This is a genomic window from Streptomyces sp. NPDC056480 (assembly GCF_042795405.1).
Taxonomy (GTDB): Bacteria; Actinomycetota; Actinomycetes; order Streptomycetales; family Streptomycetaceae; genus Streptomyces.
In genome coordinates this window covers 1-41,308 of sequence record NZ_JBHTSA010000073.1, presented here as the reverse complement: position 1 = coordinate 41,308, position 41,308 = coordinate 1, and the positions used below count along the sequence as shown (strand labels likewise).

Annotated in this window: 34 protein-coding genes; 10 read left to right on the top strand and 24 right to left on the bottom strand. The window is 72.2% G+C overall.

The window, feature by feature from the left end; all coding sequences use genetic code 11:
- Window positions 1–53: 53 nt before the first annotated feature.
- From ACFQ79_RS27290 to uvrC, 10 genes are all read right to left on the bottom strand, one after another.
- The gene (locus tag ACFQ79_RS27290; protein WP_071891222.1) at window positions 54–389 is read right to left on the bottom strand and encodes an RNA polymerase-binding protein RbpA; all 336 of its coding nucleotides are present in this window, start codon (window positions 387–389) and stop codon (window positions 54–56) included.
- Window positions 390–466: 77 nt separating this feature from the next.
- Entirely contained in the window at window positions 467–697 is a 231-nt protein-coding gene (gene secG / locus ACFQ79_RS27285) for a preprotein translocase subunit SecG (protein WP_017238647.1), read from the bottom strand.
- Window positions 698–794: 97 nt separating this feature from the next.
- Window positions 795–1,574, bottom strand: a complete 780-nt coding sequence (tpiA, locus tag ACFQ79_RS27280) for a triose-phosphate isomerase (RefSeq protein WP_030322488.1) — start codon at window positions 1,572–1,574, stop codon at window positions 795–797.
- A 7-nt stretch (window positions 1,575–1,581) separates the two neighbouring features.
- The gene (locus ACFQ79_RS27275) at window positions 1,582–2,793 is read right to left on the bottom strand and encodes a phosphoglycerate kinase (RefSeq protein WP_383588231.1); all 1,212 of its coding nucleotides are present in this window, start codon (window positions 2,791–2,793) and stop codon (window positions 1,582–1,584) included.
- Between the two features lie 104 nt (window positions 2,794–2,897).
- Entirely contained in the window at window positions 2,898–3,908 is a 1,011-nt protein-coding gene (gene gap / locus ACFQ79_RS27270; RefSeq protein ID WP_383588228.1) for a type I glyceraldehyde-3-phosphate dehydrogenase, read from the bottom strand.
- Between the two features lie 218 nt (window positions 3,909–4,126).
- Window positions 4,127–7,078: a M14 family zinc carboxypeptidase gene (locus ACFQ79_RS27265; protein WP_383588226.1), complete on the bottom strand. Its 2,952-nt coding sequence runs from the start codon at window positions 7,076–7,078 to the stop codon at window positions 4,127–4,129.
- A 163-nt stretch (window positions 7,079–7,241) separates the two neighbouring features.
- Window positions 7,242–8,231, bottom strand: a complete 990-nt coding sequence (whiA, locus tag ACFQ79_RS27260; protein ID WP_073806627.1) for a DNA-binding protein WhiA — start codon at window positions 8,229–8,231, stop codon at window positions 7,242–7,244.
- Window positions 8,222–9,247 carry a uridine diphosphate-N-acetylglucosamine-binding protein YvcK gene (gene yvcK, locus ACFQ79_RS27255; protein WP_383588223.1) on the bottom strand — a complete coding sequence of 342 codons (1,026 nt, stop codon included), beginning with the start codon at window positions 9,245–9,247 and terminating at the stop codon, window positions 8,222–8,224. Before yvcK ends, whiA begins: the two co-directional genes overlap by 10 nt.
- Window positions 9,244–10,221, bottom strand: a complete 978-nt coding sequence (rapZ, locus tag ACFQ79_RS27250; RefSeq protein ID WP_030322480.1) for an RNase adapter RapZ — start codon at window positions 10,219–10,221, stop codon at window positions 9,244–9,246. Before rapZ ends, yvcK begins: the two co-directional genes overlap by 4 nt.
- Window positions 10,218–12,221 (bottom strand): excinuclease ABC subunit UvrC, encoded by a 2,004-nt coding sequence (gene uvrC, locus ACFQ79_RS27245; RefSeq protein WP_383588221.1) that lies wholly within the window; start codon window positions 12,219–12,221, stop codon window positions 10,218–10,220. The genes rapZ and uvrC overlap by 4 nt, the downstream gene beginning before the upstream one ends.
- A gap of 58 nt (window positions 12,222–12,279) precedes the next feature.
- On the opposite strand from uvrC, the gene ACFQ79_RS27240 reads away from it, so the two are divergent.
- Window positions 12,280–13,032: an SDR family NAD(P)-dependent oxidoreductase gene (locus ACFQ79_RS27240; RefSeq protein ID WP_383588218.1), complete on the top strand. Its 753-nt coding sequence runs from the start codon at window positions 12,280–12,282 to the stop codon at window positions 13,030–13,032.
- 773 nt (window positions 13,033–13,805) lie between these two features.
- Here the strand turns inward: ACFQ79_RS27240 and ACFQ79_RS27235 are convergent.
- Both ACFQ79_RS27235 and ACFQ79_RS27230 read right to left on the bottom strand, forming a co-directional pair.
- A complete protein-coding gene (locus ACFQ79_RS27235) occupies window positions 13,806–14,678 on the bottom strand; it encodes a hypothetical protein (protein WP_383588215.1) in 873 nt (290 codons plus the stop codon).
- Window positions 14,679–14,683: 5 nt separating this feature from the next.
- Window positions 14,684–15,271, bottom strand: coding sequence for a papain-like cysteine protease family protein (locus ACFQ79_RS27230; RefSeq protein ID WP_383588212.1), 588 nt, complete (start codon window positions 15,269–15,271; stop codon window positions 14,684–14,686).
- Window positions 15,272–15,508: 237 nt separating this feature from the next.
- On the opposite strand from ACFQ79_RS27230, the gene ACFQ79_RS27225 reads away from it, so the two are divergent.
- Window positions 15,509–16,438, top strand: a complete 930-nt coding sequence (locus ACFQ79_RS27225; RefSeq protein ID WP_383588209.1) for a hypothetical protein — start codon at window positions 15,509–15,511, stop codon at window positions 16,436–16,438.
- 190 nt (window positions 16,439–16,628) lie between these two features.
- On the opposite strand, the gene ACFQ79_RS27220 is transcribed toward ACFQ79_RS27225, so the two are convergent.
- Both ACFQ79_RS27220 and uvrA read right to left on the bottom strand, forming a co-directional pair.
- Window positions 16,629–17,066: a Rieske (2Fe-2S) protein gene (locus ACFQ79_RS27220; protein ID WP_383588205.1), complete on the bottom strand. Its 438-nt coding sequence runs from the start codon at window positions 17,064–17,066 to the stop codon at window positions 16,629–16,631.
- Window positions 17,067–17,201: 135 nt separating this feature from the next.
- Entirely contained in the window at window positions 17,202–20,288 is a 3,087-nt protein-coding gene (gene uvrA, locus ACFQ79_RS27215; RefSeq protein ID WP_383588202.1) for an excinuclease ABC subunit UvrA, read from the bottom strand.
- 189 nt (window positions 20,289–20,477) lie between these two features.
- Between uvrA and ACFQ79_RS27210 the strand changes: the two genes are divergently transcribed.
- From ACFQ79_RS27210 to ACFQ79_RS27200, 3 genes are all read left to right on the top strand, one after another.
- Window positions 20,478–21,179 carry a maleylpyruvate isomerase family mycothiol-dependent enzyme gene (locus tag ACFQ79_RS27210; RefSeq protein WP_383588199.1) on the top strand — a complete coding sequence of 234 codons (702 nt, stop codon included), beginning with the start codon at window positions 20,478–20,480 and terminating at the stop codon, window positions 21,177–21,179.
- Between the two features lie 50 nt (window positions 21,180–21,229).
- Window positions 21,230–21,886 (top strand): MBL fold metallo-hydrolase, encoded by a 657-nt coding sequence (locus ACFQ79_RS27205; protein WP_383588196.1) that lies wholly within the window; start codon window positions 21,230–21,232, stop codon window positions 21,884–21,886.
- 179 nt (window positions 21,887–22,065) lie between these two features.
- Window positions 22,066–23,361 (top strand): MFS transporter, encoded by a 1,296-nt coding sequence (locus ACFQ79_RS27200; RefSeq protein WP_383588237.1) that lies wholly within the window; start codon window positions 22,066–22,068, stop codon window positions 23,359–23,361.
- 120 nt (window positions 23,362–23,481) lie between these two features.
- On the opposite strand, the gene ACFQ79_RS27195 is transcribed toward ACFQ79_RS27200, so the two are convergent.
- From ACFQ79_RS27195 to ACFQ79_RS27175, 5 genes are all read right to left on the bottom strand, one after another.
- Window positions 23,482–24,498 (bottom strand): TerC/Alx family metal homeostasis membrane protein, encoded by a 1,017-nt coding sequence (locus ACFQ79_RS27195; RefSeq protein ID WP_383588191.1) that lies wholly within the window; start codon window positions 24,496–24,498, stop codon window positions 23,482–23,484.
- A gap of 289 nt (window positions 24,499–24,787) precedes the next feature.
- The gene (locus ACFQ79_RS27190; RefSeq protein WP_383588189.1) at window positions 24,788–26,767 is read right to left on the bottom strand and encodes a TerD family protein; all 1,980 of its coding nucleotides are present in this window, start codon (window positions 26,765–26,767) and stop codon (window positions 24,788–24,790) included.
- Between the two features lie 179 nt (window positions 26,768–26,946).
- Window positions 26,947–27,525 (bottom strand): TerD family protein, encoded by a 579-nt coding sequence (locus ACFQ79_RS27185; RefSeq protein ID WP_055601217.1) that lies wholly within the window; start codon window positions 27,523–27,525, stop codon window positions 26,947–26,949.
- A 177-nt stretch (window positions 27,526–27,702) separates the two neighbouring features.
- The gene (uvrB, locus tag ACFQ79_RS27180; RefSeq protein ID WP_383588186.1) at window positions 27,703–29,832 is read right to left on the bottom strand and encodes an excinuclease ABC subunit UvrB; all 2,130 of its coding nucleotides are present in this window, start codon (window positions 29,830–29,832) and stop codon (window positions 27,703–27,705) included.
- Between the two features lie 62 nt (window positions 29,833–29,894).
- Complete coding sequence (locus ACFQ79_RS27175) at window positions 29,895–30,794, bottom strand: MHYT domain-containing protein (RefSeq protein ID WP_383588183.1); 900 nt, start codon at window positions 30,792–30,794, stop codon at window positions 29,895–29,897.
- Between the two features lie 210 nt (window positions 30,795–31,004).
- Between ACFQ79_RS27175 and ACFQ79_RS27170 the strand changes: the two genes are divergently transcribed.
- Window positions 31,005–31,571: a methylated-DNA--[protein]-cysteine S-methyltransferase gene (locus tag ACFQ79_RS27170; protein ID WP_383588180.1), complete on the top strand. Its 567-nt coding sequence runs from the start codon at window positions 31,005–31,007 to the stop codon at window positions 31,569–31,571.
- Window positions 31,572–31,837: 266 nt separating this feature from the next.
- A complete protein-coding gene (locus tag ACFQ79_RS27165) occupies window positions 31,838–33,136 on the top strand; it encodes an MFS transporter (RefSeq protein ID WP_383588177.1) in 1,299 nt (432 codons plus the stop codon).
- Window positions 33,137–33,246: 110 nt separating this feature from the next.
- Here ACFQ79_RS27165 and ACFQ79_RS27160 read toward each other — a convergent pair whose 3' ends face one another.
- From ACFQ79_RS27160 to ACFQ79_RS27145, 4 genes are all read right to left on the bottom strand, one after another.
- On the bottom strand, window positions 33,247–34,242 hold the full coding sequence (locus ACFQ79_RS27160) for a TolB family protein (protein WP_383588174.1): 996 nt from the start codon (window positions 34,240–34,242) through the stop codon (window positions 33,247–33,249).
- Window positions 34,243–34,245: 3 nt separating this feature from the next.
- A complete protein-coding gene (locus ACFQ79_RS27155) occupies window positions 34,246–35,601 on the bottom strand; it encodes an MFS transporter (RefSeq protein ID WP_383588171.1) in 1,356 nt (451 codons plus the stop codon).
- Window positions 35,601–36,941 carry a discoidin domain-containing protein gene (locus ACFQ79_RS27150; RefSeq protein ID WP_383588168.1) on the bottom strand — a complete coding sequence of 447 codons (1,341 nt, stop codon included), beginning with the start codon at window positions 36,939–36,941 and terminating at the stop codon, window positions 35,601–35,603. Before ACFQ79_RS27150 ends, ACFQ79_RS27155 begins: the two co-directional genes overlap by 1 nt.
- A gap of 292 nt (window positions 36,942–37,233) precedes the next feature.
- Entirely contained in the window at window positions 37,234–37,590 is a 357-nt protein-coding gene (locus ACFQ79_RS27145; RefSeq protein WP_383588166.1) for a cupin domain-containing protein, read from the bottom strand.
- Window positions 37,591–37,863: 273 nt separating this feature from the next.
- Between ACFQ79_RS27145 and ACFQ79_RS27140 the strand changes: the two genes are divergently transcribed.
- Window positions 37,864–38,868 carry a pseudouridine-5'-phosphate glycosidase gene (locus ACFQ79_RS27140; protein ID WP_383588164.1) on the top strand — a complete coding sequence of 335 codons (1,005 nt, stop codon included), beginning with the start codon at window positions 37,864–37,866 and terminating at the stop codon, window positions 38,866–38,868.
- Window positions 38,865–39,779, top strand: coding sequence for a carbohydrate kinase family protein (locus ACFQ79_RS27135; protein WP_383588162.1), 915 nt, complete (start codon window positions 38,865–38,867; stop codon window positions 39,777–39,779). Before ACFQ79_RS27140 ends, ACFQ79_RS27135 begins: the two co-directional genes overlap by 4 nt.
- Window positions 39,780–40,105: 326 nt before the next feature.
- Here the strand turns inward: ACFQ79_RS27135 and ACFQ79_RS27130 are convergent, their stop codons facing one another.
- The gene (locus ACFQ79_RS27130) at window positions 40,106–40,741 is read right to left on the bottom strand and encodes a uridine kinase (RefSeq protein WP_383588234.1); all 636 of its coding nucleotides are present in this window, start codon (window positions 40,739–40,741) and stop codon (window positions 40,106–40,108) included.
- 111 nt (window positions 40,742–40,852) lie between these two features.
- On the opposite strand from ACFQ79_RS27130, the gene ACFQ79_RS27125 reads away from it, so the two are divergent.
- A complete protein-coding gene (locus tag ACFQ79_RS27125) occupies window positions 40,853–41,269 on the top strand; it encodes a VOC family protein (protein WP_383588160.1) in 417 nt (138 codons plus the stop codon).
- Window positions 41,270–41,308: the final 39 nt, after the last annotated feature.

The following is a 41,308-nucleotide window of genomic DNA, read 5'->3' as shown; positions in this document are numbered from 1 at the left end:
CCCGCGAACCGAGTTCGCGGGCAAGGCCCGTTCGTCACATCGTCACACCGCGCTCAGATCTCACCGCGCAGCTTGGCCAGCGCCTCGGCGAGGATCGCCTCGCCGTCCGCGTCGCTGCGCCGCTCACGCACGTAGGCGAGGTGGGTCTTGTACGGCTCCGTGCGCGGCGGGTCCGGCGGGTTGTCCCGGTCCTGACCTGCCGGGAAGCCGCACCGTGGGCAGTCCCAGGTCTCGGGGATCGCCGCGTCGCTGGCGAAGCTCGGCTGCGTCTCGTGCCCGTTCGAGCACCAGAAGGAGATGCGGGCGCGCGGCGCCGATTCGCCCCGCTCGGCCTCGCCCATCGGCCCCGCCCCGACCCGGCTTCCCCGGATCGCGTTGCCACTTGCCACGGTCGTAACTCCCTGCGTGATGGTGCTCGAAGATGCCCCAGTCTACGTAAGGCCCAACGCGCGTCCAGTGTTCGGAGTTACCCGTCCAACTTCATCAGCAGACCAAGTACCACAATGCAGGCGAACCAGAGCAGACCGACCACGACGGTGATGCGGTCCAGGTTGCGCTCGGCGACCGAGGAGCCACCGACGGAGGACTGCATTCCGCCTCCGAACATGTCGGAGAGGCCGCCACCCTTGCCCTTGTGCATCAGCACGAGCAGCATCAGCAGCCCGCTGAAGACGATGAGGGCGATCGAGAACCCCATAACCACGGCTGGACCAACTTCCTCGGACTTATACGGACGGGGGCCGGGCACCTGCCCGACCCCCGCAAGGGTACGACGTAACTCCGCTACCGCATACTCACTGGTCGCGGAAGCGGACGATCTTGACGAACTCGTCGGCGTCCAGGGCCGCGCCGCCCACCAGGGCGCCGTCGACGTCCGGCTGCGCCATGATCGCGCCGACGTTGCCGGACTTGACCGAGCCGCCGTACTGGATGCGGACCTTGTCGGCCAGTTCCTGCGAGTACAGCTCCGCGAGGCGGCCGCGGATCGCCCCGCAGACCTCCTGGGCGTCGTCGGGGGTGGCGACCTCGCCGGTGCCGATGGCCCACACCGGCTCGTACGCGATCACGATCGTCTCGGCCTGCTCGGCCGGGACGTCCTTCAGGCCGCCGTCGAGCTGGGCGAGGGTGTACTCGACCTGGTTGCCGGCCTTGCGGATGTCCAGGCCCTCGCCGACGCAGAGGATCGGGGTCACGCCGTGCTTGAAGGCGGCCTTCACCTTGGCGTTGCAGACCTCGTCGTTCTCGGCGTGGTACTGCCGGCGCTCGGAGTGGCCGACGGCCACGTAGGCGCACTTCAGCTTGGACAGCATCAGGCCCGAGATCTCACCGGTGTAGGCACCGGAGTCGTGCGCCGAGATGTCCTGGGCGCCGTACTTGATCTTGAGCTTGTCGCCGTCGATCAGGGTCTGCACGGACCGCAGGTCGGTGAAGGGAACCAGGACCGCGACCTCACAGGCGTCGTAGTCCTTGTCGGTCAGGGCGAAGGCGAGCTTCTGGACGTGGGCGATGGCCTCGAGGTGGTTGAGGTTCATCTTCCAGTTCCCCGCCATCAGCGGGGTGCGGGTGCTGCTCATGAAAGGGTCAGTCCTCCAGTGCGGCGAGGCCGGGAAGCGTCTTGCCCTCGAGGTATTCGAGGGAGGCGCCGCCGCCGGTCGAAATGTGGCCGAATGCCTTCTCGTCGAAGCCCAGGATGCGGACGGCGGCGGCGGAGTCGCCACCACCGACGACCGTGAAGGCCGGGGAGTCGACGAGCGCCTGGGCGACGGCCTTGGTGCCCTCGGCGTAGTCGGGGTGCTCGAAGACGCCCATCGGACCGTTCCAGAAAACGGTGCCGGCGTCGGCGAGCTTCGAGGCGTAGAGCTTACGGGTCTCCGGACCGATGTCCAGGCCCTCCTCGTCCGCCGGGATGGCGTCCGCGGCGACCGTGGTCGGGTTGGCCGGAGCCTTGGTCTTCAGGTCCGGGAACTCGGCCGAGACCAGGACGTCGACGGGGAGGACGAACTCCACCCCGCGCTCCTTGGCACGCTTCAGGTAGTCCAGGACCGCCGGGATCTGGTCCTCCTGGAGCAGCGAGATGCCGACCTCGTGGCCCTGGGCCTTGAGGAAGGTGTACGCCATGCCGCCGCCGATGAGGATGCGGTCGGCCTTCTCCAGGAGGTGGTCGATCACGCCGAGCTTGTCGGAGACCTTGGCACCGCCGAGGGCGACCACGTACGGCCGCCGGACGTCGTCCGTGAGCTTCTTCAGGACGCCGACCTCGGTGGCGATGAGGTAGCCCGCGGCGTGCGGCAGGCGCGCCGGGAGGTCGAAGACCGAGGCGTGCTTGCGGTGCACGGCGCCGAAGCCGTCGCCGACGTAGACGTCGGCGAGGGCGGCGAGCCGGTCCGCGAACGCGCCGCGCTCGGCGTCGTCCTTGGAGGTCTCGCCGGCGTTGAACCGCAGGTTCTCGATCACGGCGACCTGGCCGTCGGAGAGGCCCGCGACGGTGGCGGTGGCGGACTCGCCGACCGTGTCCGTCGCGAAGGCCACCTCGGCGCCGAGGAGCTCGCCGAGCCGCGCGGCGGCCGGGGCGAGCGAGAACGCCGGGTCCGGGGCGCCCTTCGGGCGGCCCAGGTGCGAGGCGACCACGACGCGGGCACCCGCGTCGGCGAGCGCCTTGACCGTGGGCACGACGGCGCGGATGCGGCCGTCGTCGGTGATGGTGGTGCCGTCGAGCGGCACGTTGAGATCGGCGCGGACGAACACCCGCTTGCCGGAGACGCCTTCGGCGAGAAGCTCGTCGATCGTCTTCATCTGTCACAGACTCCTTGGTACGCGGTGGAGCACACAAACAGGGCTCGCACAGCGCGGCGTTGCGCTGCCCGAGCCCTGCTCACATCGAAAGCCCGCCCTGAAGTTTAGAGCTGGCCGCCGACGAAGACGGTGAGGTCGACGAGACGGTTGGAGTAGCCCCACTCGTTGTCGTACCAGCCGAGGATCTTGACCGTGTTGCCTTCCTGGACCATGGTCAGGGAGGCGTCGAACGTGCAGGACGCCGGGTCGCTGACGATGTCCGAGGAGACGATCGGGTCCTCGGTGTAGACCAGGAAGCCCTTGAGGTCGCCGTCGTCGGCGGCCTTCTTGAACGCGGCGTTGACCTCGTCCTTGGTGACCTCGCGGTCGAGCGTCACGACCAGGTCGGTCGCGGAACCGGTCGGGACCGGGACGCGCATGGCGATGCCGTCCAGCTTGCCCTTGAGCTGCGGGAGGACCAGGGCGGTGGCCTTGGCGGCGCCCGTCGTGGTCGGGATGATGTTCTCCGCGGCGGCGCGGGCGCGGCGCAGGTCCTTGTGCGGGAAGTCCAGGATGCGCTGGTCGTTCGTGTACGCGTGGACCGTGGTCATCAGGCCCTTGACGATGCCGAAGTTCTCGTCGAGAACCTTCGCCATCGGCGCGACACAGTTGGTGGTGCAGGACGCGTTCGAGATGACGTTGTGCTGCGCCGGGTCGTACTTGTCCTGGTTGACGCCCATCACGATGGTGATGTCCTCGTCGGTGGCCGGAGCCGAGATGAGGACCTTCTTGGCGCCGCCGGCGATGTGCTTCTCGGCGTCGGCCTTCTTGGTGAAGATGCCGGTCGACTCGATGACGATGTCGACGCCCAGCTCGCCCCAGGGGATGTCGGCGGGGTTGCGCTCGGAGAGCACCTTGATGGTGCGGCCGTCGACGGTGATGGTGTCGGCGGTGTGGGTCACCTCGGCCTTGAGGCGGCCCAGGATGGTGTCGTACTTCAGCAGGTGTGCCGTGGTCGCGGTGTCACCCAGGTCGTTGACAGCCACGATCTCGATGTCGGCACCCTGCTCAAGGAGCGCGCGGAAGTAGTTCCGGCCGATGCGGCCAAAGCCGTTGATGCCTACGCGGATCGTCACGAACCGATCTCCTCGTTAGGTACGCCGGTGTGCTCGACGCCGGCGAGATTTTTGTTTTTTGGGATGTCCCCGACCGCTTACGACCCTACCCCCACAGGACCCCCCTAGTGACATCCAGCGCAGCCGTACGAGCCCGGAAAGTGAGGGAGAACGGCCGACGGCCCGTACCTACCAACGGGTACGGGCCGCCGTGGGACCTTTGTCCCCACTACTCTCCGTCAGCGGCGGAGCACCCCGAGGGCGCGGCCGACGAGACGGGCCCGCTCGCTCGCGCCGGGCACCTGCTCAAGGCCGTAGCCGAGGAGGACGGTGTCCCGGGTGGTGACCGCGGCCTGCGACTGGAAGAGCGCCGCGGAGCGTGCCCAGTCGGAGCCGTTGCCGGGGCTGCCGGCGGGCGCGCCCGGCACGGTCCACGCGCCGAGCGTGGTCTCGAAGCCCTCCGCCTCGGTGGTGGTCCCGGTGACGAGGCGGGTGTCGTCGACGAAGGCGCCCATCTCTCCCGTACCGGGGTCGGAGATGTAGGAGATCGAGAGCTCGACCTTCCTGCCGGCCCAGGCGCTCAGGTCGACGGAGGCCTGCCGCCAGCCGTTGGAGGGGCCGGTGAAGGCGTTCCAGGAGCCGGTGGTGCCGGTGGTGGCGCAGCCGTCCTCGCCGACGGTGAGGTAGTGGGCGAGGAAGGGGTGGCCCCGGACGTAGTAGCCCTCGCCGCAGTCGGCGGGAGCCTCGGTGGAGGTGCCGCCGCCCAGGTCGGGCAGGGTCGTCCAGTCGTCCTGGCCGACGGTGTGGGCCTCGACGACGAGGTTGTCGTAGCCGGGCTCGGTGTCGTAGCTGACCTGGAAGTCCAGGCGCGGCGCCTCCGCGGCGGGGACGCCGGTGAGGTCGACGGTCCTGCTGAGCCGGGCCCAGGTGTCGTCGGCGTGCTTGACGGCCGCGAAGGTCGCGCCCTCGGCGGGCTCGAAGGGCATCCGGATGCCCGGGTAGGAGCCGGCGGAGGCGCTGCTCGCGAACTGCGGGAACTCCTTCGGCTTCAGGGTGTCCGAGGTGACGGTGTACGCGCCCGCGTTGTCCAGCGGGTTGTCGGCGGAGGCTCCGAGGCCCGCACCGATGCCCTTGAAGGCGCCGCTGCCGGCGAAGGCGGGCGGGTTCTTGAGGCCGGCCCGGTGGTAGGCGCCGAGGTAGTACTGGGCGAAGTCGTTGGTCTCGGCCAGGCCGACCTGGGTGAGTCCGCCGGACTTCTCACCGGTGTTGATCAGCTTGCCGCCCTCGTTGAGGTAGGCGCGGACGGCGAGCTGGGTGGCTCCGGAGGGCCGCTCGGCGCCGGTGTACCAGACGATGGTACGGAAGTGGGAGAGCACGCCGAGCGCGTCAGGGGTGCCCTGGGTGGCGACGTCCCAGACGGCGGCCTTCCGGCCGTTGTCGGCGAGCGCCTTCACATACGTGCCGGTGTGCCGGGCGGCGGTGGTGCCGCCCTCGTCGGCGAGGACCAGGACGTCGCCGCGGGGCCGCTCGGCCACCTTGTAGGTGAAGGGGGCGGAGGCGGTGGCCCGGCCCTCCCGGGTGCGGGCGGTGAACCAGACCTCGACGGAGTCGCCGGGCCGGGCGTCCTCCACCTCGGCGCGGTACTCGTCGAAGTAGACGTTGTCCTCGCCGCCGTAGGTCTCGCCGCCCTTCCAGGCGTCGAGCTCCTCGCTGTGGGTGCGGCCGCCGTTGATCCGGTACTTCAGGGTCTTGCCGCGCAGCGACTTGCGCGCGGTGACCGCGACCTCCTGCTCCTCGCCGCGGGCGTAGGAGGTGGCGAAGGTCTTCGGCGTGAAGTCCGGGGCGTCGATGCCGACCGGGGAGACCGGCCGGTCCGGGTGGGCGGCGGTCTCGGCGACGGCGAGCGCGAAGGGGATGTTCTTGGCGAACTCGGCCTGGATCAGCTTCTCGTCGTCGGGGAAGGTGAAGACGGAGGCGCAGTCGGCCGCGTTCCAGGCGTCGTCGGGATCGACCCGGGAAGCGGTCGCACAGGTCGACATCTCGGGGGTGAACATCTGCATGCCGTTGACGTTGGCGGCGTGCCCGTCCGCCTCGCCGTTGGTGATGTACAGCTCCGAGGAGACCTGCGGCCGGTAGCCGGGCACGGCGGAGTTCTGCGGGGTGCCTGCGAGGGCCTTGAGGGCCACGTCGTCAGGGGTGTCGGTGGCGACCTGCCAGCCCACGCCGTACAGCAGGAGCTGGGCGGCCGAGTGGTAGTTGATGCCGTACGTGAAGCCGATGCGCTTCTGGAAGGCGTCGACGGCCCTGGTCTCGGGCTCCGACATGGGGCCCTTGCCGCGGAAGGTCTCGTCGGCCGGGTCGGGCGAGGAACCCTCGTTGTCGTAACCCCACTTGTAGGCGAAGTTGCGGTTCAGGTCGACGCCGTCACCGGGGGTGGTCCGGCCGTCGCCGTCGTTGTCGCGGAGGTTCTTGCGCCACTGCCGGTTGGCGGGGTCGGCGTGCGTGTAGTCGTAACCGTCCGGGTTGGCGGAGAGCACGAACCACAGCTCGGTCGAGTCGACGATCCGGGTGATCCGCTGGTCCTTGCCGTACCCGTCGAGATAGTGGTGCATCAGCCGCCGGGTCATCTCCGGCGTGATCCACTCGCGCGCGTGCTGGTTGGACATGTACAGCGTGGCGGGCTTGGAGCCGTCCTTGACCCGCGGGGCGCCCTTGCTGACCTTGAGGGCGAGGATGTCCTGGCCCCTGACGGTCTTGCCGATGGAGACGACCTTGGTGATCCCGGGGTTCGCCCGGGCGGTGTCCAGGATCTCCTGCTTGAGGCCGTTCGGGCCTCCGTACGGGCGGAAGACCCCGTCCCCCGCGGCGGCCACCCGCTTCTCGGCGGAGGTGGTGAGGCTGTGCTCGGCGAGCTCGACGCCCTGGCCCCGCAGCTGCCCGGCCTGCCGGCCGGTGAGGAAGAGCTCGACCGTCGCGGAACCCTTGGCGGGCACCCGCTCGGTCAGCTCGTGGGCGTCGGCGCCGGCTTCCAGGAGCAGCGGAACCTGCTCCTTGGTGACCTCGGCCCGCCACACGGAGAGGCCGTCACCGCCGTCCCGGTCGTTCGGCTGCGCTCCGGCGACGGGTGCCGCCGCCACGCCCGCGATCAGCAGTGAAGCCGCGGCGAGGATCGATCTCGCTCTGCGTCTCATGAGCCCCCCTTGCTGTTGTCTGTCACGAAGGTGAACAGACGCCAGGCTCATGGGCGCCCATGGGCCTGTCAAGGGTGCCTCGCGGGTGGACGAGAAAGCTGCCGGCGCCTCAGAAAGGCACCGGCAGCCCGGAGTTCGGAATTCCGTACGACGGGGGATCCGGTCAGCCGACCAGGCTGTCGTCCAGCTCCTCGGTCAGGTTGGACTCGGTCCCGGGAATGCCCAGGTCCTGCGCCCGCTTGTCGGCCATCGCGAGCAGCCGGCGGATCCGGCCGGCCACCGCGTCCTTCGTCAGCGGCGGGTCGGCGAGCGCGCCCAGCTCCTCCAGGGAGGCCTGCTTGTGCTCCATGCGGAGCCGGCCGGCCGCCGCCAGGTGCTCGGGCACCTCCTCGCCGAGGATCTCCAGCGCACGCTGCACCCGGGCCCCCGCGGCCACCGCCGCGCGGGCCGAGCGGCGCAGGTTGGCGTCGTCGAAGTTGGCCAGACGGTTGGCGGTGGCGCGCACCTCGCGCCGCATCCGCCGCTCCTCCCAGGCGAGCACCGACTCGTGCGCGCCCAGCCGGGTCAGCAGGGCGCCGATCGCGTCGCCGTCGCGGACGACGACCCGGTCCACTCCCCGTACCTCACGGGCCTTCGCCCCGATGGAGAGCCGGCGCGCCGCGCCGACCAGGGCGAGCGCCGCCTCCGGACCCGGGCAGGTCACCTCCAGGGAGGAGGACCGGCCGGGCTCCGTCAGCGAACCGTGCGCGAGGAACGCGCCCCGCCAGGCCGCCTCCGCGTCGCAGGTCGCCCCGGAGACCACCTGCGGGGGGAGGCCCCGGATGGGGCGGCCCCGGCCGTCCACGAGACCCGTCTGCCGGGCCAGCTGGTCGCCACCGGCCACCACCCGCACCACGAAGCGCGAGCCGCGCCGCAGCCCGCCGGGGGCCATCACGATCAGTTCCGAGCTGTGCCCGAAGATCTCCAGGATGTCCCGCTTGAGCCGGCGCGCCGCCATCGCGGTGTCCAGCTCCGCCTCGATCACGATGCGGCCGCTCACCAGGTGCAGCCCGCCCGCGAACCGCAGGATCGACGAGACCTCTGCCTTCCTGCAGCAGGTCCGGGTGACGGGAAGCCGGGAGATCTCGTCCTTCACCGCTGCCGTCATCGCCATGGGCCGATCCTTCCATGCATCCGAAAAATACGGTCGTACGCGGCGGCCAACAGCTCCGGGTCATGCTTCGCGGAGCCGTCGGGCCCGGCCACCGGCGCCAGCTCGACCGCGGCACCGAGCCGCTTGGCGGCATCGGCGAGGGACTCGCGGTCGGGCACGGCGGCCTCGTCGGCCAGCACCACGTCCAGGGCGAGTTTAGGGGCGTGTCGTCCCAAAACCTCCAAATGACGCTGCGGGGAGAAGCCCTCGGTTTCTCCGGGCTGCGGCGCGAGGTTCAGCGAGAGCACCTTCCGGGCCTTCGTCTCGGCCAGCGCGTCGAGCAGCTCGGGCACGAGCAGGTGCGGGATCACCGAGGAGAACCACGAGCCGGGACCGAGCACCACCCAGTCCGCGTCCAGGACCGCCTCGACCGCCTCCGGCACCGCCGGCGGGTCGTTCGGCACGAGGTGCACGGACTGCACGTCACCCGGCGTGAGCGCCACCGTCGCCTGACCGCGCACGGTGTCCACGTCGTCCGGACGCTCCGGGTCATGGCCCTTGACCAGGGCCTGGAGTTCCAGGGGCACGGCGGACATGGGCAGCACCCGGCCCTGGGCGCCGAGCAGTCGGCCCACCAGGTCGAGCGCCTGCACGGGGTCGCCGAGCTGCTCCCAGAGGGCGACGATCAGCAGATTGCCGACGGCGTGGCCGTTGATCTCGCCCTTGGACTGGAAGCGGTGCTGGATGACCCGGGCCCAGGTCTGACCCCAGTCGTCGTCGCCGCAGAGCGCGGCGAGCGCCTTGCGGAGGTCGCCCGGGGGCAGCACGCCCAGCTCCTCCCGGAGCCGGCCGCTGGAACCCCCGTCGTCGGCGACGGTGACGACGGCGGTGAGGTCGCCGGTGATCCGGCGGAGGGCGGCGAGGGACGCGGAGAGGCCCATCCCGCCGCCCAGCGCGACCACCTTCGGCTGGGCGCCGCGCCTGCGGAGCGTACGCCGCACCGAGAGGGTGGAGGCACGTCGACGGTACGGCTTCACTCGCGCCCCATGTCCCGGTGCACGACGACGGTCTCGACCCCTTCGGCGGCGATGCGCGCGGCGAGCCGCTCGGCCGTGGCCACGGAGCGGTGCTTGCCGCCCGTGCAGCCCACGGCGATGGTCACGTACCGCTTGCCCTCGCGGCGGTAGCCCGCGGCGATCAGCTGGAGGAGCTCGGTGTAGCGGTCGAGGAACTCCTTGGCGCCCGGCTGGTTGTAGACGTAGTTCGACACCTCCTCGTTGAGGCCGGTGAAGGGGCGCAGCTCGGGGACCCAGTGCGGGTTCGGCAGGAAGCGCATGTCGACGACGAGGTCGGCGTCGACCGGGAGGCCGTACTTGAACCCGAAGGACATGACGGTGGCCCGCAGCTCGGGCTCCTCGTCGCCGGCGAACTGGGCGTCCATCTTGGCCCGCAGCTCGTGGACGTTCAGGCTGGAGGTGTCGATCACCAGGTCGGCGTCGCCGCGCAGCTCGCGCAGCAGGTCGCGCTCGGCCGCGATGCCGTCGGTGATCCGGCCGTCGCCCTGGAGCGGGTGCGGCCTGCGGACCGACTCGAAGCGCCGGACCAGGGCGTCGTCGGACGACTCCAGGAAGACGATCCGGCGGGTGACCTGCTTGGCGTCCAGGTCGGCGAGGGACTCCCTGAGGTTGTCGAAGAACTGCCGGCCGCGGACGTCCACGACGACGGCGATCCGGGCGACATTGCCCTGGGAGCGGGCGCCGAGCTCCACCATGGTGGGGATCAGCGCGGGCGGCAGGTTGTCCACGACGAACCAGCCGAGGTCCTCCAGACACTTCGCCGCGGTGGACCGGCCGGCTCCGGACATGCCGGAGATGATCACCAGCTCGGGAATGGCCGCCTCGGCGCCGTTGTCGCCGGGGGTCTCCTTCGTGCCCGTACTCACGTGTCCTGCTCCGTCTTCTCGGTCGTGCTGGTCTTGCGGTTCGTTCCGGTCCTGCTCGTGCGCGGTCATGCCGTGCCGCCCCCGTCGTCTTCCATGATCTCTCCTGTCGCCGTGTTCACGGCAGGTGCGGCCGGGGCCGCCTGTGCGAGGGCCACGACGACCGCCTCCGCGGTCTTCCGGCCCATGCCGGGGACCTCGCAGATCTGCTCGATTGTCGCCTGCCGGAGCCGCTTCACCGAGCCGAAATGCTTGATCAACGCCTGTTTCCGGGTCTCGCCGAGGCCGGGCACCGCGTCGAGAGGGCTGGTCCGGATACGTTTTCCGCGCTTCGACCGCTGGTAGCGGATGGCGAAGTCGTGAGCCGTGTCACGTACCCGCTGGAGGAGATACAGGCCCTCGCTCGAACGGGGCAGCACCACCGGGTCGTCGTCGCCGGGCAGCCACACCTCCTCCAGGCGCTTGGCGAGCCCGCACACCGCGATGTCGGAGATCCCGAGCTCGTCGAGGGCACGGCGGGCCGCCGCGACCTGCGGCTGCCCGCCGTCGACCACGACGAGCTGCGGGGGATAGGCGAACCGCTTCGGCCGCCCGGCCTCGTCCGGGTCCTCGACGACCCCCTCGGGGTCCCACTCCCCCGTCTTCTCCTTCTCCATGAGATAGCGCCGGAAGCGGCGGCTGATCACCTCGTGCATGGACCGGACGTCGTCCTGCCCCTCGCCGTGCCAGACCTGCGTGTCGCCGACACGGCCCTTGATCTGGAAGCGGCGGTACTCGCTCTTGCGGGGCAGCCCGTCCTCGAACACCACCATCGAGGCCACCACGTCCTCGCCCTGGAGGTGCGAGATGTCGAAGCACTCGATCCGCAGCGGCGCCGAGTCCAGGTCCAGGGCCTCGGCGATCTCCTCCAGGGCACGGGAGCGGGTGGTCAGGTCGCTGGCGCGCTTCGTCTTGTGCAGCACGAGCGCCTGCTGGGCGTTGCGCGCGACGGTCTCCATCAGGTCCTTCTTGTCGCCGCGCTGCGGGATCCGCAGCGAGACGTTGGACCCGCGCCGGCCGGACAGCCAGGCGGTGACGGCCCCCGCGTCCTCGGGCAGCGCCGGGACCAGGACCTCCTTGGGCACCGTGTCCCCGGTCTCCTCGCCGTACAGCTGCTGGATCGCGTGCTCGACGAGACCGGCCGTGTCGACGGCCTCGACCTTGTCGGTGACCCAGCCGCGCTGGCCGCGGACACGTCCGCCGCGCACGTGGAAGATCTGCACGGCGGCCTCCAGCTCGTCCTCCGCGAGTGCGATCAGGTCGGCGTCGGTGGCGTCGGCGAGCACGACCGCGCTCTTCTCCATGGCCCGGCGCAGCGCCTCTATGTCGTCGCGGAGCCGCGCGGCCTTCTCGTACTCCATGTCCTCGGCCGCGAGCATCATCTGCTTCTCGAGACGGCGGATGTACGTACCCGTACGGCCGGCCATGAAGTCGCTGAACTCCTCGGCCAGTTCACGGTGCTCCTCCGGGGTGACCCGGCCGACGCAGGGCGCCGAGCACTTGCCGATGTACCCGAGGAGACAGGGCCGCCCGGCCGACGCGGCGTTGCGGAAGACACCCGCGGAGCACGTGCGCACCGGGAAGACCCGCAGCATCAGGTCGACGGTCTCGCGGATCGCCCACGCGTGCGCGTACGGCCCGAAGTAGCGCACGCCCTTCTTCTTGTGGCCGCGCAGGACCTGGACGCGCGGGAACTCCTCGTTCATCGTCACGGCGAGGTACGGGTAGCTCTTGTCGTCCCGGTACTTCACGTTGAACCGGGGGTCGTACTCCTTGATCCAGGAGTACTCCAGCTGAAGCGCCTCGACCTCGGTCGACACGACCGTCCACTCCACGGACGCCGCGGTGGTCACCATGGTGGCCGTCCGCGGGTGCAGGCTGGTGATCGGCTGGAAGTAGTTGGCCAGCCGCTGCCGGAGGGACTTCGCCTTCCCCACGTAGATCACCCGACGGTGCTCGTCGCGGAACTTGTAGACCCCCGGGGAGTCGGGGATCTGACCCGGCTTGGGGCGGTAGCTGGAGGGGTCTGCCATGCTCCCCACCCTACTGGCGGGCACCGACACTCCGGCCTCGCGCGCTCGTTGGCGAAGCATGGCGAATCAGGTGGCGGGACGGCTGGCGGACCGGGTGTGCGTGATCACGGGCGCGGCGAGCGGAATCGGGCGGGCGACGGCGGAACGGTTCCTCCGGGAGGGCGCGCGGGTGATCGCCGCCGACCTCGACGGGGACCGGCTGGCGACGCTGGAGGGGGTGGTCCCGGTGACCGGGGACGTGTCCCGGGAGGAGGACGCCCGGCGCATGATCACCACGGCGGTGGACCGCTTCGGACGGCTGGACGTCCTGGTGGCGAACGCCGGGGTGATCCCGCTGCTCTCCGTCACGGAGGCGGAGGGCTCCGACTTCGACCGGGTGATGGCGGTGGACGGCCGGGGCATGTTCCTGACCTGCAAGTACGCGATCGAGGCGATGCTCGTCACGGGCGGCGGGGCCATCGTCTGCACCTCGTCGATCTCAGGCGTGGCAGGACAGGCCCGGCAGGCGGTCTACGGCCCGGCGAAGTTCGTCGCCACCGGCCTGACCAAGCACCTGGCGGTGGAGTGGGCGGAACACGGGATCCGGGTGAACGCGGTGGCCCCGGGCACGATCGAGACGGAACGGGTGGCGGCGGCACGGGTGGAACCGGGCGGGCCGGAGTACCTGGCGGAGGTGGAGCGGGGCCATCCGATGGGGCGCTTCGGGACGCCGGAGGAGGTGGCGTCGGCGATCGTCTTCCTGGCGTCGGAGGAGGCGTCCTTCATCACGGGCGCGGTCCTCCCGGTCGACGGCGGCTACTTGGCCCGCTGACCGGGGGGCCCGAACCCGCGCAGGCCGCGGCACCCTCACCGCCCCGGTACGGGCCGGTCCCCCACCCCGGTGCGGGCCGGGCCCCCACCACCCCGGTACGGGCCGCGCCCCCACCACCCCGGTGCGGGCCGCGCCCGCAGGCCACCCCCGCGCGGGCCGCGCCCACACCACCTTGTGCGGGCCGCGCCCCCACGCCACCCCCGCGCGGGCCACGCCCACGCCCGCCCCCGCGCGGGCCGCGCCCGCACGCCACCCCTGTGCGGGCCGCGCCCGCACCCGTACCCGCCCCTGTGCGGGCTGCGCCCGCGCCCGCGCCGCCTCCACCCACCCACCCCCGTGTGGGCAATCGTCCCGCTGGGGCGGGACGGGTGGGCACACGGGACGGCGCGCTCGGCGGCGCCTCCGCCCCTTGTGCCTGAACCCCGCACCCCAGGCACGGTGCACAAGGGGTGCGGGTCAGGGCGCGGGAGCCTAGGCCCGGCAAAGGGCGCCGTTCCGTTGTGCCCACCCGTTCCGCCCCAGCGGAACAGATGCCCACAACGCGGGGGGGGCGACGGCGGGAGCCCGGGCGGGTGCGGTCCGGCGGGGCGGAGGCCCACAACGGGGCCGACGGGCGGGCACCCGCCCAGCGGGGTGGAGACCCGGGGTGGGCAGGTGGGCACCCGCCCAGCGGTGGGGAGGCCCGCGTGGGCAGGTGGGCACCGGCCCAGCGGTGGGGAGGCCCGCGTGGGCACCGGTTCGGCGAGGCCGGTGCCCACCGCGGGCAAGGTGGGTCAGGGCTCCTGGACCGCGGCCCGGCGGCGCCGAATCGCCGCCACCGAGATCAGCAGCAGCGCCAGCCCCGCACCCACCCCCGCCGCAGCCGACGCCACCGTCACCGCCGGCCCGCCCGCCGGCCCGCCCCCCGGCCCATCCCCCGACGCGACCACCGGCACAGCGCCCGGCACCGCGCCCGGCACTGCGTCCGGCGCGGCAGCCCGCACAGCGCCCGGCACCGCGCCCGGCGCAGCCGCCCGCGGTGTGCCGTAACCCCCCGCCGTGCCCTTCTTCGCGTACGCCGAGCCGGGCAGTTTGTCCCCGTACGCCCGGACAACCCGCTCCCGGTACGCCGCCAGGCTCGTCCCGTTCCGCCCGACCGCCCGCACCGCGTCCTCGTCCAGCGGCAGCACCTTCGCCCCCTTCTGGACGTACCAGGCGTCGATCTGCGGCTCGCGGAACACCAGGCCGCCGGCGCCGAGCTCCGCGTACCGGATCTCGTCGTCGCCGGTGGCGATGTTGACGACCTGCCAGCCGCCCGCCCGCTCGACGGTCCACAGCGAGGCCTTCTGGCCGTCCGAGGACACGGCTCGGCTGGCCCGGAACTCGACCCGGGCGACGGGTGCCCCCGGCTTTCCGGCGACGAAGTCCGGGGAGAGGATCCGTACCGGCACCGATCCGCCCTCGACGCGCGGCGCGGCGGCCGAGCGGGCGACGGCGCCGTCCCGGGCGAAGAACCGGGACAGGGTGTCCAGGGTCCCCGGCGCGGAGGCGGCCTGTTCGGGGGTGGGCGCGGGCGGCAGGGCCTCGGCGGCGCCGGCCGGGAGCGCGCCGAGCAGGACGAGCGCGGCGGCGGTGAGGAGCCCCGTACCCGTGGCACGTGCGTTCATCGTCGTCACGCCCCTATCCGGTAGAGCGAGTGGGTCCAGGAGAAGGAGTTGTTGTCGACGTACCAGGCGTGGGAGGCCCAGTTGTAACGGTCGCTGGAGGGCCAGGGATCGCCCCAGTAGACCCAGCTGTTGGCGTCGTCGTAGCCGTAGATCACGTGCATGTGGCCGCCGCCGCTGGACCACTGGATGCGGGTCTCGACGGGCCGGTCGGCGTTGATCTCGGTCTGGACGGTGGAGTAGCGCAGCCAGCCGGTCACGTAGGAGCCGGGGTTGACGCCGGCCCAGCTGAGGCCGGTCTGGACGTTGCCGAGGGTGGCCTGGTTGTTGGGGCAGTCGTAGCCCTGCTGGCGGTTGAAGGCGGCGTTGCAGAACTGGTTCTGGCTGTAGTTGCGGCCGAACCAGGTGGCGATGGTGTTGCCGCCGGCCGCCCAGCACCAGTTGGTCTTCTGCTGGGCCTGCATGGTGATGTTCAGCCGCTTGGAGCCGAGGGCGGCGACGTCCTCGCCGGCGGGTGCGGCGGACGCCGAGGTGGTGGGGACGAGAAAGAGGGCGGCTGCGGCAAGTGCCGCGAGGTTCAGCTTTCTTCTGCGCATCGCGTTCCTCCCTGGAGCGGGGGGTGTGGGGAGTGGGGAGTGGAGGAGCGCGTCCGGACGCTGGTCAGGAGCATCTGCCGTTGTCCGGATCCGGTCAACACGCTTCAATGCGGGGTGACATCGGACTGTGAACGGTGTGACCCGGGTGTGAACGGACGCCCTCGGCCCACCTGCCCGCCCACCCCACGCGGCGCCACGCTCCGCTCCCCCACCGTGAACGTTCACTGAGGAGTCCTCGTGAGCCACACCGAGGCCGATCTGGCGCAGCTCCTGCACACCGGCCCCTTCCATCTGGCGCTGCGCACCGCGCTGGCCGTGCGCGGGCTGCCGCTCCAGCGGGTCCAGCACCATCTCGCGCACCGGGGCGTCAAGGTCGGGGTGACGAGTCTGAGCTACTGGCAGCAGGGCGCCCGCCGCCCTCAGCGGCCGGAGTCGCTGAAGGCGGTCCGGGCGCTGGAGGAGGTCCTCCAGCTGCCGGGGAACTCGCTGCTCCGGCTGCTCACGGACGACGCGTCCGCGCGGTCGGAGGTGGAGCGCCCGGCGGCCCGTTCGTACCGCTCGCTCGTGGAGGCGTCCGGCTCCGTCGAGGAGCTCCTCGCGGGCCTCGAGTCGCCGACGGACGGCGGGCTGCACACGGTGGGGCACCACGAGCGGGTGCGGGTCGGGGCCGGGCGTGAGCTGGTCGGGCGCGACTCGCAGCAGGTCGTACGGGCGCACCGGGACGGCGTCGACCGCTATCTGGCCATCCACCACGGGGACCAGGGCTGCGACCCGTCACGGGTCGGGGTGCGGGCGGCGGAGAACTGCCGCACGGGGCGGGTGCGGTGGGACGCGGAGACGGGGGTGCTGGTCGCGGAGCTGCTCTTCGACACGCGGCTGCGCGCCGGGGACACGTACCTCTTCTCGTACGGCTTCGAGGACGGTACGGGGGGACCGAGCGGGGAGTACGTGCGCGGGTTCAGCTTCGCGGGCGGGCAGTACGTACTGCAGGTGCGCTTCGACGAGGCGGCGCTTCCGGTGCGGTGCCGGCGGTTCGCGCAGGCCTCGGCGGGCGCGCCGCGCGGTGGCCGTGCGGAGCTGACCGTGAGCGGCCGGCACCGCACGGTGCACGTCGTGGAGCAGGGGGTTCGCCCGGGGATCCTGGGGATCGACTGGGACTGGACCTGAGGCGGCCGGAACCCGGCCCGCTCAGACCCTGAGCACGCGGGCGCTGCCTGCGCGGTTCAGGCCCCGGGCACGCGGCCGCGGCCTCCGGTCCAGACCCTGAGCACCCGGGCGCAGCCTCCGCGGTTCAGGCCCTGAGCACGCGGCCGCAGCGTCCGGTCCAGACTCTGAGCACGCGGCCGCGGCCTCCGGTTCAGGCCTTCGGCGCGGACTCCGGGCCCGCGACCAGCTTGCCGTTCTCGACGCGGACCGGGACGGCGGGGAGCGGGACGGTGGCCGGGCCCTTGAGCGCCTTGCCGGTCGTCACGTCGAAGCGGCTGCCGTGGCAGGGGCAGTTGCCCTCGTTGTTCTCGATCTTGTCGAGGACGCAGCCGGCGTGGGTGCACTGGGCGCTGAACGCCTTGTACTCGCCCTTGGCCGGGCAGCTCACCACGACCTTCTGCTCGCGGTAGAGCTTGGCTCCGCCGACGGGGATCTCGTCCGGGGCGCCGAGGGCGACCGGGGCGGTCGGGGTCGGGACTCCGGCGTGGCCGAGCTTGGATTCGGTGGAGCAGGCGGCGACTCCCAGCCCGGCGGCACCGGCGAGTGCGGCGCCCTTCAGTACGGTGCGGCGGCTGGACTGGCCGGACATGGGCGCTCCACGGTGGATCGGGGCAAGGCGTGACCGAACCGACGATACCGGCGGGGCTCCCGGCGCCGACGGCCGGGCCCGGGGTCCGTCCTGAGACGGAGCAGGGCCCCCGAGGAGGGGGCCCTGCCGGGAACGTCAGGCCTTGCGGGCCCGCGTCGTCGCCTTCTTCGCGGCGGCCTTGGTGGCGGTCGCCTTCGTGGCGGTCGCCTTCGTGGCCGTCTTCTTGGCGGCGGTCCTGGTCGCGGCCGCCGTCTTGGTCGCGGCCGCCGTCTTCGTCGCCGCGGCCTTCTTGGCGGGGGCCTTGGCCGGAGCCTTCTTCGCCGCCGTCTTCCTGGTCCCCCGGGCCGCCGGGACGGTCACCCCGGCGTCGCTGACCCGGTCCGCGCCGAGGATCTCGCGGAGGAACTTGCCGGTGTGGCTCGCCGGAACCGAGGCGACCTCCTCCGGCGTGCCCTCGGCGACGACGAGGCCGCCGCCGCTGCCGCCCTCGGGACCCATGTCGATGAGCCAGTCCGCGGTCTTGATGACATCGAGGTTGTGCTCGATGACGATCACCGAGTTGCCCTTGTCGACCAGCCCGGACAGGACCTTGATCAGCTTCGAGATGTCCTCGAAGTGCAGACCGGTGGTCGGCTCGTCCAGGACGTAGACCGTGCGGCCGGTGGAGCGCTTCTGGAGCTCGGAGGCGAGCTTCACGCGCTGCGCCTCGCCGCCCGAGAGCGTCGGCGCGGACTGGCCGAGCCGGACGTACCCGAGGCCGACCTCGTTGAGCGTGCGCAGGTGGCGCGCGATGGTCGGGACGGCCTCGAAGAAGTCCAGGGCCTCCTCGATCGGCATGTTCAGGACTTCGGCGATGGACTTGCCCTTGTAGTGGACCTCCAGGGTCTCCCGGTTGTACCGGTCGCCGTGGCAGACCTCGCACGGGACGTAGACGTCCGGGAGGAAGTTCATCTCGATCTTGATCGTGCCGTCGCCGGAGCAGTTCTCGCAGCGGCCGCCCTTGACGTTGAAGGAGAACCGGCCGGGCAGGTAGCCCCGGACCTTGGCCTCCATCGTCTCGGCGAAGAGCTTGCGGACGTGGTCGAAGACGCCGGTGTACGTCGCCGGGTTCGACCGCGGGGTGCGGCCGATCGGGGACTGGTCGACGTGCACGACCTTGTCGACGAGGTCGTCGCCGTCCACGCGCGTGTGCCGGCCGGGCACCGACTTGGCGCCGTTCAGCTCGCGCGCGAGGTGGGTGTAGAGGATGTCGTTGACCAGGGTCGACTTGCCGGAGCCGGAGACGCCGGTGACGGCGGTGAGAACGCCCAGCGGGAAGGAGACGTCGATGTCCTGCAGGTTGTTCTCGCGGGCCCCGTGCACGGTGAGCCGGCGGCCGGGGTCGACCGGGCGGCGGATGTCCGGGGTGGGGATCTCCCGGCGGCCGGACAGGTACTGCCCGGTCATCGACTCCTCGTTGCCGAGGAGCTCCTTCAAGGTGCCGGAGTGGACGACCTTGCCGCCGTGCTCACCGGCGCCGGGGCCGATGTCCACGATCCAGTCGGCGACCTTGATGGTGTCCTCGTCGTGCTCGACGACGATGAGCGTGTTGCCCATGTCCCGGAGCCGTACGAGGGTCTCGATGAGCCGGTGGTTGTCGCGCTGGTGGAGGCCGATGGACGGTTCGTCGAGCACGTACAGCACGCCGACCAGGCCGGAGCCGATCTGGGTGGCGAGCCGGATGCGCTGGGCCTCGCCGCCGGAGAGGGTGCCCGCGGCGCGGTTGAGCGAGAGGTAGTCGAGGCCGACGTCGACGAGGAAGCGCAGCCGCTCGTTGACCTCCTTGAGGACCCGCTCGGCGATCTTCTTGTCCCGGGCGTTCAGCGTGAGGCGGGAGAGGAACTCGGCGCAGTCGCTGATCGACATCGCGGACACCTCGGCGATGGACTTCTCCATGACCGTGACCGCGAGGACGATCGGCTTGAGGCGGGTGCCCTCACAGGTGGGGCACGGCACCTCGCGCATGTAGCCCTCGAAGCGCTCGCGGCTGGAGTCGCTCTCGGCCTCGGTGTGGCGCCGCTTGACGAAGGAGACGGCGCCTTCGAAGGCCGGCGTCGTGTACGCCCGCTCCCTGCCGTACCGGTTGCGGTAGCGCACCTCGACCTGGGTCTTGTGGCCGTACATCAGGGCCTTCTTGGCGCGCTGCGGCAGTCCCGCGTACGGCAGGTCCGTGCGGAAGCCGAGGGCCTGCGACAGACCGCCGATGAGCCGGCCGAAGTACTCCTTGGTGTGGCCGTGCGACCAGGGGTGGATCGCGCCCTCGTCGAGGGACTTGTCCTCGTCGGGGACGATCAGCTCCGGATCGACCTCCATGCGGGTGCCGATGCCGGTGCAGTCGGGGCAGGCGCCGAACGGAGAGTTGAAGGAGAAGGAGCGGGGCTCCAGCTCCTCGAAGGACAGGTCGTCGTACGGGCAGTAGAGGTGCTCCGAGTACATCCGCTCGCGCTCGGGGTCGTCCTCGGCGAGGTCGACGAAGTCGAGCACGACCATGCCGCCGGAGAGTCCGAGCGCGGTCTCGACGGAGTCGGTGAGCCGGCGCTTGGCGCTGTCCTTCACGGTGAGGCGGTCGACGACCACCTCGATCGTGTGCTTCTCCTGCTTCTTCAGCGTCGGCGGTTCGCTCAGCTGTACGGTCACGCCGTCGACGCGGGCGCGGCTGTAGCCCTTGGTCTGGAGGTCGGCGAACAGGTCGACGAACTCGCCCTTGCGCTCGCGCACGAGCGGGGAGAGCACCTGGAAGCGGCTGCCCTCGGGAAGCTCGAGGACCTTGTCGACGATGGCCTGCGGCGACTGGCGAGAGATCGGCCGGTGGCACTCGGGACAGTGCGGCTTGCCGATGCGGGCGAAGAGCAGGCGGAGGTAGTCGTAGACCTCGGTGATGGTGCCGACCGTCGAGCGCGGGTTGCGCGAGGTCGACTTCTGGTCGATGGAGACCGCGGGCGACAGACCTTCGATGAAGTCGACGTCCGGCTTGTCCATCTGGCCGAGGAACTGCCGGGCGTACGAGGAGAGCGACTCGACGTAGCGGCGCTGCCCCTCGGCGAAGATCGTGTCGAACGCGAGGGAGGACTTGCCCGATCCCGAGAGCCCGGTGAAGACGATCAGGGAGTCACGCGGGAGGTCGAGCGAGACGTTCTTGAGGTTGTGCTCACGAGCGCCACGAACGATGAGACGGTCGGTCACGCCGGTCCGCACCTTTCTTGAGAGAGCGGAGGCACAGAGAGTGCGGGTCGCAGAGATGTCTGGAAGTGCCTGAGTACCCAACAACCAAGGATGCCGGATGCTTCCGTCGAGCCTATAGCACGTACATTCGATTTCCGGCCTCGATCGCACCGCTTCACCCGATCGAGTGGCGGCGCTAGGGTCGGCGCCATGATCGACCATGTGCGTGACCTGGCCTCTGTACGCGAAGCGACCGAGCGACTCCTCGCCGCAGCCTCCTCCCTGGACAACGCGGCGCTGGCCGAGCCGTCACGGCTTCCCGGCTGGACCCGTGGCCATGTTCTGGCCCACATCGCCCGCAACGCCGACGCCCTGGTGAACGTCCTCCGGGGCCGGCCCATGTACGAGGACGCCGCGACCCGCGACGCCGACATCGAGCGCGACGCCCCGCGCCCGCTGGACGTCCATGTCGCCGACCTGCGCGAGAGCGCCGAGCGCTTCCAGGCCGTGGGCGCCGAGCCCGCCGACTGGGCGCGGACCGTGGAACTCCGCAACGGCGTCACGGACGCGGCCGCCCGCATCCCCTTCCGCCGCTGGGTCGAGGTCGACCTCCACCATGTCGACCTGGGGATCGGCTACGACCTCGAGGACCTTCCCGAGGAGTTCGTCCTGCGGGAGATCGCCTTCCTCGCGGACCGCTGGTCCGGCCGCCCCGACGTCCCGCCGGTGACCCTCCGCGTCGGGTACGAGGAGAACGGCCCCGGCTGGACGACCGGCGGCACCGACGGCGCCCCCGTCGTCCTGGGCGGCCCCGCCGTGGAGCTGCTCGGCTGGCTCTCCGGCCGCGACCTCAAGGGCGCCCATCTCGCCGTCCTCGAGGGCGACCGCCTTCCGGAGCTCCCGCCGTTGTAGTCCCGGCGGGAGGGACCCCGCCCGCCGGTGCCCGGCGATAGTCTGAGCGCATGACGTACAGCGGAGTGGTGAAGGTCGGCGGGGCGGCGGACGTGCACGAGCTGACGGACCTGATGATCTCGAAGGTCGCGGTCGGCCCGATGGACAACAACGCGTATCTGCTGCGCTGCCGGGCCACCGGCGAACAGCTGCTGATCGACGCGGCCAACGACGCGGACACCCTCCTCACGCTGATCGGTGACGACGGCATCGGGTCCGTCGTCACCACCCACCGGCACGGGGACCACTGGCAGGCACTCGCCGACGTGGTCGCCGCGACCGGCGCGGTGACGTACGCCGGCGCGTACGACGCCGAGGGCATCCCGGTGGCGACCGACGTGCCCGTCGAGGACGGCGACACGATCCGGGTGGGGCGGGTCGAGCTGACCGCGCGCCGCCTGGTCGGGCACACCCCTGGCTCGATCGCCCTCGTCTACGACGACCCCCACGGCCACCCGCACGTCTTCACCGGCGACTGCCTCTTCCCCGGCGGGGTGGGCAACACCTGGAAGGACCCGGAGGCCTTCGCGAGCCTGATCCACGACGTGGAGACCAAGCTCTTCGCGGTCCTCCCGGACGAGTCCTGGATCTACCCGGGCCACGGCAAGGACACCACGCTCGGTGACGAGCGGCCCTCGCTCACCGTGTGGCGCGAGCGCGGCTGGTAGCCCCTCGGGGAAGCCCTCGGAGGCGGAGAGCGCGCGGCTGAGCAGCCACGCGCTTCCGCACGCCCCCGTAACCCGGATGGCGGCGGGGTAGTTGGCGCGACATGAGCCTCAGTAACGCTCCGTCGCCACCCGCTCCCCCGGTTCCACCCGTCCCGCCCACCACGCCCACCACGCCCTCGATGGGCAGGCTCGCCGCCGCCTCGCTCGTCGGCACCGCCATCGAGTTCTTCGACTTCTTCGTCTACGGGACCGCCGCCGCCCTCGTCCTGGGGCCGCTCTTCTTCCCGACCTTCTCCCCGCTCGCCGGGACGCTGGCCGCCTTCGGCACCTTCGCCGTCGGCTTCGTGTCCCGGCCGCTCGGCTCGGTCCTCTTCGGCCACGTCGGCGACCGGTACGGACGGCGGCCGGTCCTCTTCGCCTCGCTGCTCCTGACCGGCTGCGCCACGGTCGCGGTGGGCTGCGTCCCCACGTACGGGACGATCGGCATCACGGCACCCGTGCTGCTGCTCGTGCTCCGCTTCCTCCAGGGCCTGGGCCTCGGCGGCGAGTGGGGCGGGGCCGTCCTGCTCACAGCCGAGCACGCCCCCGAGAACCGGCGCGCGCTCTGGTCGAGCTTCCCGCAGATCGGCCCGTCGATCGGCTTCCTCCTGGCGAACGGGGTGATGCTGGCGCTCTCGGCCGGCCTGAGCGACGCGGAGTTCCGCTCCTGGGGCTGGCGGGTGCCCTTCTGGGCCGCGGGCCTGCTCGCGGCGGTCGGGCTGCTGCTGCGCTCCTCGCTCGCGGAGACCCCGCAGTTCGAGAAGCTGTCCGCGGCCGGGCAGACCGCGGGCGCCCCGCTGGCCGAGGTCGCCCGTGACCACTGGCGGCTCGTACTGCTGACCGCCGGGGCGCTCGCGGTCGGGTACGCCACCTTCTACGCGGTCTCCACCTGGGCGCTGGCCTACGGCACCGAGCAGCTCGGAGTGAGCAGCACGGTGATGCTGACCTGTGTCATGGCGGCGGTCGCGATCAAGGGCGCGACCACGCCGTTCGTCGCGATCCTCGCCGACCGCTGGGGCCGCCGACCGCTGTGTCTGGCGGGGTGCGCGGCCTCCGCGCTGTGGATGTTCCCGATGGTGGCCCTGCTGCACACCGCGCGCCCGTTCCTGATGTTCCTGGGCTTCCTGGGCGCGCTGCTCGCCTTCATCACCATGTTCGCGGTGGTGGCCGCGTACCTCCCGGAGCTGTACGAGCCCCGCGTCCGGTGCACCGGCGCCGCCGTCGGCTACAACCTCGCGGGCGTCCTGGGCGGCGCGCTCACCCCGATCGTCGCCACCGCCCTCTCCGACGGGGGCTCGGGTCCGCCCTGGGGCGTCGCGGCCTATCTGACGGTGGTCGCCCTCGTCAGCCTCGGCTGTTTCGCGCTCCTGCCGGAGACGCTGCCGGCCAAGGCCGGGGCCGAGCGGCGGGCGGATCCCGAGCCGGCCTCGGTCTGAGGACGGGGAGCCGTCTCTCCGAGGGCGGAGAGCCTGCGCCCCGAGACGGAGGGACGGCGACGGCCGGCCGGGGAGTCCCCGGCCGGCCGTCGTCCGTCCGCATGCCGTGTGTCGTGCGCGTCAGGCGCCGATGCTGTCCTTCTCGGCGTCGTCGATGCCGTCGGCATCGGTCACGCCCTCGGCCGCGGCTCGCTCCGACTGCCTCTTCGAGGCGATCAGGCTGGTGATCGTGGTGATGACCAGGACACCGCCGATGAAGGCGAGCGAGAACGGGATGCTGATCTCCGGGACGTGCACCCCGGACTCGTGCAGGGCGTGCAGCACGAGCTTGACGCCGATGAAGCCGAGGATCACCGACAGGCCGTAGCTGAGGTGGACCAGCTTCTTGAGCAGGCCGCCGATCAGGAAGTACAGCTGTCGCAGACCCATGAGGGCGAAGGCGTTGGCGGTGAAGACGATGTACGGGTCCTGGGTGAGGCCGAAGATCGCCGGGATGGAGTCGAGGGCGAAGAGGATGTCGGTGGTGCCGATGGCCAGCATGACGACCATCAGCGGGGTCATGATCCGCTTGCCGTTGTTCCGGATGAACAGCTTGGTGCCGTGGTAGCGGTCGGCGACGCCGAACCTCTTCTCGGCCATCTTGAGGAGACGGTTCTCCTCCCAGTCCTCCTCGTCCTCGTCCGCGCGCGCCTCCTGGATGAGCTTCCAGGCGGTGTAGATCAGGAACGCGCCGAAGATGTAGAAGACCCAGGAGAAGCTCGCGATGATCGCGGCGCCCGCGGCGATGAAGATCGTGCGGAGCACCAGGGCGATCACCACACCCACGAGCAGCACGCGCTGCTGGAGGTGCGAGGGGACCGCGAACTTCGCCATGATCAGGACGAAGACGAAGAGATTGTCGACACTGAGCGACTTCTCGGTGATGTAGCCGGCGAAGAACTCTCCGGACGCCTGGCTGTTGCCGAAGAACAGCAGGCCGAGACCGAAGAGTGCGGCCAGCACGACCCAGACGATCGTCCAGATTCCGGCTTCCTTGACCGACACGTCATGGGGCTTGCGCCCGATGAAGAAGTCGGCAGCGATCAGGGCAGCGAGACCGAGAATGGTCACTACCCACAGGGTTGTTGAAACGTCCACTGCGCCTCCGGCGTCGTACGGCTACTGATCAGCGTCGTCGCTGCCGGAGGTCTCTTCCACCCGGGCGACGGACGGTCGCCACCGGGCCGACGCCCCGGGATCGGATCATGGATGATCCGTCCGTATTGACGGGTACGCCGCGCATGGGGAGTACTCCCCTCCGCATGAAGAAGAGTACCCGAAAACCCAAGAGAAGGTAAAGGGAAGGGTAAAGGGCCTCCAAGAGCCCAGGTCAGAGCTGTCGGTCCGTCAGGGCAGTCGGGGCGCTGTCAGGGCCGTCAGGGCGCTGTCAGGGCCGCTCTCCATGGCGGGCCGCCGCCACTTGGCCGAGGACCTGACGGAGCACCGCGCTGCCCGGCGGGAGCATCGGCGGCTCGTACGACCAGGCGTGGCCGACCCACGGATCGGCGAGGTGGTCGTCGGGAACGGGGGTGAGCCGGAGCAGCGAGCGCCACAGCGGGTCGAGCAGCGGCCCGTACGCGGACGCGTCCTCCCGGTCCGCCACCATCAGCAGATGGACGCCGACCGACGGGCCCTCGTCGGCGAGGTACCGGAGGCGGGTGACCGCCCGGTCGTCGAAGCCGTGCGGGAAGTCGTGCACCAGCAGCAGCTGCCGGGAGGCGTCCAGACCGGGCGGCAGGGCGTCGGACGCTCCCGCCCGCACCGCCATCTGCAGCAGGTCGACCCGCTCGGTCAGCTGCTCCAGGACCGCGGAGACCCCCGCCGCGCCCCGGGCCGGCGGGGCCGCGAGGACGCCCGTCTCCACGAGGGGCGCGAGCGCGGCGGTGCCCGCACCGGCCGGGTCGACGACATGGACGGTGAACGCGCCCGCCGGGTGTGCCGCGAGCAGCCGTGCCGCGTGCGCGACCGCGCAGTCCAGGGCGAGCCGCCGCAGTTCGACCTCGTCGAGGAGACCGGCGGCCTCGGAGTGTCCCCGGCCGCTGTCCACCCAGAGCCCCCGCTCCAGCGGCAGCCGGACGAGCATGGGGATCCGCAGGTCGGTCCGCTCGGGGAGGTGGAGGTCGCCGAGACGGACGGCCATCGGTTCCTCGGCCGGGGCGCGGTAGGCCTGCCAGACGGGGTTGTCCCAGCGGGCGAAGGCGACGGGCAGGGCGGGCTCGACGACCCGGGACTCGGCCACGAGCTGGGCGAGGTCCCGGTCCAGGACCTCCTGCGCCCGTGCCACCAGCTCGTCGTGCCGGGCGCGGGCGGCGGCCCGTGCGGCGTCGTTGGCGCCGTCGGCGCGGGCACGGTAGTCGGAGAGCGTCTGGTCGAGCTCCCGGTCGAGCCGGTTCTCGGCGAACTCGCAGGCGCTGCGGTAGGCGGCGGCGGTCCGGGCCAGGTCCTCGAACATGCCCCACACCTGGTTGTACAGGCGCTCGTCCATGGACCAGCCCGACGCGTCGCCGGCGACCGGCGTGGGCGGCCCCTGACGGGGCTCCGACTCGGGTACGGGCGCGGGACCGGGTGCCGGGGCGGCCTGGCGACGGGGGTGGGCGTAGTTCACCGGACCGCCGTTCGGCACCGGGGTGGGCGTGTCCGTGCCGGTGCCCGACGGCGGGGTCGGCGGTTGGCTCGCCGGACCGGACTGAGCGGTCGGACCGGTCGAGCCCGCCGGAGCGGTCGGACCGGTCGGGGTCGGGTCCGTCACCGGTGCCGTGTGCCGTACGCGCTCCGCCTCGGCGGCGTGCGGTGCGGGAGCGGCGACCGGGGCCGGCCCCGGCGCGACGGTCTCCAGGATCGTCGCGGCCAGGTCGGCGGGGCGCTCCAGACCCTGGTCGCCGAGGAGGTCGGCGAGCCCGCCCTCGTACCCCTGGCCCATGGCGCGGACCTTCCAGGCGCCCTGGCGGCGGTACAGCTCCAGGGCGACGACGGCGGACTCGCTGTCGAGTCCGGTGATCGTGAAGGTGGCGATCTCGGCGCCGTCGGGGCCTGCGACGGCGACGAACGGGGCGGCGACCGATCCGAAGCGGGCGGCTCCGCCGGCGCGCGGTCCGGGCAGCGCGAGGAGCACCGAGACCCGGTGGACGGCGCCGGGGACGGCCTCCAGGTCCACCGAGAGGCGATGGTCGGCGGCGGCCTGTCCGGGGACGTCGACCCCGGGCAGGGAGGGCGCTCCGGGGTGGGCGATCCACTCCACGCCGGGGACCCTGCCCTGCTCGTCGCCGAGGGTGGCGCCGGCGAGGACAGGGTGACCGGCCGACACCCGGATCTCCAGTCGGGTGTCGGGCAGGGGGTGGTTCTGCCCCCGGACCAGCTCGGCCGTCATCGACTCTGTCCCCTCGGCTTTTCGGCGTTCTCGGAGTTCGCGGTGTTCTCGGTGGTGTTCGCGCCGGTGCTTCGTGGTGTTCGCGGTGTTCCCGGCGTGACAGCAGGTGCGGTTCATGCGGGACAGCTCCCGGTGGCCTGCTGCCGCCGGGAGCTGTGGGTGGTGCCGTGCGGTCCTGTCTACAGGTGCGGCAGGATCGCGGGCATCAGGTCCTGGAAGGTACGGCCGTTGGCCGGGTTGCCCAGGGCGGTCATCTGCCAGCCGGAGCCGACCCGGTGCACCTTCGCCATGATCTGCGCGGTGTAGTTGCCGCCGCCGTCGAGGGTGTAGCGCGCGAGCTCCTGGCCGTTCGCCTCGTCGACGATGCGGCAGAACGCGTTCTGCACCTCCTGGAACGTCTGGCCTGTGAAGGAGTTCACCGTGAAGACGATCTGGTCGATGTGGACCGGCACCCGCTGGAGGTCGACGAGGATCGCCTCGTCGTCCCCGCCCTGGCCCGCGCCGCCGACCAGGTTGTCGCCGGTGTGCTTGACCGAGCCGTCGTCGCTGACCAGGTGACGGAAGAAGACCACGTCGACCGGCTGCTTGTCCGCGAAGAGGACGGCCGAGGCGTCCAGGTCGATCTCCTGGGTGCGCTTGCCGAAGAGACCACGACGCGGCGCGGCCTGCCAGCCGAGGCCCATCCGCACCTGGCTGAGGCTGCCCCCACCCTGCTTCTCCAGGCTGATGGCCTGACCCTTGGTCATGTTGACCGACACGCGTTTGCCCCTCTCGTTAGCGTTCCCCGCGCCCGCTGTTCCGGTGCGTGCGGTTGCCGAGCACATTACGCAGCACCACTGACAGCGCGGAGGTGCGGTCCGGTTTTGTGTCGGTCTTGCAACACACCGGACCGCGCGCCGGACGTCCCGCCCGCTCCCCCTCCGGACGGCGTCCGGTCAGGCGAGTCCCGCCTCCTTCATCTGGCGCAACTCCTTCTTCAGCTCCCCCACTTCGTCCCGGAGCCGGGCGGCCACCTCGAACTGCAGCTCGGCGGCGGCGGCGCGCATCCGGTCGGTCATCTCCTCGATGATCGCGGCCAGTTCGGTGGCGGGCCGGTCCCCGAGTTCGACCGTCGAGCCGGCCTTCCCCTTGCCCTTGGCGCCGTGCGCGGCGAGCGAGGGGACGGGCGCCTTGGCACCCTTGCCCTCCTTGCCCTGGCGGTAGCCGCTGCCGAGGAGTTCCTCGGTGTCGATCTCCTCGCGGGCGATGGTCGCGACGATGTCGTTGATCTTCTTCCGGAGCGGCTGCGGGTCGATGCCGTTCTCCGTGTTGTACGCGATCTGCTTCTCGCGGCGCCGGTTGGTCTCGTCGATGGCCTGCTCCATCGCCGGGGTGATGCGGTCCGCGTACATGTGGACCTGGCCCGAGACGTTTCGCGCGGCACGGCCGATCGTCTGGATGAGGGAGGTCCCGGAGCGCAGGAAGCCCTGCTTGTCGGCGTCGAGGATGGCGACGAGGGACACCTCGGGCAGGTCGAGGCCCTCGCGGAGCAGGTTGATGCCGACGAGGACGTCGTACTCACCGGCGCGCAGCTCGCGCAGCAGCTCGATCCGGCGCAGGGTGTCGACGTCGCTGTGCAGATAACGCACCTGGATGCCGAGCTCCAGGAAGTAGTCGGTGAGGTCCTCGGCCATCTTCTTGGTGAGGGTGGTGACGAGGACGCGCTCGTCACGCTCGGTGCGCAGTCTGATCTCGTGGACCAGGTCGTCGATCTGTCCCTCGGTGGGCTTGACGACGACCTCGGGGTCGACGAGACCGGTGGGGCGGATGATCTGCTCGACGAAGCCGTCGCCGCGGGAGAGTTCGTAGGTGCCGGGGGTGGCGGAGAGGTAGACGGTCTGGCCGATGCGCTCCTGGAACTCCTCCCACTTCAGCGGGCGGTTGTCGAGGGCGGACGGGAGCCGGAAGCCGTGGTCGACCAGGGTCCGCTTGCGGGAGGCGTCGCCCTCGTACATGGCGCCGATCTGCGGCACGGTCACGTGCGACTCGTCGATGACGAGCAGGAAGTCCTCGGGGAAGTAGTCGATGAGGGTGTTGGGCGCGGAGCCGGGCTCGCGGCCGTCGAAGTGCATCGAGTAGTTCTCGATGCCGGAGCAGGAGCCGATCTGGCGCATCATCTCCAGGTCGTACGTGGTCCGCATGCGCAGGCGCTGGGACTCCAGGTGCTTGCCCTGCTTGTCGAGCTCGGCGAGGCGGCCCTCCAGCTCGCGCTCGATGTCGTTGACCGCGCGCTCCATGCGCTCGGGGCCGGCGACGTAGTGGCTGGCGGGGAACACGTACAGCTCGCGGTCCTCGCTGATGACCTCGCCGGTGAGCGGGTGGAGGGTGGAGAGGGCCTCGATCTCGTCGCCGAACATCTCGATGCGGACGGCGAGCTCCTCGTAGACCGGGAAGATCTCGATGGTGTCGCCGCGGACGCGGAAGGTGCCTCGGGTGAACGCCAGGTCGTTCCGCGTGTACTGGATGTCGACGAAGCGGCGGAGCAGCTGGTCGCGGTCGAGCTCCTCGCCGACCTTGAGCGGGACCATCCGGTCCACGTACTCCTGGGGCGTGCCGAGGCCGTAGATGCAGGAGACGGAGGCGACCACGATGACGTCCCTGCGGGTCAGCAGGGAGTTCGTCGCGGAGTGGCGGAGCCGCTCCACCTCCTCGTTGATGGAGGAGTCCTTCTCGATGTACGTGTCCGACTGCGGCACGTACGCCTCGGGCTGGTAGTAGTCGTAGTACGACACGAAGTACTCGACCGCGTTGTTCGGCAGGAGCTCGCGGAACTCGTTCGCCAGCTGGGCGGCCAGGGTCTTGTTCGGCGCCATCACCAGGGTGGGGCGCTGGAGCTTCTCGATCATCCACGCGGTGGTGGCGGACTTTCCGGTGCCGGTGGCACCGAGGAGCACGACGTCCTTCTCGCCCGCGCGGATACGCCGCTCCAGGTCGGCGATGGCCGCGGGCTGGTCGCCGTTGGGCTGGTACTCACTGACGACCTCGAAGGGCGCCACCGAACGTTCGATCTTGGAAACGGGCCGCATGCAACCACCGTACGACCCGGCACTGACACTCGGGTGGTGATCGGCTCGGCAGCGGCCCTCCGTCACCAGTCCTGGGAGCGGTGGCCGCCCCGCGGGACGCTCCTGCGGGCCCCGCGTCCGGCGGGCCGGGCCGTCCAGTTGGCGGGCTCGCCGTAGGACGGCACGTGGCGCGGGGCGGGCACGCCGGGGCGGTGCGGGCGGCGGGCGGCGGGACCCTGCCAGTCCGGGTCGCCCATGACGAGCAGCGGGTCGAACATCACGACGACGGCGGCGAGGATGAGGAAGACCGCCGGGCCGATCAGCATCGGCAGGAGCAGCGAGGTGGCGGTGTCGCCGGTGCCCTTGACGGGCTCCGCGCCGTGCAGGTGGACGCTGACCGCCGACATGGCGGTGTAGTGCATACCACTGACGGCGACGCCCATCACCAGGCTCGCACCGAGGCTGGCCAGAAATCCATGTACGGAGACGGCCGCCCAGAGGGCCGTCGTGGCCGCCACGACGGCGATGACCACGGACGTCGCGACGGTGAGCGTGTCGTACTCGATACGTCCCTGGAGACGCATCCCGGCCATGCCCAGATAGTGCATGGTGGCCACGCCGAGGCCGGTGATGGTGCCGCCGGTCACCAGGGTGAGGGCGGTCGCCCCCCGGTAGCCGACGATGAAGATCCCGATGCCGACCATCAGGACGGCGACACCCAGGCTGGCGAAGGTGATGGGCAGGTCGTAGTGGATGGGCGCCTGCCGGACCGAGAAGCCCATCATGGCGATGAAGTGCATGGTCCAGATGCCGGTGCCGATCGACGTGGCGCCGAGGGCGAGCCAGCCCGCCTTGAAGCTGTCGCGGTGGCGGAGCGATCTCGTGGTGCAGCGCAGGCCGAGGGCGCCGCCCAGGCACGCCATGAGAAAGGCCGCCACCGGAGTGACGATCCCGTAGCTGAATCCGTCGACCGTGCCCTGCATGAGCGTGTGTCCTCCACCCCTGGTGCCACGTCGTCCGAAAACAGTCGGTACCGCTGGGTAGTACTACCGGGGCGAGATTATGGCGCGCCGGGGGCCACGCGACCACGTGACCGGGGAATTTCCGCTCGTGAGACCTGAGCGAGACCGCTTCGTGATCTCGCGTCGGGCTTCCGGGCCCCGTTGTCGGTGGCGGGTCGTACCGTGGGCGGCATGGACATCGAAGCGGGGCCGGAGGGCGGCGGGCGGGCCGTCCCGGTGGAGTGGACGGTCATGGAGTGCCCCATCGGGCCGCTGTTCCTCGCCGCGACCGAGCGGGGGCTCGTGCGGGTCGAGTTCCACGCCGGCGCGGCGCGGCGGGACCGGATGCTCGACCGGCTGGGGGCGCAGCTCGGCGCCGAACCGGTGGAGCGCGCCTCGGGGCTGCTCGCGGGCGCGATACGCCGGCTGGACCGGTACTTCGCGGGCGAGCCGGGCGATGTCGACCTGCCCCTGGACTGGAGCCTGACGGCCGGGTTCAACCGGCAGGTGCTGCGGGAACTGGCGAGCGGTGTGCCGTACGGCACGGTCGTCGGGTACGGCGACCTGGCCAGACGCGTGGGGCAGCCGGGGGCGGCGCAGGCGGTCGGCGCGGCGATGGGCTCCAACCCGCTGCCGGTCGTGGTGCCGTGCCACCGTGTGGTCGAGAGCGACGGCGGTCTCGGCGGCTTCGGGGGCGGCCTGGAGACCAAGCGGCAACTGCTGGCGCTCGAGGGCGTACTGCCGACGCCGCTGTTCTGAAGGCCGACTGAGGGCCGACTGAGGGCCGACACCGCTGTTCTGAGGGCCTCTCCCCGTCGCCTAGGGCGCCGAGGGCTCGGCCGGGTCGGGGGGCCCGCGGGCTCGGCGGGCTCGGCAGGCCTGGCAGGCCTGGCAGGCTCGCGAGCGCGGCGGGCTCGCCGGGCCTGGCAGGCGCGGCAGGCCCGGCAGGCCTGGCAGGCTCACGGGCTCGGCGGGCTCGCCGGGAGGCGTTCCCATCAGGTGGGACGGCTGGCACACTCACGTAAGTGACCCACACCCCCGGCGCCCCTGACGCCACCCTGCCCGGACACATACCCGGCCCCGCCGCCGTCACCGAGGCCGAGCTCCCCGCGCTGCGCCGGCGCGTCCAGGCCGTGCTCCTCGCCACCCAGATCCTCGGGGGCCTCGGCATCGCCACCGGCGTCGCCCTCGCCGCCGTGCTCGCCAGGGACGTCAGCGGTTCCGAGGCGCTGTCCGGTCTCGCGTCGACGGCGACCGTGGCGGGGCCCGCGCTGCTCGCCATGCCGCTGGCCGCCCTGATGGCCTCGCGGGGCCGCCGGGCCGGTCTCGTCCTCGCGTACCTCATCGGCGCGGTCGGCGCCGGGGTCACCGTGCTCGGGGCGGTCGCCGAGAGCTTCCCGCTGCTGCTCCTCGGCCTCGTCGGCTTCGGCGCCGGGTCCTCGGCCAATCTGGCGGCCCGCTTCGCCGCCGCCGACCTCGCCCCTCCGGACCGCCGGGCGCGGGCCATCTCCACCGTCGTGTGGGCGACGACGATCGGAGCCGTCCTCGGCCCGAACATCGCGGCGCCGGCCGGGAAGAGCGTGGCGGGTCTGGGGATACCCGCCACCGCGGGGCCCTTCGTCTGGGCCGCCGGAGTCTTCGTGATCGCGGCGGTCGTGGTGGCCGTGCTGCTGCGCCCCGACCCCCTCCTCACCGCCCGCGCGCTCAACGAGACGGGCGCGGGCGAGGCTCCGGAGGAACGCTCCCTGCGGGCCGGGATGCGGGCTGTACGGGAGTCCCCGAAGGCCCGCCTGGCGGTGGTCACCGTCGCCGGCTCGCACACCGCGATGGTGTCGATCATGTCGATGACCCCGGTGGCCCTCACCCACCACGGGGCGGACATCCAGCTGATCGGACTCGTCATCAGTGGGCACATCGCCGGTATGTACGCCTTCTCGCCGCTGATGGGCTGGCTGTCCGACCGGCTGGGGAGGCTGTCGGTGATCGGGCTCGCGGTCGGCCTCATCGGCGTGGCGGCGCTCGTCGCGGGCACGGCGGGGCCCAGCCACGGCCGCACCGCCCTGGGCCTGTTCATCCTCGGCCTGGGCTGGTCGGCGGGCCTGGTGTCCGGCTCGGCGCTGCTCACTGACTCGGTGCCGCAGGCCGCGCGGGCGGCGGTCCAGGGGCTCTCCGACTTCATCATGAACACCGCCGCCGGCGTCGGCGGCCTCGCGGCGGGCCTGATCGTGGCGCAGGCCGGCTACGGGCCGCTGAACGCGATCGCCGCCTGCCTGCTGCTGCCGATGGCGGCGCTCGCGATCCGGGGCTCGCTCCGGAAGGCGTGAGGCTCCGCATGGCCCGGCCGTACGGCCGGGCCATGTGCCCGGGCCGCACGGCACCGCCGTCGGCCGGCACGTCTCCTCCACACCGTCGCTTCGCGCGGCACCGTCGTCGGTCAGCGCGGCGCCGCCGGGGAGGACGCCCCGCCCGCCAGCCGGCGCGGGGTGCCCGTGCCGTCGGCCGGTACCGACCAGACCGCTCCCCCGTAGCCGTACGCGAGGGTCTTCCGGTCCGTCCACAGCGCCTGGTCGTCGATGCCGCGCCGCTCGGCGACCGCGTGTTCGCGCCCGGTGCCCAGCTCGTACACGTACAGCCGCCACGGCTCGCTCGGGCCGTCGGAGACCCGCTTCTTGAAGGCGAGCCGGGTGCCGTCCGGGGACAGCGACGGGCATTCGACGTTCTCCCGCAGGGCCTTGGCGGACCAGTTCCGCATGTCGCCCTCGACGAGATGGGTGCGGCCGCCCGTCGAGACGGTCGCGTAGAAGCGGTTGTCGTCGGCGGCGAAGCTGACACCCCAGTAATTGACGTCGGGGGCGTGGTGGCGGCGGCCGCCGAGGGTGAGCGGGATCTGCTCGATGTTCTTCACCAGGTAGCCGGTGCGCAGGTCGAGGATCGAGGTCCGGGTGGAGAAGGACGAGCGCGCGTAGGAGTCGCCGGTCGCGAACATCGTCCAGGCGAGCATGTTCCCGGAGGCCGAGACCCGGGCCCGGCTGGGGATGCCCGGCAGACCGATCCGGCGGACCTCGTGCAGGCGCCGGTCGAGCACGAGGGCGTACGAGCGGGCCGGGACGCCCGGCCTGCGCTGGAGGCAGAGGGCGGTCGGCCCGGCCGCGTGGAAGCGGTCGCAGGAGGGGCCGCCCACCACCCGGCCGCCGGGCGCGGACGGGTCCACGCGCGCGATGCGGCCGCTGGCGGTGTCCCGCGCGTAGAGGGCGCCGGCGGCGCGTTCGAGGGTGAAGCCGGGGTCGGCGGTCCCGGCGACCGCGGCCTCGCGGCCCGAGGCCGCGCGCAGCGTGTAGGCGGTGGCGCCGCCGCCGAGCAGCACGAGGGCGAGGACGAGGATCCACACGCGCGTGCGGGTGGACGGGCGAGCGCCGATCGGGTCGGACATCGGTCAGTCGCTCCTCTCGGAGGGCTCGGAGGGAGTCGTGGGCAGCAGCCGCGCGGCGCAGCACATCGCCGCGGTGAGGGCGAGCAGCGCGGCGACGAGCGCGGTCTCCGGCCCGCTCGCGGTCCAGACGGCGCCGAACGCGACGGCGGCACCGAGCCGGGCCAGCGCCTGCGCCGTCTGGACGACGGCGAGGCCGCTCGCCTGCCGGCCCTCGGTCAGGAAGGGGCCCGCCAGCGCCATCAGGACGCCGTCGGTGGCGGCGTAGAAGACCCCGAGCAGGAGGAGGACTCCCAGGAGGACCACGGGGTCGGGCAGCGGGGCGAGGAGCAGCCCGTAGGCGAGGAGCAGGGCCCCGTGCCCGTACAGGAGCGGTGCGCGCCGCCCGATCCGGTCGGCGAGGCGTCCGGCGGGGACGGCGAGCAGCAGATAGACGGCGGCCGCGCCGAGCGGCAGGAACGGGAACCAGGTCGCGTCGAACGCGAGCCGCCGCTGAAGCAGCAGATAGAGGAAGGCGTCGCCGATCGTGGCGGCGCCGAGGATTCCGGCACAGATCACGATCCTTCGGTACTCGGGCGTGCGCAGCCCGCCGAACAGCCCACCACGCATCCCGTCGAACAGCCCGGCGCGCATCCCGTCGAGCAGCCCGGCGCGGGCCCCGCCCCGCGCGCGTGCTTCCGCGAACTGCTTCCGCGCGCGCGGCCCGGCCGGGACGACGGCCGCCTTCTCGTGGCCCCGCGTCCGCCCGGGGACGAGCAGCACCCACAGCAGGACGCCGAACGCCCCGACGCTGAAGCTGACGGCGAAGACGGCGTCGTACGCGTCGGCCGTCGCCCACAGCAGCGCGAAGGCGGCAAGCGGGCCGAGCAGGGCGCCGGTGGTGTCCATGGCCCTGTGGGTGCCGAAGGCGCGGCCCAGGTCCTCGGGCGGGCTGTGCAGGGTGATGAGGGCGTCGCGCGGGGCGGTGCGGACGCCCTTGCCGAGCCGGTCGGCGGCGATCGCGGTCGCGATCCAGCCGGTCGCGCCGCCGGCGAGGAGGAGGCCGAGCCGGGAGCAGGCGGACAGGGCGTAGCCGAGTCCGCCGACCTGTTTGTGGCGGCCGCCCCGGTCGGCGGTGGCGCCGCCGAGGAGCCGTACGAGCGCGGTGGCTCCGGTCGAGAGGCCGTCGAGCAGCCCGAACTGGATTGGGGAGAGGCCGAGTCCGAGGACCAGGTAGAGCGGCAGGACGGCGGTCACCATCTCCGAGGAGACGTCGGTGACCAGGCTGACCGCGCCGAGGGCGAGGACGGTGCCGGGGACGCGCCGCCGGACCCCCGAGGGGGCGGGCGGCGCGTCGGGGCGACCGGTGGTCGCGAGGTACATCAGTGGCAGGTGTAGGTCGGGCCGGAGTCCTTCACCTGGTTGTCGGTGCCGACGTACTGCCAGGTGTAGGTGGTGTCGGTGAGGTCCAGCTTGAGGACGCCGTACGGACCGCTGATCCGCTTCTGGCTGTTGGGCTGGACGGTCTCGATGTCGTAGGGCTCGGCGCCGCCCATGCCGCCGACGATCTCGACGATTCCGTCGGCGGTGGCCCGCCCGTTGGGGTCCTGCGGGGCGAAGCGCTCGTAGTGGTGGTCGTGGCCGTTGAGCACCAGGTCGGCCTTGGCGTTGTAGAGGATCTGCCAGACCGGCTTGGAGACGGGGTCGTTGCCGTGGCCGCCGGAGGAGTACAGCGGGTGGTGGAAGTAGGCGGCGACGCAGCCCTTGGTGTTCCGCGCGAGGTCGTCCTTGAGCCACTGGATCTGGGCGGCGTCGTCGAAGGAGTTGGAATCGAGGGCGACGAAGTGCCAGTTGCCCTGGTCGTAGCTGTAGTACGACTTGCCCTGCGGGTAGGCGATCGAGCCGAAGTAGGACTTGTAGCCGGCGAGGGGGCCGGCCGGGTCGTAGGTCTCGTGGTTGCCGGGCACGGGGCGGGTCTTCGCCTTGAAGGCGCCCCAGGACTTGTCGTAGTAGTTGCGGAAGTCGGAGAGCAGGGCGTCGTCGTACTGGTTGTCGCCCATCGTCAGATAGAAGGACGGGGCGATCCGCTGCGCCAGGGCCGCGGTCTTGGGGTGGGCGCAGGAGCTGCTGGAGGCCGTGCACTGGGCGGCGATGTCGCCGGCGGCGACGACGGTGAAGGCGCCGGTGGGCGGCTCCGTGGTGCCGGTGGTGCCGTAGACCTCCACCGAGTAGAGCGAGTAGCCGTACGAGGTGCCGCGGGCGGTCCCGTACACGCGGAGGTAGCGGCCCTGGCCGGTGAGTCCGGTCCAGTCGTCCGTGGCGCCGTTCCCCGCGGTCTCGGTGGCGAGGCGGGTCCAGGTGGTGCCGTCGGTGGAGATCTCGACGCGGTAGGCCTTGGCGTACGCGGCCTCCCAGACGAGCTTGACGCGGGAGACGGTGGCCGAGGGGCCGAGGTCGACCCGGATCCACTGGGGGTCGACGCCTTCGGCGCTGGCCCAGCGGGTGGTGGAGACGCCGTCGAAGGCCTTCTCGGGGCCGAAGGTGGCGTCCTCGACGGAGGAGGAGGTGGCCGGTCGGCCCTGGGAGATCAGGACGTCGGCGGCTGCTCCGGCCCGGTCCGGGAGGGCGAGCAGGAGCCCGCCGACGAGCAGCAGCACGGCGGCGAGGACGAAGGGGAGAGGGGTGGTGGTGCGGCGTGGTGGGGCGGAGGCGTTCAGGCGCATACCTGGGCTCCCTGGCCTGTGGGGTCGGCGAGAGCTGGACACCGGTGCGGCGCACCACGGACCTGCCGGGCGGCGGCGGGCCGGGGCGCCCGTGCCGTGGGTACGGGCACGGGCGACCGGCCGGGTGGCGATTCGGGCGCCACACGGCGGGGTGGTGCTCGGCGGCCGGGTCAGAGCTCTCGCTGAGCGCGTCACGCCCCTTGGGGTGGGGCGCCGCGCCAAGCCGCTGCCGGGATGCTAGCGGATAGGAAGGTTTCCTACCAGACCTCGATCCGGGGCTCCCACAGCGACGTCAGAGGCTGATGTGGTACGCCTTCCGAAGGGTCTCGTGCACGGTCCAGGTCGTCCGGTCGCCCTCGCGGAGCACACAGGCGTCGCCGGGCCCGATCTCCAGGGTGGCCCCGCCCTCGACGGCGACGGTCGCCCGGCCGGAGACGACCACGAAGAGCTCGTTGGCCTCGGTGTCGGTGACGACGCCGGGCGTGATCTGCCAGATGCCGCGCAGCTGCCTGCCGTCGGCGGACTCCCACAGCACCTTGCCCGTCACCTCGGGCGTACCGGAGACGATCTGGGCGGGGTCGAGCGGCTCCGCCTCGAGCTCCGCGTCGGGGATGTGCACGGCGAAGGAGGGCTGGTCATGTGTCGTCATGGGCGGTGACTGTAGCGGGGGTCCAGGGCCGCTCCGCGGCCGGGACCGGCTGGACGGAAGCCCTCCGCTTCGCCTCCCACCAGGCGCGATGCCCGCAGCCCGACACGGCGACGAAATCCGCACGACCCCTTCGGCGCAGCGCCGGACGGGTGGCGCGGCCGCCCCGGACGACCCCGCCGGGCACCCGGTGACGGAATCCGAAGGCACGCTCGCGGTGTGGCCGGAGCTCGCCGACGAGGTTTGCGGGGCCCGTGGTCGCGCCAGGAATGGGACATGTCCACACAGGTGTCCGAAGAGGTACGCGAGGCGCTCCACGAGGGGCGTCCCGTCGTCGCGCTGGAATCGACGATCATCGCCCACGGCCTGCCGCGCCCGCGGAACCTGGCGGTGGCCCTGGAGCTGGAGGAGCTGGTGCGGGCCGGAGGCGCCGTCCCCGCCACGATCGCCGTGGTCGACGGGACGGCCAGGGTCGGTCTGGACCGGGCGGCGCTGACCCGGATCGCCGAGGACCCGGCGGTACGGAAGCTGGGGCACCGCGACCTCGCCCCCGCCCTCGCGACCGGCGTGACCGGGGCGACGACGGTGTCGGCGACGGCCTGGCTCGCGGACGCGGCCGGCATACGGGTGTTCGCGACGGGAGGCCTCGGCGGTGTCCACCGCGAATGGACCGACACCCAGGACGAGTCCGCCGACCTGCGGCTGCTCGCCCGTGTCGGCACCACCGTGGTGTGCGCCGGGGTCAAGTCGATCCTCGACGTCCCCGCGACGCTCCAGCGCCTGGAGACCCTCGGCGTGACGGTCGTCGGGTACGGAACGGAGCACTTCCCCGGCTTCTACCTCGCCTCCTCGGGCGAGCCGGTCGACTGGACCCTGCGAAGCCCCGGGGCGGTGGCCGCGGTGATACGGGCCCAGGACCGGCTCGGCGGGCCGCGGGCGGCGCTGATCGTGGCCAATCCGGTGCCGGTGGCGGAGCAGTTGGATCCCGCGCTGCACGACCGGGTGCTCGCGGGGGGCCTGGCGGCGGCGAAGGAGAAGGGGATCACCGGGCAGGCGGTGACGCCGTTCCTGCTCGAATACGTGACGGTGCACACGGAAGGGGCCTCCCTGGAGGCCAACCTTGCGGCGGTACGGGGCAATGTGCGGCTCGCGGCGAGCATCGCGGGGGCGTACGGCGCGGGGGCGGACCCCGGCGCCGGGGCCGGGCGGGACGCGGCACCCGCGCCCGGCTCCGTTCCCGCGCCCGGCTCCGGGGCGGCGCCCGGCGCGGGCGGCCGGTGAGCGGGGCGGCGGGTGCGCTGCTCGTCGTGGGGGACGTGGTCACGGACGTCGTCGCCCGGCACCGGACCCCGCTGACGCCCGCGACCGACACGGCGGCGGAGATACGGACCCTGCCGGGCGGAGCCGGAGCCAACGCGGCCTGCTGGGCGGCGCGTTCCGGATGCCCCGACGTGCGCATCCTCGGCCGGGTGGGGACGGACGCGGCCGACTGGCACGAGCGGGCGCTGCGGCGCGCGGGCGTGCGTCCCCTGCTCGTCCCGGACGCGGAGGCGGCGACGGCCAGCGTGATCGCGCTCGTGGACTCATCGGCGGAGCGCACCTTCCTCACCGACAGCGGCGCCGCCCTGCGTCTCTCCCCCGGCGACTGGTCGGCGGGCCTGCTCGACGGAGTGGCCCGGCTTCATCTCTCCGGCTACCTGTTCTTCGCCGCGCCGAGCCGCGAGACCGCCCGGCTGGCGCTGCGGGAGGCACGGGAGGCGGGGGTGCCGGTGAGCGTGGACCCGGCGTCGGCGGGGTTCCTGGCGGAGCTGGGAGTGGGCGCGTTCCTCGCGGCGGTGGAGGGATCGGAGGTCCTGCTGCCCAACGCCGACGAGGCCCGGTCACTCACCGGACGCGACGAACCGGAGCTGGCGGCGGCCGAGTTGAGCCGCCGGTTCCCCCTGGTCGTGGTCACTCTCGGGGCGGCGGGCGCCATGGTCGCCGAGGGCGGCTCGGTGACCGCGCGGGTCACGGCGCCCGCGGTCCGGCCGGTGGACTCCACGGGCGCGGGCGACGCGTTCACCGGGGCCTTCCTGGCGGCCCGGCTCGCGGGCGCGGACCCCGCGAAGGCCGCCGAGGCGGGCTGCCGCGCGGGCGCGGAGGCGGTCACGGTGATCGGCGGCAGACCACCGACCGGGCCACCGGCCGACTGACACGGGGAGATCCGCCGGCCCGGGGCGGTGCCGCAGACCCCGGGCGGAGACACAGACCCCGGGCGGTGCCGCAGGCCCCGGGCGGTGCCGCAGGCGCGTGCCCGGACCGCGGGCACGACCGGGACTGCGGGCACGACCGGGACTGCGGGCACAACCCGGACCGCGGGCACGACCGGGACTGCGGGCATGGCCCGGACCGCGATCACGACCCGGACTCCGGGCACGACCCGGACCGCAGGCACGGCCCGGACCGCGAGCAGGGCCCAGACCGCAGACACAACCCGGACCGCGGGCAGGCGGCGGAGTCGCGGAGCCGTGGTCACCCGCTAGTCGCCGAACCCCGTCCAGGCCGGGTGGCGCGGGTCGTCCGCGCGGACGACCACATCCGCCGCGTCCCCGGGGTCGACCTCCGTCTCGTACCGGGCGAAGGCCGGCAGGGTCCAGGCCTCCTCGGTGCGCCGGGCGAGCGCGGCGGCCGAGAGCCGCAGGTGCACGGTGAGGTCGAAGGGGAACCAGTGGCCGAGCAGGAACGGCCCGTGCAGCACGAGCACCCCGCCGGGCGGCAGCGTCACGTACGGGCTGCGGGTCGCGCGGTCCTTCACCGGGTCCCAGAGGTCGGGCAGCACCCGCCCGGTGCCGCCGGACTCCAGCGGCCCGAAGACCTCCCGCCACAGCGCCCCGGTGTCGGTCCACCCGTCGTAGTACGCGTCCGGGTCCTGCTTCCCGTACTCGTACCTCAGCGACGCGGGCCGCAGGAACCCACCGGTCCCCGCGACGAGGACGGAGCGCCCGCGCGTCCGCAGTGCCCCGGCGAGCTGTTCGGCGAACTCGCCGCCGGGCGCGGCGGGCGGCCCGTCGACGGCGACCTTGAGCCAGCTGCTCCCGTCGGCCGGCGCGGCCCCTTCGAGCCGGCGGGCGAGCGCCTCCGCCAGCCGTTCCCAGGTGATCGCCTCGTATCGCATCCCGCTCATCCTGCCCGCAGCTCCCCCTGACGCGTAACGGCCGACACCCCCGGCATTACGGTGACCGGGCCGGGCGAGGACCGCACGGCAGGAGGAGAGGATCCGTTCCCCATGAGTCGGCGTCAGCAGCCACTGCCCTACGAGACCACGGAGGCGGCATCGCCCTTCGGCCTCGGGTTGCACCATGTGCAGCTCGCCCTGCCGCCGGGCGACGAGGAGGTGTGCCGTCGATTCTATGTGGACGTGCTCGGCATGACCGAGATCCAGAAGCCTCCGGTGCTCGCGGCCCGCGGTGGCCTGTGGGTCCGCTCGGACGCGCTGGAGATCCACCTGGGGGTCGAGGAGGACTTCCGTCCGTCCCGCAAGGGGCACCCGGGCATCCTGGTCGCCGACATCGACGGCCTGGCCGAGCGGCTGACCGCCCGGGGCGTCGAGGTGACGTGGAACGACGACTTCCCCGGGCATCGGCGCTTCTACACCACCGACTGCCACGAGAACCGGCTCGAGTTCCTCTCCCCCGAGCGCTGACGCCAGTGGCAGGGTCAAGCCGCGCACCGGGGCTTGACC

Bases quoted from the DNA above. Each gene is read 5' to 3' on its own strand.
- ACFQ79_RS27155 (WP_383588171.1), bottom strand. From the start codon at position 35,601: ATGTACCTCGCGACCACCGGTCGCCCCGACGCGCCGCCCGCCCCCTCG.
- whiA (WP_073806627.1), bottom strand. From the start codon at position 8,231: ATGGCGATGACGGCAGCGGTGAAGGACGAGATCTCCCGGCTTCCCGTC.
- ACFQ79_RS27190 (WP_383588189.1), bottom strand. From the start codon at position 26,767: ATGACGGCCGAGCTGGTCCGGGGGCAGAACCACCCCCTGCCCGACACC.
- ACFQ79_RS27240 (WP_383588218.1), top strand. From the start codon at position 12,280: ATGGCGAATCAGGTGGCGGGACGGCTGGCGGACCGGGTGTGCGTGATC.
- uvrB (WP_383588186.1), bottom strand. From the start codon at position 29,832: ATGCGGCCCGTTTCCAAGATCGAACGTTCGGTGGCGCCCTTCGAGGTC.
- ACFQ79_RS27145 (WP_383588166.1), bottom strand. From the start codon at position 37,590: ATGACGACACATGACCAGCCCTCCTTCGCCGTGCACATCCCCGACGCG.
- ACFQ79_RS27275 (WP_383588231.1), bottom strand. From the start codon at position 2,793: ATGAAGACGATCGACGAGCTTCTCGCCGAAGGCGTCTCCGGCAAGCGG.
- ACFQ79_RS27265 (WP_383588226.1), bottom strand. From the start codon at position 7,078: ATGAGACGCAGAGCGAGATCGATCCTCGCCGCGGCTTCACTGCTGATC.
- ACFQ79_RS27150 (WP_383588168.1), bottom strand. From the start codon at position 36,941: ATGCGCCTGAACGCCTCCGCCCCACCACGCCGCACCACCACCCCTCTC.
- ACFQ79_RS27200 (WP_383588237.1), top strand. From the start codon at position 22,066: ATGGGCAGGCTCGCCGCCGCCTCGCTCGTCGGCACCGCCATCGAGTTC.
- ACFQ79_RS27230 (WP_383588212.1), bottom strand. From the start codon at position 15,271: ATGCGCAGAAGAAAGCTGAACCTCGCGGCACTTGCCGCAGCCGCCCTC.
- ACFQ79_RS27235 (WP_383588215.1), bottom strand. From the start codon at position 14,678: ATGAACGCACGTGCCACGGGTACGGGGCTCCTCACCGCCGCCGCGCTC.
- tpiA (WP_030322488.1), bottom strand. From the start codon at position 1,574: ATGAGCAGCACCCGCACCCCGCTGATGGCGGGGAACTGGAAGATGAAC.
- ACFQ79_RS27205 (WP_383588196.1), top strand. From the start codon at position 21,230: ATGACGTACAGCGGAGTGGTGAAGGTCGGCGGGGCGGCGGACGTGCAC.
- uvrC (WP_383588221.1), bottom strand. From the start codon at position 12,221: ATGGCAGACCCCTCCAGCTACCGCCCCAAGCCGGGTCAGATCCCCGAC.
- ACFQ79_RS27210 (WP_383588199.1), top strand. From the start codon at position 20,478: ATGATCGACCATGTGCGTGACCTGGCCTCTGTACGCGAAGCGACCGAG.
- ACFQ79_RS27170 (WP_383588180.1), top strand. From the start codon at position 31,005: ATGGACATCGAAGCGGGGCCGGAGGGCGGCGGGCGGGCCGTCCCGGTG.
- ACFQ79_RS27220 (WP_383588205.1), bottom strand. From the start codon at position 17,066: ATGTCCGGCCAGTCCAGCCGCCGCACCGTACTGAAGGGCGCCGCACTC.
- ACFQ79_RS27160 (WP_383588174.1), bottom strand. From the start codon at position 34,242: ATGTCCGACCCGATCGGCGCTCGCCCGTCCACCCGCACGCGCGTGTGG.
- ACFQ79_RS27175 (WP_383588183.1), bottom strand. From the start codon at position 30,794: ATGCAGGGCACGGTCGACGGATTCAGCTACGGGATCGTCACTCCGGTG.
- ACFQ79_RS27130 (WP_383588234.1), bottom strand. From the start codon at position 40,741: ATGCGATACGAGGCGATCACCTGGGAACGGCTGGCGGAGGCGCTCGCC.
- ACFQ79_RS27140 (WP_383588164.1), top strand. From the start codon at position 37,864: ATGTCCACACAGGTGTCCGAAGAGGTACGCGAGGCGCTCCACGAGGGG.
- rapZ (WP_030322480.1), bottom strand. From the start codon at position 10,221: ATGACCGCGCACGAGCAGGACCGGAACGAACCGCAAGACCAGCACGAC.
- secG (WP_017238647.1), bottom strand. From the start codon at position 697: ATGGGGTTCTCGATCGCCCTCATCGTCTTCAGCGGGCTGCTGATGCTG.
- ACFQ79_RS27125 (WP_383588160.1), top strand. From the start codon at position 40,853: ATGAGTCGGCGTCAGCAGCCACTGCCCTACGAGACCACGGAGGCGGCA.